Source organism: Sinorhizobium saheli (assembly GCF_001651875.1).
Classification (GTDB): domain Bacteria; phylum Pseudomonadota; class Alphaproteobacteria; order Rhizobiales; family Rhizobiaceae; genus Sinorhizobium; species Sinorhizobium saheli.
In genome coordinates this window covers 53,703-109,797 of the sequence record NZ_LNQB01000072.1, presented here as the reverse complement: position 1 = coordinate 109,797, position 56,095 = coordinate 53,703, and the positions used below count along the sequence as shown (strand labels likewise).

The 56,095-nt window shown below is 63.5% G+C and carries 51 protein-coding genes and 7 tRNA genes (1 of these 58 running past the window's edge); 26 read left to right on the top strand and 32 right to left on the bottom strand.

The genetic code is table 11. The annotated features are described in order from the left end of the window. Nucleotides 1-1,011, top strand: partial view of a single-stranded-DNA-specific exonuclease RecJ gene (gene recJ / locus ATB98_RS12740; RefSeq protein WP_066874391.1) — the 3' portion only. The gene continues 792 nt to the left of window position 1, outside the view; only the last 1,011 of its 1,803 coding nucleotides appear in the window; the start codon falls outside the window, past its left edge; it ends in the stop codon at nt 1,009-1,011. 140 nt (nt 1,012-1,151) lie between these two features. Here the strand turns inward: recJ and ATB98_RS12735 are convergent. From ATB98_RS12735 to ATB98_RS12690, 11 genes are all read right to left on the bottom strand, one after another. Next, nucleotides 1,152-1,227 (bottom strand) — tRNA-Glu (locus tag ATB98_RS12735). A 177-nt stretch (nt 1,228-1,404) separates the two neighbouring features. After that, nucleotides 1,405-1,638 (bottom strand): hypothetical protein, encoded by a 234-nt coding sequence (locus ATB98_RS12730; RefSeq protein ID WP_066874122.1) that lies wholly within the window; start codon nt 1,636-1,638, stop codon nt 1,405-1,407. A gap of 114 nt (nt 1,639-1,752) precedes the next feature. Further along, nucleotides 1,753-2,091, bottom strand: a complete 339-nt coding sequence (locus tag ATB98_RS12725) for a hypothetical protein (RefSeq protein WP_084435454.1) — start codon at nt 2,089-2,091, stop codon at nt 1,753-1,755. A gap of 317 nt (nt 2,092-2,408) precedes the next feature. Further along, nucleotides 2,409-2,483: transfer RNA gene (locus ATB98_RS12720), tRNA-Glu, on the bottom strand. Nucleotides 2,484-2,620: 137 nt separating this feature from the next. Continuing rightward, a complete protein-coding gene (locus tag ATB98_RS12715) occupies nt 2,621-3,457 on the bottom strand; it encodes an SIR2 family NAD-dependent protein deacylase (protein ID WP_066874120.1) in 837 nt (278 codons plus the stop codon). Nucleotides 3,458-3,569: 112 nt separating this feature from the next. Further along, nucleotides 3,570-4,502, bottom strand: coding sequence for a ribokinase (gene rbsK, locus ATB98_RS12710; RefSeq protein ID WP_066874118.1), 933 nt, complete (start codon nt 4,500-4,502; stop codon nt 3,570-3,572). After that, nucleotides 4,499-4,624, bottom strand: coding sequence for a hypothetical protein (locus tag ATB98_RS30355; protein WP_268801790.1), 126 nt, complete (start codon nt 4,622-4,624; stop codon nt 4,499-4,501). Before ATB98_RS30355 ends, rbsK begins: the two co-directional genes overlap by 4 nt. 3 nt (nt 4,625-4,627) lie before the next feature. Next, the gene (locus ATB98_RS12705; protein ID WP_066874116.1) at nt 4,628-5,692 is read right to left on the bottom strand and encodes a LacI family DNA-binding transcriptional regulator; all 1,065 of its coding nucleotides are present in this window, start codon (nt 5,690-5,692) and stop codon (nt 4,628-4,630) included. Between the two features lie 18 nt (nt 5,693-5,710). Then, complete coding sequence (locus ATB98_RS12700) at nt 5,711-6,622, bottom strand: carbohydrate ABC transporter permease (protein ID WP_066874114.1); 912 nt, start codon at nt 6,620-6,622, stop codon at nt 5,711-5,713. Then, nucleotides 6,622-7,740 (bottom strand): carbohydrate ABC transporter permease, encoded by a 1,119-nt coding sequence (locus ATB98_RS12695; RefSeq protein WP_066874112.1) that lies wholly within the window; start codon nt 7,738-7,740, stop codon nt 6,622-6,624. The genes ATB98_RS12700 and ATB98_RS12695 overlap by 1 nt, the downstream gene beginning before the upstream one ends. A gap of 70 nt (nt 7,741-7,810) precedes the next feature. After that, nucleotides 7,811-9,451 (bottom strand): extracellular solute-binding protein, encoded by a 1,641-nt coding sequence (locus ATB98_RS12690; RefSeq protein WP_066874110.1) that lies wholly within the window; start codon nt 9,449-9,451, stop codon nt 7,811-7,813. A gap of 336 nt (nt 9,452-9,787) precedes the next feature. Between ATB98_RS12690 and ATB98_RS12685 the strand changes: the two genes are divergently transcribed. Beyond that, nucleotides 9,788-10,855: an ABC transporter ATP-binding protein gene (locus ATB98_RS12685; protein WP_066874108.1), complete on the top strand. Its 1,068-nt coding sequence runs from the start codon at nt 9,788-9,790 to the stop codon at nt 10,853-10,855. A 327-nt stretch (nt 10,856-11,182) separates the two neighbouring features. Here the strand turns inward: ATB98_RS12685 and ATB98_RS12680 are convergent. From ATB98_RS12680 to ATB98_RS12665, 4 genes are all read right to left on the bottom strand, one after another. Beyond that, a tRNA-Glu gene (locus tag ATB98_RS12680) sits at nt 11,183-11,258 on the bottom strand. A gap of 176 nt (nt 11,259-11,434) precedes the next feature. Next, a tRNA-Glu gene (locus tag ATB98_RS12675) sits at nt 11,435-11,510 on the bottom strand. Between the two features lie 161 nt (nt 11,511-11,671). Continuing rightward, a complete protein-coding gene (locus tag ATB98_RS12670; protein ID WP_066874106.1) occupies nt 11,672-13,009 on the bottom strand; it encodes a YcbK family protein in 1,338 nt (445 codons plus the stop codon). A 452-nt stretch (nt 13,010-13,461) separates the two neighbouring features. Beyond that, nucleotides 13,462-13,902 (bottom strand): VOC family protein, encoded by a 441-nt coding sequence (locus tag ATB98_RS12665; protein ID WP_066874104.1) that lies wholly within the window; start codon nt 13,900-13,902, stop codon nt 13,462-13,464. Between the two features lie 193 nt (nt 13,903-14,095). Between ATB98_RS12665 and ATB98_RS12660 the strand changes: the two genes are divergently transcribed. The 5 genes from ATB98_RS12660 (at nt 14,096) to ATB98_RS12640 (ending at nt 16,049) form a co-directional block, all read left to right on the top strand. Beyond that, the gene (locus ATB98_RS12660) at nt 14,096-14,674 is read left to right on the top strand and encodes a cold-shock protein (protein ID WP_066874103.1); all 579 of its coding nucleotides are present in this window, start codon (nt 14,096-14,098) and stop codon (nt 14,672-14,674) included. Further along, entirely contained in the window at nt 14,674-15,153 is a 480-nt protein-coding gene (locus ATB98_RS12655; RefSeq protein WP_066874101.1) for a DUF192 domain-containing protein, read from the top strand. The genes ATB98_RS12660 and ATB98_RS12655 overlap by 1 nt, the downstream gene beginning before the upstream one ends. An 80-nt stretch (nt 15,154-15,233) precedes the next feature. Then, a tRNA-Pro gene (locus ATB98_RS12650) sits at nt 15,234-15,310 on the top strand. Between the two features lie 320 nt (nt 15,311-15,630). Further along, on the top strand, nt 15,631-15,936 hold the full coding sequence (locus ATB98_RS12645) for an ETC complex I subunit (protein ID WP_066874100.1): 306 nt from the start codon (nt 15,631-15,633) through the stop codon (nt 15,934-15,936). A 36-nt stretch (nt 15,937-15,972) separates the two neighbouring features. Continuing rightward, nucleotides 15,973-16,049, top strand: a tRNA-Arg gene (locus ATB98_RS12640). A 113-nt stretch (nt 16,050-16,162) separates the two neighbouring features. Here ATB98_RS12640 and ATB98_RS12635 read toward each other — a convergent pair. Continuing rightward, the gene (locus tag ATB98_RS12635; protein WP_066874097.1) at nt 16,163-16,426 is read right to left on the bottom strand and encodes a hypothetical protein; all 264 of its coding nucleotides are present in this window, start codon (nt 16,424-16,426) and stop codon (nt 16,163-16,165) included. A gap of 96 nt (nt 16,427-16,522) precedes the next feature. Next, nucleotides 16,523-17,173 (bottom strand): outer membrane protein, encoded by a 651-nt coding sequence (locus tag ATB98_RS12630; protein WP_066874095.1) that lies wholly within the window; start codon nt 17,171-17,173, stop codon nt 16,523-16,525. A 260-nt stretch (nt 17,174-17,433) separates the two neighbouring features. Between ATB98_RS12630 and ATB98_RS12625 the strand changes: the two genes are divergently transcribed. Further along, the gene (locus ATB98_RS12625) at nt 17,434-18,444 is read left to right on the top strand and encodes a GlxA family transcriptional regulator (RefSeq protein ID WP_066874092.1); all 1,011 of its coding nucleotides are present in this window, start codon (nt 17,434-17,436) and stop codon (nt 18,442-18,444) included. Between the two features lie 50 nt (nt 18,445-18,494). Here the strand turns inward: ATB98_RS12625 and ATB98_RS12620 are convergent, their stop codons facing one another. The 5 genes from ATB98_RS12620 to ATB98_RS12605 all read right to left on the bottom strand — a co-directional run bounded on the left by ATB98_RS12620 (nt 18,495) and on the right by ATB98_RS12605 (nt 21,095). Then, a complete protein-coding gene (locus tag ATB98_RS12620) occupies nt 18,495-18,812 on the bottom strand; it encodes a hypothetical protein (RefSeq protein ID WP_066874091.1) in 318 nt (105 codons plus the stop codon). 229 nt (nt 18,813-19,041) lie between these two features. Further along, the gene (locus ATB98_RS12615) at nt 19,042-19,449 is read right to left on the bottom strand and encodes a DUF1236 domain-containing protein (RefSeq protein WP_066874088.1); all 408 of its coding nucleotides are present in this window, start codon (nt 19,447-19,449) and stop codon (nt 19,042-19,044) included. Between the two features lie 466 nt (nt 19,450-19,915). Further along, nucleotides 19,916-20,263 (bottom strand): YciI family protein, encoded by a 348-nt coding sequence (locus ATB98_RS12610; RefSeq protein WP_066874086.1) that lies wholly within the window; start codon nt 20,261-20,263, stop codon nt 19,916-19,918. A 171-nt stretch (nt 20,264-20,434) separates the two neighbouring features. Continuing rightward, a complete protein-coding gene (locus ATB98_RS28935) occupies nt 20,435-20,572 on the bottom strand; it encodes a hypothetical protein (protein WP_153435529.1) in 138 nt (45 codons plus the stop codon). Between the two features lie 447 nt (nt 20,573-21,019). Next, nucleotides 21,020-21,095, bottom strand: a tRNA-Lys gene (locus ATB98_RS12605). A gap of 251 nt (nt 21,096-21,346) precedes the next feature. Here ATB98_RS12605 and ATB98_RS12600 point away from each other — a divergent pair. After that, nucleotides 21,347-22,090, top strand: coding sequence for a cytochrome c biogenesis CcdA family protein (locus ATB98_RS12600; protein ID WP_066874084.1), 744 nt, complete (start codon nt 21,347-21,349; stop codon nt 22,088-22,090). A 32-nt stretch (nt 22,091-22,122) separates the two neighbouring features. Next, nucleotides 22,123-23,085 carry an AEC family transporter gene (locus ATB98_RS12595; RefSeq protein WP_066874082.1) on the top strand — a complete coding sequence of 321 codons (963 nt, stop codon included), beginning with the start codon at nt 22,123-22,125 and terminating at the stop codon, nt 23,083-23,085. Here ATB98_RS12595 and ATB98_RS12590 read toward each other — a convergent pair. Further along, nucleotides 23,053-24,264, bottom strand: coding sequence for a UbiH/UbiF family hydroxylase (locus ATB98_RS12590; RefSeq protein ID WP_066874080.1), 1,212 nt, complete (start codon nt 24,262-24,264; stop codon nt 23,053-23,055). The genes ATB98_RS12595 and ATB98_RS12590 overlap by 33 nt on opposite strands. 275 nt (nt 24,265-24,539) lie before the next feature. Between ATB98_RS12590 and pcsA the strand changes: the two genes are divergently transcribed. The 8 genes from pcsA (at nt 24,540) to ATB98_RS12550 (ending at nt 33,486) form a co-directional block, all read left to right on the top strand. After that, nucleotides 24,540-25,265, top strand: a complete 726-nt coding sequence (gene pcsA / locus ATB98_RS12585; protein ID WP_066874078.1) for a phosphatidylcholine synthase — start codon at nt 24,540-24,542, stop codon at nt 25,263-25,265. A 76-nt stretch (nt 25,266-25,341) separates the two neighbouring features. Next, nucleotides 25,342-26,319 carry a quinone oxidoreductase family protein gene (locus ATB98_RS12580; RefSeq protein ID WP_066874076.1) on the top strand — a complete coding sequence of 326 codons (978 nt, stop codon included), beginning with the start codon at nt 25,342-25,344 and terminating at the stop codon, nt 26,317-26,319. Nucleotides 26,320-26,352: 33 nt separating this feature from the next. Next, nucleotides 26,353-27,918, top strand: a complete 1,566-nt coding sequence (locus ATB98_RS12575) for an ABC transporter ATP-binding protein (RefSeq protein WP_066874387.1) — start codon at nt 26,353-26,355, stop codon at nt 27,916-27,918. Next, nucleotides 27,908-29,002, top strand: a complete 1,095-nt coding sequence (locus ATB98_RS12570) for an ABC transporter permease (RefSeq protein WP_066874074.1) — start codon at nt 27,908-27,910, stop codon at nt 29,000-29,002. The genes ATB98_RS12575 and ATB98_RS12570 overlap by 11 nt, the downstream gene beginning before the upstream one ends. Further along, nucleotides 29,002-29,922, top strand: a complete 921-nt coding sequence (locus ATB98_RS12565) for an ABC transporter permease (protein ID WP_066874072.1) — start codon at nt 29,002-29,004, stop codon at nt 29,920-29,922. The genes ATB98_RS12570 and ATB98_RS12565 overlap by 1 nt, the downstream gene beginning before the upstream one ends. Before the next feature lie 42 nt (nt 29,923-29,964). Then, a complete protein-coding gene (locus ATB98_RS12560; RefSeq protein WP_066874070.1) occupies nt 29,965-31,035 on the top strand; it encodes a BMP family ABC transporter substrate-binding protein in 1,071 nt (356 codons plus the stop codon). Nucleotides 31,036-31,310: 275 nt separating this feature from the next. Continuing rightward, nucleotides 31,311-32,072 (top strand): FadR/GntR family transcriptional regulator, encoded by a 762-nt coding sequence (locus tag ATB98_RS12555; RefSeq protein ID WP_066874068.1) that lies wholly within the window; start codon nt 31,311-31,313, stop codon nt 32,070-32,072. 121 nt (nt 32,073-32,193) lie between these two features. Further along, nucleotides 32,194-33,486, top strand: a complete 1,293-nt coding sequence (locus ATB98_RS12550; protein ID WP_066874066.1) for a hemolysin family protein — start codon at nt 32,194-32,196, stop codon at nt 33,484-33,486. A gap of 77 nt (nt 33,487-33,563) precedes the next feature. Here the strand turns inward: ATB98_RS12550 and ATB98_RS12545 are convergent, their stop codons facing one another. The 5 genes from ATB98_RS12545 to ATB98_RS12525 are packed head-to-tail and all read right to left on the bottom strand — an operon-like array spanning nt 33,564 to nt 39,043. After that, nucleotides 33,564-34,799 (bottom strand): molybdopterin molybdotransferase MoeA, encoded by a 1,236-nt coding sequence (locus ATB98_RS12545; RefSeq protein ID WP_066874064.1) that lies wholly within the window; start codon nt 34,797-34,799, stop codon nt 33,564-33,566. Then, nucleotides 34,799-35,293, bottom strand: a complete 495-nt coding sequence (gene moaC / locus ATB98_RS12540) for a cyclic pyranopterin monophosphate synthase MoaC (protein WP_066874061.1) — start codon at nt 35,291-35,293, stop codon at nt 34,799-34,801. Before moaC ends, ATB98_RS12545 begins: the two co-directional genes overlap by 1 nt. Further along, nucleotides 35,293-36,108: an indole-3-glycerol phosphate synthase TrpC gene (trpC, locus tag ATB98_RS12535; RefSeq protein ID WP_066874059.1), complete on the bottom strand. Its 816-nt coding sequence runs from the start codon at nt 36,106-36,108 to the stop codon at nt 35,293-35,295. The genes moaC and trpC overlap by 1 nt, the downstream gene beginning before the upstream one ends. 9 nt (nt 36,109-36,117) lie before the next feature. Continuing rightward, the gene (trpD, locus tag ATB98_RS12530) at nt 36,118-37,131 is read right to left on the bottom strand and encodes an anthranilate phosphoribosyltransferase (RefSeq protein ID WP_066874058.1); all 1,014 of its coding nucleotides are present in this window, start codon (nt 37,129-37,131) and stop codon (nt 36,118-36,120) included. 19 nt (nt 37,132-37,150) lie between these two features. Then, the gene (locus ATB98_RS12525) at nt 37,151-39,043 is read right to left on the bottom strand and encodes a peptidylprolyl isomerase (RefSeq protein ID WP_066874056.1); all 1,893 of its coding nucleotides are present in this window, start codon (nt 39,041-39,043) and stop codon (nt 37,151-37,153) included. A gap of 365 nt (nt 39,044-39,408) precedes the next feature. Here ATB98_RS12525 and ATB98_RS12520 point away from each other — a divergent pair, with 365 nt between their 5' ends. From ATB98_RS12520 to ATB98_RS12500, 5 genes are all read left to right on the top strand, one after another. Beyond that, nucleotides 39,409-41,055 carry a Na/Pi cotransporter family protein gene (locus tag ATB98_RS12520; protein ID WP_066874054.1) on the top strand — a complete coding sequence of 549 codons (1,647 nt, stop codon included), beginning with the start codon at nt 39,409-39,411 and terminating at the stop codon, nt 41,053-41,055. Between the two features lie 266 nt (nt 41,056-41,321). Next, a complete protein-coding gene (gene glmU / locus ATB98_RS12515; protein WP_066874052.1) occupies nt 41,322-42,692 on the top strand; it encodes a bifunctional UDP-N-acetylglucosamine diphosphorylase/glucosamine-1-phosphate N-acetyltransferase GlmU in 1,371 nt (456 codons plus the stop codon). A 145-nt stretch (nt 42,693-42,837) separates the two neighbouring features. Next, nucleotides 42,838-44,664, top strand: a complete 1,827-nt coding sequence (glmS, locus tag ATB98_RS12510; protein ID WP_066874050.1) for a glutamine--fructose-6-phosphate transaminase (isomerizing) — start codon at nt 42,838-42,840, stop codon at nt 44,662-44,664. After that, a complete protein-coding gene (locus tag ATB98_RS12505) occupies nt 44,661-45,158 on the top strand; it encodes a GNAT family N-acetyltransferase (RefSeq protein WP_066874048.1) in 498 nt (165 codons plus the stop codon). Before glmS ends, ATB98_RS12505 begins: the two co-directional genes overlap by 4 nt. A gap of 19 nt (nt 45,159-45,177) precedes the next feature. Beyond that, nucleotides 45,178-45,867, top strand: coding sequence for a DUF502 domain-containing protein (locus tag ATB98_RS12500; protein ID WP_066874046.1), 690 nt, complete (start codon nt 45,178-45,180; stop codon nt 45,865-45,867). A gap of 21 nt (nt 45,868-45,888) precedes the next feature. On the opposite strand, the gene recG is transcribed toward ATB98_RS12500, so the two are convergent. After that, nucleotides 45,889-47,994 carry an ATP-dependent DNA helicase RecG gene (recG, locus tag ATB98_RS12495; protein ID WP_066874044.1) on the bottom strand — a complete coding sequence of 702 codons (2,106 nt, stop codon included), beginning with the start codon at nt 47,992-47,994 and terminating at the stop codon, nt 45,889-45,891. Nucleotides 47,995-48,116: 122 nt separating this feature from the next. Between recG and ATB98_RS12490 the strand changes: the two genes are divergently transcribed. Beyond that, nucleotides 48,117-48,422: an FAD assembly factor SdhE gene (locus ATB98_RS12490; protein WP_066874042.1), complete on the top strand. Its 306-nt coding sequence runs from the start codon at nt 48,117-48,119 to the stop codon at nt 48,420-48,422. 8 nt (nt 48,423-48,430) lie between these two features. Further along, a complete protein-coding gene (gene mfd / locus ATB98_RS12485; RefSeq protein ID WP_066874040.1) occupies nt 48,431-51,940 on the top strand; it encodes a transcription-repair coupling factor in 3,510 nt (1,169 codons plus the stop codon). A 54-nt stretch (nt 51,941-51,994) separates the two neighbouring features. On the opposite strand, the gene ATB98_RS12480 is transcribed toward mfd, so the two are convergent. Both ATB98_RS12480 and ATB98_RS12475 read right to left on the bottom strand, forming a co-directional pair. Continuing rightward, complete coding sequence (locus ATB98_RS12480) at nt 51,995-52,660, bottom strand: DsbA family oxidoreductase (protein ID WP_066874038.1); 666 nt, start codon at nt 52,658-52,660, stop codon at nt 51,995-51,997. Nucleotides 52,661-52,741: 81 nt separating this feature from the next. Further along, nucleotides 52,742-54,565 (bottom strand): extracellular solute-binding protein, encoded by a 1,824-nt coding sequence (locus ATB98_RS12475; protein WP_153435531.1) that lies wholly within the window; start codon nt 54,563-54,565, stop codon nt 52,742-52,744. Nucleotides 54,566-54,886: 321 nt separating this feature from the next. On the opposite strand from ATB98_RS12475, the gene ATB98_RS12470 reads away from it, so the two are divergent. Beyond that, nucleotides 54,887-55,516 (top strand): invasion associated locus B family protein, encoded by a 630-nt coding sequence (locus ATB98_RS12470; RefSeq protein ID WP_066874034.1) that lies wholly within the window; start codon nt 54,887-54,889, stop codon nt 55,514-55,516. A gap of 150 nt (nt 55,517-55,666) precedes the next feature. Here the strand turns inward: ATB98_RS12470 and hspQ are convergent, their stop codons facing one another. Then, on the bottom strand, nt 55,667-55,996 hold the full coding sequence (gene hspQ, locus ATB98_RS12465; RefSeq protein WP_066874032.1) for a heat shock protein HspQ: 330 nt from the start codon (nt 55,994-55,996) through the stop codon (nt 55,667-55,669). Between the last annotated feature and the right edge of the window lie 99 nt (nt 55,997-56,095).

Genomic DNA, 56,095 nt, shown 5'->3' with positions numbered 1-56,095 from the left:
GGCTTGAACCGCGCCTATGTCGTCAAGGGGCTGATCGCGGCGAGGCATATGGGTAATCCGGGTCTCGCGGCGCTGCTGCGCAAGGCCGCCATCGGAGGGCCCGTGACGCCCTACCATCTAGCCTTCCTGATCGGCCCGCGCATCAATGCCGGCGGGCGCATCGGCGATGCGGCGCTCGGCAGCCGGCTGTTGACGCTCGATGACGCCGCGGCCGCGGAAAACATCGCCGGTCAGCTCGACGAGCTCAACCGCGAACGCCAGGCGATGGAGGCGGCGATGCTTGCCGAAGCGGAAGCCGAGGTGCTGGCGGAATACGGAACGGGCGAGGGCGCCGCGGTGATCGTCACGGCGCGGGAGAACTGGCACCCCGGCATCGTCGGCCTCATCGCCGCGCGCATCAAGGAGAAGTTCCGCCGCCCGGCTTTCGCGATCGCCTTCGACGCGAATGGCCGCGGGACCGGTTCGGGCCGATCGATCAACGGTTTCGACATGGGCCGTCTCGTCCGCGCGGCCGTCGAGCATGGTCTCCTCGTCAAGGGAGGCGGTCACGCCATGGCTGCCGGGCTGACGGTCGAACGGGCCAGGCTCGGCAAGCTCCGCCAGTTCTTCGAGGAGCGTGCGGAAGGGATCGTGCGCGAGCTGGTGGCGGTCCAGAGCCTAAGGGTCGACGGCGCACTCGCCGCCGCCGGCGCCACATTGGAGCTTGTCGATCTGCTCGATCAGGCCGGCCCCTACGGCTCCGGTCATCCGCAACCGGTCTTCGCCTTCCCGCAGCACCGCTTGCGCGACAGCCGCTTGGTCGGCGCCAACCATGTCAAGGTGACGCTCGAGGGCCAGGACGGCAGCCGCATCGACGGCATCGCCTTCCGCGCGACGGAAACACCCCTCGGCGACTTCCTGCTCGGCAGCCGCGGCGCGACCGTCCATGTCGCCGGCTCCGTGTCGGCCGATCTCTGGCAGGGAACGCGGCGCGTGCAACTGCGCGTGACCGACGCGGCAAGGGCAAATTGAGGCATGTCGCCCAAGAAAGCATGTCGCCCAAGAAACATGCGGCGGTCTTCGGATGCGCAACAGGATCTGCGCGCGGGAGAAACTAGCGCCGCTGGATCAGCGGCTTCCGCGACTTCCCTAAAGGATTCGATGAGAAAAAATGGCACGCCCAACGGGACTCGAACCCGTGTTTCCGCCGTGAAAGGGCGGCGTCCTAGACCGCTAGACGATGGGCGCCGAGGAACGAGGTGGCTTATAGAGGCCACTTTGGATTCCCGCAAGTGACCAGCGCCACCAAGTTCGATTTTTCTTCCGCTTACCTGACGAAAGATGCGCCTGCGGTTGTCTCTCGTTCCTCGGGTCCGCGCTTGGCGCGACAAGCCCGGCGTGGTCGTCAGACCAATAGCCCGACTTTCATCGCGTTAACGGCCGTTCCCGCAGGCCGCCACTCGAAATGACGCCCTTGCTGACGAGCCACCCCTCGAAGGTGCCCGGACATCCCGCGCTGGTCCACATCCTGCGATACGAGAACCCGGGACCATGGAGACCGCGCCCGATGGCGCCGAAGCCCTCCTCGTTCAGGCTGTCGCTTTCAGCGGCCATCTGGACGCTTCCAATATACTTCTTCTTTGCCCTTCTGAATTTCACGGCTTGCCTCCTACGCACTACAACCGCGAGCTTGCAGGGTCTCACAACGCCGGTTGTAGTCAAGGCTTAGACGGGCCGCTCAAAGTGGGTAGCGCGCGCCGAGGGCTTCGGGTCTCAATAGTAGTAGCAGCGCCAGCGATTGCACCAATAACTGGGGTAGCGGGGCGCGGTTGCAGCTGCTGCAGCCGCCAACCCCACGACGGCCACACCGGCCAGTACTGCCGCCGCCGCTTGGTTGTTGGCAGCGGTCTGCCGTTCGCGCTCGCCGTAGGTGTAGAACATGCATCTCCGGTGGTCGTCAGATCCCGGCTTGTAGCCGAACATCTCGCATTTCTGTGCATCCACGCCCTGTTCCATCGCGGTGTACGTTGTCCCCGACTGGCATCCGAACAGGATGACGGCGGACGCGGCAATGATCAGTCCCCGCTTCAACTCCCCATACGCTTTCAACATAAACGCCCCCTCACGCGTACTCTCAACAGCCAAATTGAAACACTCAGGGGCAATTTCGGCAAATCATCATTTCTGACTAACACTTTGAAGAATTTCGGATTTCCCAGGGAGGCAACAAAAAGGCCGGGCTGAACCCGACCATTCGTATTATCTCATGCCGTCGCCCGAACATCCGCGGTCAGCGCCACAGGGACATCCCGACTTCCCCAGCCAACAAGGGGAATTCCGCTGCGGAAGTGGCGGGTGTTTCTGTTCGCCAGCGTTCGCAGGCGGATATCCGGCAGATTCGACGTGTCGTGAGAACCGCGCTCAAGCGATGGTACGCCCAACGGGACTCGAACCCGTGTTACCGCCGTGAGAGGGCGGCGTCCTGACCGCTAGACGATGGGCGCCTGCTTCGGAAGCAGCGGCACCATACTACGAAAAAGAATGAATAGGGAAGAGCAAGAATGACACACTCAACAGGCGAGCCGCGTTCATTGGAATCATTGAGGAATTTCGAGGTGCCGCGGCGGCAGGCGGCGAGGGGCTATGCGTTTGACGCCTCCGGGCCGCCGGCTTGTGCGTGAAGGTTGCGGATGAAGGCAAGCAGCGACTGCTCCGGATCCGGTCCTTCGCCACCGATCACCGTCACCCCCCATTTGCTCAGAACCGCCACCTGAACGGGATTGGGCCGATGCATGAAGACGTAGGAGGGCGGGCGTTCGCCTTCGTATCCGGATCGTTGCCAGGTGCTCCAGACCCGGTGCAGCAGCAGCCGGATGTTAAGGTCCGACATGCTGTAGCCAATGAACAATACCGTGGCGCCGAGAGCGTCGCTGCGAAACCGCACATCCAGCGGAGAGTCGAATGACAGCCGGTTGTAATAGTCCGTCTCCGTCAGCACCAGCGTGTCGTCATGGTCGAAGTCGCCGTGATACTTGATGATCTGGGTCGTCCCCGCCGGCGCGGAGGCAAGATCCTTAGCCTGGCTGATCTTCGCATAGGCCTTGCCATAGACCTCGTAGGCGATTTCCAGATTGCTGTCGTAGTTCGTGGTGTAGATCACCGGAAAATCCAGGCCGACGATCAGCCGGTGGAGGTCGGACCGTCCGATGCGCTCGCGGGAGACGCGCCAGTTCTGCCGCATCCATTCGCATAGTTGGTCCAGGCTTCCATGTTCCAGGCGATAGCATTCGGCGATCGTCTGGTAGGTGACATCCGCGTTGTCCAGGACGGAAGCGTCGAGGCGCAGGCCTTTCAGCATGTGACCGGTCAGCTTCTTCCAGGAAGGCAGGCCGACGCTCATCGAAACGCCCGCGCCGACGAACAGCACCGCATGCCGGCTCTTCAGCGCCGAAGCGATCTCCTCGATGTGTTCTTTCATGTTCGCTCCTGTGGAGCGCTCAACACCGTGCGCGGCAAGATGTTCCACATGGGCGGCCGCCGAAGCACGAAGGCTGCGGCGACCGGCCGCCGGAGCGGTTTCCCGCGGGAGCTCAGCTTCCGAGCCTGAGAAGATCGTCGATTTCGCTTCGCAGCGGCATCGCGGGCGCGGTTCCGGGGCGCGTCACCGCAATCGCCGCCGTCGCGCAGCCGAAGCGTACCGCAGCGGCAGGTTCCTGCCCTTGCGAAAGAGCGGCCGCGAAGCCTCCGAGGAAAGCATCGCCCGCGCCGGTGGTGTCGACCACCTTGCCCGCGGAAAACGCCGGGATGAGCTCGCTCCGTCCGGGCGCATGGTAAAGGGCTCCGCGCGCGCCGAGCGTGATGATGGCGCAGCCCGTCCCCTTCTGGAGGAGAATGTCGCCCGCGGCGCGGGCCTGCTCATCGGTCTCGACGGGGTGGCCGACGATGTGAGCGACTTCCACCTCGTTGGGCACGACGTAGTCGCAAAGCGCATAGATTTCGTCCGGAACCGTTTGTGCCGGGGCCGGATTGAAGACCGTTGTCACGCCGGCGCGTCTTGCGATGCCAAGCGCATGCGTGGCCGCGTCAAGCGGTTGCTCGAGCTGGGTCATGAAGATCGCAGCATTCTCGATCTCGGCCCGGTTTGCATCCACATCCTCGATGCCGATCAACCCTGCGGCGCCTGGCGCGACGATGATGGCGTTGTCGCCATTGTCCTCATTGACGAAGATGAAGGCGGCGCCGGTCGACACGCCGTCCATTCTCATCACGTTCGCCTTGACTCCGGCAGATGCATAGGCCGAAAGCGCCATTTCTCCGAACGGATCGTTGCCGATGCGCGAAATGAAGGTGACCTTGCCGCCAGCCTTCGCCGCGGCGATCGCCTGGTTGGAGCCCTTGCCTCCCGGTCCGAGCTTGAAATCCGAGCCGAGCAAGGTTTCGGCGATATGGGGCATTCGCTTGGCCGTGTAAGCGGTGTCCGCAGCAAATATCCCGAGGATGACAATTCCGCTGCCCCCGCTCATCGCGCCATCTCCTCGGCCGCAACGACGTCCGCAGTGAGCAGAACGAGCACGGGTCCGCGGCCCCCCGAAGGAAGCGCCTGAAGAATGTCGTCGTTGAGCTCGGTCCTGATGCCCTCAAGCATGGTTCACCCCTTGTTGGCGGCCAGATCGTCGGCCCGCTTCCTGTGTTGCCCGGTGATGTCACCCGGTTTCATCGCTATCGCCGGCCCGGTGGAGCCGCGTACGACCAGCGAACCGTCGATCATTTCGTCGCTTGCCGCGAAGGGCTGGTCGAACAGTACCTCCACCGCCCGCATGGCCAACTTCTCGACCGGCTGGCGCACGGTCGTCAGGCGAGGAACGACGAGCTTGGCAAGCGCAATATCGTCGAAGCCGGCGATCGACAGCCTGCGCGGAACATCGATCTTGAGATCGCGCGCTGCGCGAAGCGCGCCGATTGCCTGCTGGTCGCTTGCTGCTGCGATCGCCGTCGGCCGCTCGGCGGGCGGCAGCGACAGGAGTTCGCGGGCTATCCTTTCCCCGGAATCGTAGTCGAACTTGCCCTGATGGATCGTCACCTCTGCCGGGCCGGCAGTCTCGCCGAGCTCGGCGAGCCTTTTGACGAACGCTTCGCGCCGCACGCATGCGGCTTCGGTGTCGGGCGGCCCGGCAATATACGAAATGCGGCGGTGGCCGAGTCCGTAAAGATGATCGGCCATCAATGCCGCCGCCTGGGCATGGTTCGTCGAAACGACGGAGAACTCACCCAAACGGCGGTCAAGCGAGATGATCGGGACGGGCAGGTCCGAAGGCAGGTCCGAACTGCCGCTCGAAGCCGCGACGATGATGCCGCAGACCGACCGGTCGAGAAAAGCCAGGATATGGTGGCGTTCGGCTTCCGGATCGTTATGAGAGCTCGCCAGCATGACCGTGTGGCTTCTCTCCATCGCCGCAGTTTCGACGCTCGCGGCCATCTGCGCGAAGAACGGATTGGTGATGTCGGGGACGATCAGCCCGATCACTTCGGTCTTGCTGGTCCGCAACGCTCTCGCCGTGACGTTCGGCCGGTAGCCGAGCGCGGCGATCGCCTCGTTCACCCTCTCGCGCAGCGAGGGTTTCACCGATGCCTCGCCGGAAAGCACGCGTGAGACGGTGCCCACCGAGACCCCCGCCTGTTCCGCGACATCCTTGACCGTCGGCATCCTGCGCATGAGCGAGCTCCGCCGGACCTACTTCACGGCCCCGGCGGTCATGCCGGCAATGATGTGCTTTTCGAGCAGGACGCCCACGAAGACCAGGGGAAGGATGCCGGCCGTCGAGAGTGCCGCCATCGACCACCAGTTGATGCCCTGGCTTCCCGTCTGGCTGGCGATCATGACGGGCAGGGTGTTGGTGTTCGTCGACGTCAGCAGGGCCGCGAAGAAATATTCGTTCCAGCACAGGATCAAGGCCAGAATGAATGCGGCGACCATGCCCGGAAGAACGAGGGGCAGGATGATGCGCAGGAACGCACCCCATATCGACAGGCCGTCGACAAGGGCTGCTTCCTCGAGTTCCACCGGAACGGTCGCGAATTGATCGCGCATGATCCAGACGACGATCGGCAATACCATGAGCGTATAGACGGCGATCATGCCGACATAGGTGTCCAGAAGTGCAAGCTCCTTGTAGAGAACGAGAAACGGCAGTGCGAGCACGACGGGCGGCATGATGAGTTGCGACAGGAAGAAGAATGAAATGTCGGCATTGCGCATGTACCCGAACTTGTAGGAGAAGCGGCTGAGGCCGTAGGCCGCGAGCGATCCGAGGACGACCGCCAGGGCAGACGCGGCTACCGAGAGGATCACGCTGTTCCAGAGCCTGCGCATGAACTCCTCGCGCACGGTCGACACATTGAAGATGGTGTCGGGAGAAAGTCCGAGCGAGCGCCAGCCGAGCCAGTTGGGAGTGAAGTCAAGCCACGGCACCAGATTGCCCTTCATCACGTCCGCGGCCGATTTGAACGAGGTGGAGACCGTCCAGAAAAGCGGAAATATGCAGACGATCGCCCAGGCGGCGAGAAGGCCGTAGACGACGAGGCGCATCGCCCACCAGCGCAGGCGTTGACGGCGCGCGTATTTGTCGAAATCGATCGAAACCATCACAGCCTTCCTGTCATGCGCCGTACGATGCGGTCCGAAACCTTCAGAAGCATTGTCATGCCGAAGACGATGATCACCAGATAGACGAGCGCGAGCAGGGTGCCGTATCCGACGTTCGAACGGTCGCGGTATTCACGATAGATGAAGCTGGTCACGGAGTCGGTGGCCCCGCCGGGACCCCCGGCGGTGACCGTGATGATGATGTCCGCGAGCTTCAGCTTGAAGATGATCCGGATCATCACCGCCGTTACCGAGACGGGCAGCATCAGCGGAAAGATGACCTGCCAGAAACGCTGCCACTTCGTCGCGCCGTCGACTTCGGCGGCCTCCAGCACTTCCCTGGACAAGGCCTGCAGCCCGGCGAGCAGCATGATCATCATGAACGGAATGAAGGTCCAGGCATCCATGATCATGATGGAAAGCCTGGCGGTCAGAGGGTCGCCGAAGAAGGAGGGGGTGTCCCAGCCGAGCCACCGGGCAAGCCTGGCGATCGGTCCGAAGCGGGTCTCGAGCATCGACTTGCCGACCATCCAGCTGACGGCCACGGGCGACAGCATCAGCGGAACGAGGAATGTGACGCGCCAGAACTTCCGGGCGGCGATGTCCTGGCTGAGCAGCAGCGCGAGGCCGAAGGCGATCGCGTATTCAACCGCGATCGCCAACGAATAGAGCACCATGTTGACAAGGGCATTGGCATAGAAGGGATCGCTCAGCATGTGGCGCAGATTGTCGAGCCCGTTGAACTGCCGACCGGTCAACGACGCGAGGTTCCAGTCGGAAAAGCCGACCCAGAGGGCGAACAACAGCGGGAAAACGACCATTGCCACCACGAAAAGCGCTGCGGGAAGAATGAATAGCGCCTTCTTCCCGGCTTCACCGTAGATGACGACGCGTGTGACGCAGAGTACCACCGCCCATAGAATGTAAGCATAAAGGACGGGGCGCCAGTTCGCGAAGCCGAACGCGGTCCATCCCGATTCATGGGCAGCCTGCAGCACGAAGGAGGCGACGAGCCAGGCGGCGCTCAGCCAGAGTGCTGCGCGACCCCAGAAATAGCGGCTTGCAGAAATGGCCTGCGCCTCAACCGTGTGCAGCAAGTCACGTTCGACCGTCGTCATGATATTCCCCGCGGACAGGACCTGACGCTGGCGGGACGATCTCCGCCCCGCCAGCGTGCTTGTTCGGCTATTAAAGTCCGATGCTGGCCCGATAGAGCTTCAGCTGGCTTTCGCGGCCGATCTGGTCGGTGATCTTTTCCCAGGCGGCGGCAATCGCGTCCGCTGTCTCCTGGGCCGACTTGTACTGTCCGGCAAAGCCTTTCGCCAGTTCATCTTCCGCGACGGAGTAGTATTGGAAGATGCCGGGGATGCGCGGTTCGATCGCGGCGTTGGGATGGTTGTAGCTGTCGGCGTTCGAGCCGAGGTACTCCTCGATATAGGCGCGATCGTAGCCTGCCGCCTGCCACTCATCATAGTTGAAGTGTGACTGGCGATACGGCTGGAAGCCCGAAGGATAGGCAGACGTCCACAGCGAGAGGTCCTTGCCGCCGAGATGCGCGGCTGCCGACCAAGCGGCTTTGCGCTTCTTCTCGTCGTCGGAGACCCGTTTGGTGACGTAGACGCCCCAGCCGATATAGGCCATGTTCGGGGCTTCGTTGTATTTCTCTTCCCACTGGCCGGTCTTGCGGTTGTAAACGCGGTTGGAGCCGCGGTTGATGCCGAAGCCGACGACGTCGCCCACCACCGAGGTATCGGAGGTGCGGGCACTCGACCCCACGTCGCCCCACCACATCAGCATCGCGCCGGTGCCGGCGAGGAACTGCGAGAATGCCGTCACGCCCGGGTCCGCATTGATCTGGTCCGGGGGATAGGCCTTGGCCGCGATCAGGTCCATCACGTCCTGGATGGCCTGCACCCATGCCGGGTTGTTGACGAGCGGCTTCATGTTTTCCGGATCGAACAGCCAGGCGGGATCGCCCGGATATTTCGCGTAAGCCGTTGCGCGGTTCTCGATGAAGTAGAAGCCGAAGCCGCCCCAGCCCTTCAGCGGATCGAGGTAGCCATAGGCCGGCAAGCCGGTCAGCGGATCGGTCTTGCCGGCGAGGGCCTTGGAGATCTCGTTGACTTCCTGCCAGGTCTTCGGCGGCTCGCCGCGACCGGTGATCGAGCCTTCGCCGAAATAGTCCTTGCGGTAGGCAAAGGTATGGCAGTCGCCATCGATCGTGACGCGGTAGGTCTTGCCATCCCAGGTTCCGACCGGCTTCTTCAGGTAATCGACGAGGTCGTCGGCCTCGATCTGCTTGGCCACCCAATCCGGCATTTCATCGAGGAGCCCGCGTCCGGCCGTGTCGCCCTCAAACGGGGCGCCCATTTCGATGATGTCGAAGTCGACGGTTCCTGTCGCGATCGACTGCTGCAGACGGGCGTTGTAGTCGGCCTGGGCAAGGTCGATCCAGTTGATCTTGGCGCCCGTATAGGCCTCCCACGGCTTCAGGAAGCCGCGGAACAGGAAGTTGTGCAGGTTCTGGTTGTTGAGGCCCATGAAGGTCAGTTCAACACCCGCAAATTCGCCCGCAGCGACATTGGCCTTGGTCGGCTCGAGGCAAAGCTCGCCAACCTTCTGCCAGTCGGCATCCGTAGGCGCGCCCTTACCGACGCCGGGAATCTTGAGGATCTGCGCCCGCAGGTCGTCCGCGGCAAATGCCATTCCGGGGATGCCGCCCGTCATGCTCGCGACGCCCATGAGCGCCGCGGCGCTGGCGGTGCCGCGCAACACGTCACGGCGGCTCGCCTGGCGGCGCATCAATGCATCGTATATTTCGACTTTCATAAGAGCCTCCTCCACGTATTATTTTCATGGCCGCCCGAGGCGACCCTGCCGGTCTTGACATTGGCGCTGGCCACCGGCGGAACTATTTGCTAAGCAAGAAATGAAACGTTTCATTTCTTGCTTGAAACCGCTCCTCCTCGGTTTCGCCGTTGAGGATCAGGCGGCAAAAAGAAAATGTCAACAGCGAATGAAACGTTTCATGGGTGAGGGTCTGCGCGAAAGAATTCGGCACGGGTCAAGGGGCGATTTTTACCCCGAACCATGCGTGGAGCAGGGCAGGGGAATGCTCGGGAACGCCAGGTCGGAAGGCCGGCTTGAAAGGTCAGTGGGAGTGAGATGGCTGAAGTCAGGATTGCGAAGGCGCTGAAGGCTTACGGCGCCGTGAATGTGCTTCACGGCATTGATATCGCTATTGCGGACGGCGAATTCGTCGTGCTCGTCGGACCTTCCGGCTGCGGAAAATCGACTCTTCTGCGCATGATAGCCGGGCTGGAGAGCATCACGAGCGGGACGATTTCGATCGGCGGAAAGGTGGTCAACAACCTGCCGCCGAAGGACCGTGACATCGCCATGGTCTTCCAGAGCTATGCCCTCTATCCGCACAAGACCGTTGCGGAAAACATGGTCTTTGCGCTGCGCTTGCAGAAGCAGCCCGCCGAGGTGATCAAGCAGCGCCTGAAGGCGGCCGCGGAGACGCTCGATCTCGTTCCCTATCTCGACCGCTATCCGCGCCAACTGTCCGGCGGCCAGCGCCAGCGCGTGGCCATGGGCCGGGCCATCGTCAGGTCGCCGCAGGTGTTTCTGTTCGACGAGCCGCTGTCGAATCTCGACGCAAAATTGCGTGTCCAAATGCGCAAGGAGATCAAGGAGCTTCACCAGCGGCTGAAGACCACGACCGTCTACGTGACCCATGACCAGGTCGAGGCCATGACCATGGCGGACAAGATCGTCGTCATGCAGGGCGGCAATGTCGAACAGATCGGCACGCCGCTGGACGTGTACGATCGCCCCAACAACACCTTCGTTGCAACCTTCATCGGCTCGCCGTCCATGAACCTCCTGAAAGGCCAGTACCGGGCAGCCGGCAATGTCTTCGTCACCGAGGCCGGCGACGAGATCGAGCTTGGCTTCGAGCCGGAGGCGAAGGACGGGCAGGCCGCGCTGCTCGGCATCAGGCCGGAGCACCTGTCGCTCTCCGAAAGCGGCCTCGCGGCAACGGTCAATGTCACGGAGCCGACGGGATCGGAAACCATGGTGTTTCTGCGCTACGGCAACAGCGAGCTTGTCGCGGAATTCTCCGAGCGGCACGACTTCAAGCCGGGTCAGGAAATCTCCGTCGCAGCCCGCCCCGGAAAGCTGCACCTCTTCGATGCCCAGTCAGGCCGAACGCTGCGCCGGCCCTGACGCCGCAAGAGCCTGTAAAGACCGGCAGGCTGTCGGAAAACGGTCTCACCGAGAGCGGAATGCGCTCACAGGCGTTCGGGGACAGGCTGGCCGTCGCGGGGGACATGGCCACCCTCCTATGCCGGCTCTCCAGGCGAGCATTGCGGTCGCGCGGCATCGAGCCGGCAACAAATGTCCATGCGAAGATGGCGAGCAACTTCGAGCGGCGACGAAGGTCGTGGGGAATGAGCCGGCCGGGCGGGAGAAGCGTCATCGGAACGCCGTCTGTCTTTCGCTGAAGAGCCGGTTGAGAGAACGCCGGTAAGGCGTTGATTTTCTGCTATGGAGTGGCACGCCCAACGGGACTCGAACCCGTGTTTCCGCCGTGAAAGGGCGGCGTCCTAGACCGCTAGACGATGGGCGCCCAAGACAAGGCGGCTTATAGAGAGAGCTTCGGATTCCCGCAAGGGATCAAAAGCAATATTTTTCATTTTTTCGGGAAAACCTTGTGAATTCCGCCACCATCCTCTTTCGGAGGTAAAGCATCGCCGCGACGCTGATGGCTGGCGCGAAGTATCCGCAAGTATAGGGGAAAAAGATTGGCACGCCCAACGGGACTCGAACCCGTGTTTCCGCCGTGAAAGGGCGGCGTCCTAGACCGCTAGACGATGGGCGCATCAATGCGAAGTGCTACAGCGACTTTTGCGCGTCCGAGAACGTGCGGCGCTGTAAGACGAGGCGGCTTATAGAGAGGCCATGGGATTCCCGCAAGTGGCTAACCCCATTTTTTCCCAGAAAAATGACGGTGGGGCCGGCCGCGGTTCGTTCGGGCCGATCTCAACCCTTGCGCCGGCGGCAGCGCCAGTTCCAGTCGCGCTGCGGGCCGACGTCGATGTGCACGGATTCGGTGTGGCAATAGGTGCCGACGCCGCCGCGGCCGGGGATGCTGCGCAGGAAATCGGCAAGCTCCCATTTGCCGACGCCCTGAACCTGGATGTCGGCCGCCTCGCAACGCGTGTGGAGGGACTGCCGTTTGCTGTTGACCTTGATGGGACGCAGCCCGGACGTTACCATGACCTTGCGGCCGTAATGTCTTTCCACCGTCTTCAACATCTCCAGCAGCGCAGGCTTGAAGCAACCCGTCTCGACGGTTTCCGTTTGCAGGACAAGGCCGTTCGGCGCCAGGCGGGCAAGCCCGGAGACGCTCGCCACCTCGACCGGAGCGTCATCCTCATGCGCCTCCTGCTCCATGCTGAAGAGCGGGTTCATCTTGACGCCCGGCAGCGCCGTGTAGGCGAGGGAGGCGACCTGCGGCTCGCTCGCATTTTCGACCGTGATCGTTTTCCTCGCGCTTGCCTGCGCCTCGCGCTCGGCGTCTCCGCGCGAGCGTTCCTTGCGGTTGGGCGCGAACAGATTCGCAAGCGTCCAGGGCTTTTTCGCTTCCTGTTTTTCTCGTCCGGATTCACCCGAATCGGCGGAGTGCGCGGCGGCCTGAGGCGGCGATGCCGGCTCCTCGCCGGCGGCTAATGCGACCGGCTGCAGGGGAGGCGAGGCCGCGCCGGCGCGCGCGGCTTCCGCGCTCAGCGGCAACGGCACCGCTGAGGGAATGTCGTGCCCGGCCGCCGCTGGCGGCACCGCCGAGGCGGCCGCCGCGGTCTCTTCCGTGGCCGGCGCCCCATTGCTTGCGCCCTGCTGCGGAATGATGGGGGCCGCCGGCTGCCCGGTGCCGAAGAGGCTGTTGGTGGTCGCATTCATTGCCGGCTGCCCGCCGCTGCCGGTCGTCGTGCCCGTCGCCTGGTTCCCGTCGATAGGCGCCGCGCCCGGCGATGCCGTTGGTGCCTGGCCATAGATGCTCGCCGACGTGGCGTTAAGCGCGGTGCTCTGCATCGTCAGCCCCGGCTGCATCGCCGCGCCGTCCCCCCCGGCTTCGGCGGACGCGCCGACCGGCCGCGCCGAGGTTGCCGAATCGAGCGCCGGCACTTGCCCGTCTGGCGCGGCGCTTTCCTTGGGCGATTCGGTCGCCTGCAACTGCGCCGTCTGTTGCGAATTGAGGGGATCGATGGCGTCACTATCGGCGACGGCCGAGACGCAGCCGGCCAATGCGAACAGCGAAACGGACAATGCTGCCGCGCGCCCGACCGTCAGGATGCCACGGACCGATTCCAGAAGTTGCAACGCCTTATCCCCGCTCTCCATGCATGCTTGCGGCCTTCGCGGGCGCGCATGCATTAAGTTCCCTTTCCGAAGCGCCGCCTCGGAAGAGCAATGATCTTTTCACGCGGTGAGCAGATGGCTCGCCACGGGAAGGTCAGGCAAAGTAAAGGGCATTTCCCCGCAAGTGATGGCGAAGCAGAGCCCGTTTCAACATCTGGCGCGGCAAGGTAACGAACGCCGCCTGATTTGTAAACCTGCACTAACCTTATTCAGCTTCGCGGAAGATATGCGAAGGCCCGGCATCTACAGGGCACTTGCGTGTTTTTAGGGCGCACAAGGTCCGCTGTAGCATTTTGATTCGCCGCATGTTTTTATCCACGAACCGGACAACGATCCCAAGGAAACATGCAGCGGCGCCGCACGGGAAAGCCGGCGGCGCCATCGCAAGCTAGGCGGCGGTGATTGTGCGGAGCTTACCAGCTGCCGGTGTTTTCCATCGAGGCCCAGGGCTCCCGGGCCGGCAGGTGCTCGCCCTTCTGGAGAATCTCGATCGAAATGCCGTCGGGCGAGCGGACGAAGGCCATGTGGCCGTCGCGCGGCGGGCGGTTGATGGTCACGCCATTATCCATCAGGCGCTGGCAGAAGGCGTAGATATCGTCGACCTCATAGGCGAGATGGCCGAAATTGCGGCCGCCGGCGTAGTCCTCGGGGTCCCAATTATAGGTCAGTTCCAGGCAGGGAGACGCTTCGGCCTTCGCGCGGGCGAGATCGCCGGGGGCGGCGAGGAAGACGAGCGTGAAGCGGCCCTTCTCGTTCTCATAGCGGCGGATCTCCTCGAGGCCGAAGAGCCTGCAGTAGAAGTGAAGAGCCTTGTCCAGGTCTTTGACGCGAACCATCGTGTGCAGATAGCGCATAGGATTGTCCCTGTTTCGGAGAAGATGGCGTATACTTAAGCCATGGCAAGCTAGAGGCAAGGCTGCGTCTGCATAAACGTCCCGGACCAAAATACGTCGAGGGACTTGCGCATGCGCGGCGGGACGATGTTATTCTTGTCCATAAGAATCAGTTAACCGTGTCGAGTGTTGCGCGTAACGAGGGGCTGGGAGAATGGCGGACAGAACATCTTCGAAAGACGTCATCCACAATGACGACTTTGGCAACGACGCCCTTGACCTCATCGAAATTACCGGCGTTATCAAATGGTTCGACGTCGCCAAGGGGTTCGGCTTCATCGTTCCCGACAACGGCATGCAGGACGTCCTGCTGCACGTGACCTGCCTCCGGCGCGATGGTTACCAGACCGTCCTTGAAGGTGCGCGCGTCGTTGCCCTCGTGCAGAAACGGGACCGCGGCTACCAGGCCTTCCGCATTCTCTCGATGGATCAGTCGACCGCGGTGCACCCGTCTCAGCTTCCTCCGGTGAGGACGCATGTTCAGGTCACGCCGACAAGCGGGCTGGAGCGAGTTCTGGTGAAGTGGTTCAACCGCACCAAGGGATTCGGATTCCTGACCCGCGGCGAGGGGACGGAAGACATCTTCGTCCACATGGAAACGCTGCGCCGTTTCGGCCTGACCGAATTGCGGCCGGGTCAGGTCGTGCTTTGCCGTTTCGGCGACGGCGAGAAGGGGCTGATGGCGGCGGAGATCCATCCCGACGGCCCGACGCCGACCACCCGGTCGCACTGATGTCCGGGATTTGCGGCATTCTCGCAAGAAGCGCCATCTCGGCGCTTTTTTTGTTGTCCGTCCTCGTGACCTCGGTCGCCGCGGAGGTGTCCTTCGCGAAAGACAGGCTTCGGCTGATAACCGGGGACGGGCGGGCGCACGACCTTACCGTCGAGCTTGCGATCGATCCGGACCAGCGCGAGCAGGGCTTGATGTATCGCCGCCAGATGGCGCCGGACCATGGCATGCTGTTCGATTTCGGCGAGACCCGGCGGGTCATGATGTGGATGAAGAACACCTACCTGCCGCTGGACATGCTCTTCGTCTCGCAGGACGGGACGGTGCGCACCATCCACGAGAATGCCGTCCCGCTGTCGGAGGCGATCATCGATTCCAGGGAGTCCGTGGCGTACGTGCTCGAGCTCAACGCCGGCACGGTGAAACGCCTCGGCATCAAGCCCGGCGACCGGCTGCAAGGGGCGGGGATCGCGGCGCCATGAGCGCCCCGTCCGGCGACACACGCGGCAAAATTTGATGTTGCAGGCGAGGAGCGAAGCGTGTATCTCCGCCCTCATTGGTGCGGAGTGTAGCGCAGTCTGGTAGCGCATCTGGTTTGGGACCAGAGGGTCGGGAGTTCGAATCTCTCCACTCCGACCACTAATCTCCTGAAATCCTTGGTGTTTTTGTCGCCTGTTTCGCGCGCGAATGGCTTTTGCGGGCGCGCTGCGGGTAAAGGAAAAACGCAGCCCGGGCCTGCCGTTGCGGGTCCCGGCCGCGCGTCGACACATGTTTGAAAAGCTGCATTTTTCCGGCCGGAAGTCATTCCGTTTTAATTCATTCTGCGCTAAGGGAGTGGCGGATGACGAGGCGGGAAGCTGCCTCGCTGATGCATGATTCCCTGCGGCCGGCGTCGGGGCCGCGTCAAATTGTGTAGCCGATCAAGGCGCTGAGGTGGATAACGGGAGCCGTTCGAAACAATGTCCGCGAAGATCTATCGTCCCGCAAAGACAGCCATGCAGTCCGGCAAGGCCAAGACGCATCTGTGGGTGCTGGAGTTCGATCCGGAAAAGCCGCGCACGATTGACCCGATCATGGGATATACGAGTTCCGGCGATACGCGGCAGCAGTTGCGGCTCACGTTCGAAACCGCCGAACAGGCGATCGCCTATGCCGAGCGCAACGGTATCGAATATCGCGTGATCGCCCCGAAGGACGCAACGCGCAAGAATGTGTCCTACTCGGACAATTTCCGTTTCAACCGGATGCAGCCCTGGACCCATTGAGGACCATGGCCGTCGGCCAAGGGCTTGTGCCCGAACGGCCCCTTAGCTCAGCTGGATAGAGCACCTGCCTTCTAAGCAGGTTGTCGCAGGTTCGAGTCCTGCAGGGGTCGCCAAATACCTTCGTAACGTTTTGATTTCGTTGGTAGTCTCCCTAACCTTCGGGTTTGGTACGGGCGCCCGTTTTGTCCATTGCGCTCTTTGCCAGCGCCGACGCGGCAGCCTGAACTCAATCCTTCTTCGGTGGGTTTCGTCGCTCCAGCAATTGCTGGAAAATTTCGGCCTGTTTTTCGCTGGCCGATCGAATGGCGGCCAGGTGGTCGAGCATCGAGCCGAAGGCGACGAGGATCAGGCCGCCGGCGACCGCCGGAAAGGCCCAGGGGAGGATGGTGACGAGGGTTTTCATGTCGAGTGAAGGGACCAGTGTCATTGCCACTAAGGCGAGCGTGCCGAGGACGATGGCGCCGCCCAGGAACTCGAGAAATTTGCCCATCCTTCCTCCCGTTGTTTCGCCCTCCGCGTGCGCCCGCCGCCCCGAATTCAATAAAAACCCCGGCACGGCCGGGGTTGGGGCAAAGGCTCATGGCGGTCAGAACTTGACCCCGACGCCGACGGTGAACCGATGCTGGTCGAGATCGACATTGACGCCGCCGACGTCCTTGTCGCCAAAGTCGTTGTAGCGGTATTCGGCCCGGCCGAAGATATTGTCGGAGAAGCCGTAGTCGACGCCGCCGCCGATGGTCCAGCCGTTGAAGGTCTCCTTCTCCTTCGGCGCGCCGGCAACATCGACAAATCCGCGCGTCACCGCCCAGCCGCCGGTCCCATAAAGCAGAGCCCTGTCGTTCAGGGTGTAGCCGACGCGTCCTCGGAGAGATCCGGAGACATCCGTGCCGACCTCGGCGCTCGCGCCGGAGATGGTGAGGTCCTTGTCGTTCCAGTTGTAGCTGACATCGCCTTCGATGCCGACAAGCCAGTCCCCGTGCTGGAAGTTATAGCCGGCAAAGGCGCCGAACAGGCCGCCGCTGAAATTCTCCGAGGCGCTGTCGCCGGGAACGCTCAGGTCGCCGTTCAGCCAGCCGCCGCCGCCCTCAAGGCCGACATAGCCGCCTGTCCATACGAAGCTCGGCATCGTCTCGATGGCCGTCGGCGCGGGTTCCGGGGGCGGCGCCAAATCCGCGGCGTGGGCGACCGACACGAGGGCCGCGACGCCGAAGATTGCAACAAGCACATTCCTGATCATCACAGATGCCTCCTGTTGTGCCTCGGAGAGTAGCAACATATCGGAGGCGAGTCTGCGAAAAACAACGGTCGCGAACCGCTTGGCCTTGAAGGATGAAAAAAGAGGCCGGCGGAGTGGTCCCGGCCGGCCCGTCGCGGAAAATCGCGGAAAGGGGAACGTCTCGTTGCGGGCCTACTCTGCCGGCGCGGAGACCGATTGCCCTTCGATAATGCCCGAATGCCGCTCCGTGAATTGACATCGCGCGCAGAAAATTTGACGTTATGCGCATGATGGCGCTCGCGGTGGAACAATCGGCGATAGAGGCGGTGGTGGTGGTTCTGCCCGAATCGTCGATCATGTCGCTCGCCTCCGTCCTCGACCCCATGCGCGCCGCGAACCGGGTGGCGGGCCGCGAGGTCTTTCGCTGGCGACTGTTGTCGGCCGACGGGCAGGCGGTGCCGTTGACCTGCGGCGTTCCGATCGCGGTCGACGGCCGCTTCTCCCTGCCGCTTGGCGGCGATCTCCTTTTGGTGATCGGCGGCTTCAATCTCGAGAGGCATGCCGGCACGCGCTTCCTCGCCACACTGCAGGAATGCGCGCGCCACTTCGACATGGTCGCGGGGATCGAGTCGGGCTGCTGGCTGCTCGGACGTTCCGGGCTGCTGAACGGCCGCAAGGCCACCGCCCATTGGGAAGAGCTCGAAGACTTCGCCCGGGCCTTTCCGGAGCTTCAGGTCATCGGCGATCGCTTCGTCGCCGACGGCAAGTATTGGACCTCGGGCGGCGCGTCGCCGACCTTCGACATGATGCTGCACGTCATCGCCGAGAGACTGGGGCAGGCATCGGCGCTCGATGTCGCAAGCATCTTCGTCTACGACCAGATGCACAGCCCGACCGACGTTCAGCCTTTCGTCTCCCTCGGCCGCATCGAGGCGCGCGATCCGGAGCTTGCCGCAGCCATAAGGCTGATGGAGCGCACACTGGAGCGGCCGATGACCGTCGCGGCCCTGGCACGCCGGCTCTCGATTTCGCAGCGCAAGCTGGAAACGCTCTTCGCAAGGATCCTTTCCACCAGCCCCGGCGCCTATTACCTGCGCCTGAGATTGCAGGTCGCCCACCGCCTTGTGCGAGATTCCGGCATCCCGATGCGCGATATTGCGTTGCGCTGCGGCTTCGACAGCCTCTCGGCCTTCTCGCGCGCCTATCGACGCGAATATCAGGCAAGCCCGTTGAAGATGCGAAGCGCCAACCGTGCGGCAGGTGTCGCCTCGGCGAGGGATGGCAAACGGTGATGGTGACTACATCTGCCCGGCGCCCCAGTGTGCGCTCCGTCGGGCGGCGCTTACCTTTGCGCGTGCGATCCGGCAGCAGCTCCGGCCGTGGCGCAGGCTTCCTCAAATTCCTTGACGGTTTCGGCGCTGTTGTCTTCCGGGAGCACCGCGTCTGCGACCTCGGCCCTGTCGGCGGAAGCCGCGGCATCGCCTTCGTAGACATAGGACTGGATGTAATAGGCGATTTCACCCTTCCAGACCTTCCGTCGGTCTATCTGGCGGCAGGCAACGGCCGCCTCGAAATCGGCCTGCAGGTCGGCGACCGTGGCCGAGGCGGGGACGGCCGTCGAGGGCGCCACGAGCGAGGCGATCAGCAAGGCGGTGAACATGGCAGTGGCCCTCCGACTGACAAGGAAAAACGGCCGGTCGGTTTCCTTGGTTCCCCTCGATAGAGAACAATTCCGATTCGGGCGGAAGAGGGATTCTCGGCGGGACCGATTTTGATGAGGGATCGATGTGTATAGGCCACAGTCGCAGCCTTTGAAGCCCCTGACAGGACGGGAGGAGGATACCACCGGCGGCGCGCGAACACGCTGCCGGCGGAGAGAGCGCCCCGGCTTATTGGACGACCTGCACGACCGTGTAGGTCTTCGGGTCGACGATCACGCGCTGCTGGTTGATGACGGCATACGCGTAAGCGGGGTTCTCAGGAATCGGGGTCAGGACGACGTTGCGCGGCAGCGGCCGGCCGACGGCGATCCGTTCCCGGACCATAAAGGTCTGCGCGGGCATTGGCTGCTGGCGCACATAGGTCACGACGTGCCTCGGGGGCGGGGCGATGACCGCGCCGGCCACCAATCCGGCCGCGCCGCCGATGGCAGCACCTACCGGTCCGCCGATGATTGCGCCAGTAACGGCACCACCTGCGGCACCGGTCACAGCGCCTTCGTTGGCATGATTTGCAATAGCGGGCGCGGCAAACATGCCCGTTGCGATCGCGGAAACAATAATGATCTTGGCGTTCATCTGTCGTACTCCCTTGCTATGCACGAGGGAGAACGCTATTAGATTTGATTGGTTCCGGAATTTAATTAACACTCATGAAGTGTGTCTGCGTGTAATCCGTCGTTACTGCGGAAATACCTTGTAAGTACCTTAGGATGGCGAAAAAGGGTCGTTCCGGGACTTCCAGCGACGGCGCAAAGCCAGGCGACTCAATCCCGCAAATGAGGAAGGTCCCAGAGCTCGTCAGGGGGCGTTGGGGGCTTTGCTCTGGGACCATTTACGCCAAACGGGTTCTCCGAAGGGCGCTTCCTGAATACCACTATGCAGTGCAGGACGGATTCGGCAACCGGCCTAGGACCTTTGGCTGCGATTGTAGGACTAAGGTCCTAAAGGGCGCGCCATATCCAAGTCGTTCTTGCAAGTAGGCGGCCAAAGTCCCTCGGGCATTCAAGCCGTTGGCGCAAGGGAAAGTCGGGGCACTTCCAATCTAAAAGCCGGCGGTCTCACGCACCTCGATTGCCCCCATCCGAGCGAGCGAGTCCCGCTCCGCGATCTCCATTGCCTCTGCAAGACTCTTCGCTTCGATCAGCAGGAAGCCACCGAGATGCTCCTTCGTCTCTGCGAAAGGCCCGTCGGTCCAACTCGCCTTGCCGGCACGAACGCGCAATGTCTTGGCGGTCTTTGGATCGGCAAGAGCGTTGGAGGCGAGATAGTGGCCTGATCGTTTGAGTTCTTCATTGGAAGCGTGGGACTCCCGGTCGATCTCGGCCCATTCCTCCTTGCTGGCGGCATCAGCAAGAGTTTGATCGATGTAGAAGAGACAAAGGTAGCGCATCAGGGTCTCCATGGTCTTGTCGGTCGCAACTGGAGAACGCGATTCGACAAAATGAGAAAAACTGGAGTTCTGCTATCCAGCGGTGTAACCAGTGGCTTATTACTGTCTCTTCCTCGCTTCGCTTTTGCTTGCTCGTCATTCCCCAAGCCGATGTCACGGAGCAGGCGAGAGTCAAAACGCGAGTTGGCTAAAGCTTCGGCGGTACCTTCGCTGATGCTTCAGCAGCATCCAAACGGCTTGCAAAGCGCGCACGCCAATCAGGTGCGGCGACTGTATTTCGACTTGTTCGGAATGCTCGATGGCAGCCATACTTGTCTCTCCTTTGACGGGCTCACGGCGCTCCCTCTTAATCGAAGGGGATCGGCCGAAATCGACACGCCGGCTTTCTAGGCCCGAGCCTGTGAAAAGACGGTGCGCGCGATTGTGAGCAACTCGATCCTTGGATTCGAGCCGGCCGACCTGCAGGCTCAGTGAAGGTATTCCCGGACAATAGCATTGCTTCCCGGACGCAATGGTGCCTCAAGGATCGGGAACGTGAGTTGATGGGCCGGGCCGGGCGGATGGGCGCGGCTGAAATGGTCGGCGACCTCGGTGAGGCCGAGCTTGATTTTCGACGGCGCGGGCAGGGGCAAAGAATGGGATAGCGTCCCGGCGAAAACGAAAGGCCGAATCTTCCGCCAGGTTTTCCCTAGCGAGTCGGCGCCTGATTTTTTGTTTCGTCTTAGAAACTATATCGAACTGATTTTCTTGTATTTTTGGTGAGCGCGCAGGGATTCGAACCCTGGACCTACTGATTAAAAGTCAGTTGCTCTACCGACTGAGCTACGCGCTCCCGTGCCGTGCGTTGCGCGCCCGGCGGAAGTGGGCGGACATATGCACGCGCGCTTCGTGCCGGTCAACCCAAAAATTGCGATTCCCCGGTGGATATGGGCTCGGTTCCAAGCGCGATGCGAAGACCATTTTCCGGCGCGTCGGGTCTCGGGTCTCAACCCATGCGGCAAAATGATCGCCGAAAGGTGATTGGTTTCAAGGTATACATGCGGGTAAAGAAGGCGGCAAGCCGCGTGCCGGAGTTCTGAAACCTTGTCGATCGCCGATATTTCCATCTGGACTGCTGTTCTCGCGGGCGCGCTGTCGTTCCTGTCGCCCTGCGTCCTGCCGCTCGTTCCGCCCTACCTCTGCTATATGGCCGGCGTCTCCGTCGATCAGTATCGCGGCGGGGATGCCGCGGCGGTCGCGAGGACCCGCAGGGCCGTCCTGCCAACGGCGCTGTTCTTCACGCTCGGCTTTGCCACCGTCTTCGTCGCGCTCGGGGCAGGGGCTTCGTCGATCGGACTCCTGCTCCGGCAGCACATCGACCTCCTGTCGCGTATCGGCGGCGTCATCATCATCGTCATGGGGCTGCACTTCCTCGGCGTTCTCCGCATCGGCCTTTTGACCCGCGAGGCGCGCTTCCATGGGGGTCGGCCGGCGACACTCTCGGGGGCCTATATCATGGGGCTCGCCTTCGCCTTCGGCTGGACGCCCTGCATCGGCCCGGTGCTCGGCACCATCCTCGGCGTTGCCGCCGCGCGCGACACAGTCGCCGACGGCGCCCTGCTGCTCGCGATCTATTCGCTCGGCCTCGCCGTGCCGTTCTGGATCGCCGCCGGCTTTTCCGGCGCCTTCATGCGCTTCCTGTCGCGTTTTCGCCGCCATCTCGGCCTGGTCGAAAAGCTGATGGGGGGCTTTCTCGTTGCCGCAGGCCTCGCCTTCCTCTTCGGTTTCGTGAGCTCCGTCGCGATCTGGTTCCAGCAGACCTTCCCCGTCCTGTCGCAAATCGGTTAAGCACGCTCGAGCAGCAGCGCCGGGGAGGGATGATGGCGGAAATTGCAGGGCTGGTACTGCCGTTCTTCGGCCTCATCTTTCTCGGCTATCTTACGGCGCGTTTCGTCGATCATCCGGGCGAAGCGATGGGCTGGCTGAACACCTTCATCCTCTACCTCGCGCTGCCGGCGCTCTTCTTCAAGCTGGTCTCCCGCACGCCGATCGAAGAGCTCACCCGCGCCGATTTCATTCTGACCAGCGTCGGTACGACCTATTGCGTCTTTGTGCTGATCTTCGCGATCGGCCTCTTCCTGCGCCGGAACACGATCGGAGAGGCGACGATCCAGGGATTTGCCGCCGCCTATGGCAACATCGGCTATATGGGACCCGGCCTCGCGCTGCTGGCGCTCGGTGAGGCCGCTGCCGTTCCGGTGGCCCTGATCTTCTGCTTCGAGAACGCGGCGCATTTCACCGTCGCGCCTGCGATGATGGCTCTAACCGGCGGCGGCAAGCGGAAGCCGGCTGCGCTCGTGCTCGGCATCGCCCGCCGGATTGCGCTGCATCCATTCATCCTGTCGACATTTGCCGGTGTCGCTGCCGCCTTTCTTTCCGTTCAGCCGCCGCTGCCGGTCCAGAGGCTGATCGACTATCTGGCGCAGGCTGCCGCCCCTTGCGCCCTGTTCGCCATGGGCGTCACGCTGGCGCTAAGGCCGCTCAAGCGGATTCCGGTGGAGATCGGCTATATCGTGCCGGCGAAGCTCGTCCTGCATCCGGTTCTGATGTATCTGGCACTAAGCCTCGGCGGTGCCTACGATCCCGTCTGGGTGCAGACGGCCGTGCTGCTCGCCGCCTTGCCGACGGCAACGAATGTCTTCGTGATCGGCCATCAGTACAGCGTCTGGCAGGAACGCGCATCCGCAACGATCCTGATAACCACGCTGCTCTCGGTCGCGACGGTGACCGGTCTCCTCTATCTGATCCGGTCAGGCGCTCTTCCGGCTGATCTTTTCCCTTAGGCTCTCCTTGAGCGATTGCAGAGCGCTGCCCGGATGGATGCCTTCGCGCATCAGCAGGCCGCGCAGCGGACCGGCGGAGGAAAGAAGCTGCAGGCCGATTGCCCGCATCGCCTGCACGGGCAGGAAGCCGGAGAGCAGCGAACGGTTGAGGAGGTCCACGCTCGCCGTGCGGCTGACGATGTCCATGCGCCGGCGGCCGTCGAACCGGTCGCCGGTGTCCGCCGGCAGGCGGCTGCCGGAAGGCGGGCCGACGAGCTCGACAACGGTCATGACGTCGCGAAGGCTGAGGTTTAGCCCCTGGGCGCCGATCGGGGGGAAGGCGTGGGCGGCCTCGCCGACGAGCATGACGCGGCCCCTGCCGAAGCGGCGGGCCGTCAGGCCCGAGAGCGGAAAGGACTGCGGGGCGCCCTCGACCGCCACCTTGCCGAGGATCGACTCCATGCGGTACTCGATGGTTCGCGACAGCAGGTCCACCGGCAGCTTCAGCGTCTCCTCCGCATCGCGCGGCGTCTGGACCCAGACGAGGCTCGAGCGATTGCCGGGAAGCGGAACCTGGGTGAACGGGCCGCTTTCCGTGTGGAATTCCGTGGAGACGTTCTGATGCGGCAGTTCGTGGCTGAAGTTGAGGACCACGGCCGCTTGCGGGTAGGACCATGTGTGGACGCCGATATCCGCCGCCTCCCTGACCGGCGAGCGCCGGCCGTCGGCGCCGACGACCAGATCGGCCGTGATCGTGCTGCCGTCGCCGAGGCCGATGCGGACTTCAGTATCGGCGAAGTCGAACGTGGTCGCAGCCGCCGTCAGGCGCGTGAGCGTCGGCAGGGCCGCTTCGCGCCTTTCAAGAATCTCCAGGAAGGGCGCATTCGGTATGTTGTAGCCGAAGGCCTCAATCCCCACCTCGGAGGCGCGGAAATTGACCGGCGGCGCCCGCAACAGCCGCTTCGTCCCGTCGATGATGTGGATAGCGACGAGCGGCGCGGTCAGCGGCGCGACCTCGTCCCACAGGTCGAGCGTCTTGAGGTACTCGATCGACTGGTCCATGAGAGCGGTGGTGCGGCCGTCGGCGATCGCCGGCCTCGGCCCCACGAGCGCGACGCGATGGCCTTCGCGGGCAAGCGCGATCGCTGCAAGCGAACCGGCAAGCCCCGCGCCGATGATGACGATGTCGTAGTGACCCATGGCCGACAGGACCTCCCGTGCGGTTGCCCGCCCTTCCTTTGCTCTCTTGTTTCTGTTCTACCCGCTTAGCCCATTGAAATAAATGGGCTCAAATCAATTGAGCCGCATCGCTGCGTGTCCACAGGACAATGCCGCCGACGAGCCCGCGCGGTTGGAGATTTTGCTGGCGATGGCGCGCAAACGGTGCATATTACGGCGAAAGTTGGGCCGGCAGCGACAGCGGCGGTCGGCCGACGGCATGACGGGACCGATAAGGGGACAGGCGGCGTTCGCACATGAAGTTCTTCAATTACAGACGCGTTCCCTATGCCGAGATCCGCGCCTTCTCCGTGCACATCCTCACGGCGTCCGGCTCGTTTCTCGCCTTTCTCGGCGTCGTTGCCGCTGCCGAGCACCGGTTCGTAGACATGTTCTGGTGGCTCGGACTGGCGCTGCTCGTCGACGGCATTGACGGGCCGATCGCGCGCAAGGTCCAGGTCAAGGAAGTGCTGCCGAACTGGTCTGGCGACACCCTCGACAATGTCATCGACTACGTGACCTATGTGCTCCTGCCGGCCTTTGCGCTTTATCAAAGCGGCATGATCGGCGAGCCCTGGTCCTTCGTGGCGGCGGGGGCGATCGTCGTATCGAGCGCCATCTACTATGCCGACATGGGCATGAAGACGGACGAATATTTCTTCTCCGGTTTTCCGGTCGTCTGGAACATGATCGTCTTCACCCTCTTTGTCATCCGGGCGAGCGAAGTGACGGCGTCAATTGTCGTTTTCCTGTCGGTGGTGCTGACGTTCCTGCCGATCAATTTCCTTCATCCGGTGCGGGTGAAGAGGCTGAGGCCGCTCAATCTCGGCGTCTTCCTCGCCTGGTCGGCCCTCGGCATGTATGCGCTGCTGCTGCATTTCGAGACGCCGCCCTGGGTGGTCATTGGCGTCGTGGCGACCGGGCTCTATCTCTACGTCATCGGTTTCATCCTGCAGCTTTTCCCCGATCTCGGGCGCGCCTAGGGGATGGGGCGAGGCGGGAGCGGATTGCGCGCCGCGCTCCACGTCACCAGATCGATCACATCGTAAGGAGTTTGTCATGGCACAGGCGATCGTCGTTCGCGAACTCGGCGGACCGGAAGTTCTGAAGATGGAGGGCGTTACACTCGCGGCACCGGGCCCCGGCGAGGTGCAGATCCGCCAGGTGGCGATCGGCCTCAACTTCATCGACGTCTATTTCCGCACCGGCCTTTACAAGTCCGCGACCGGCCTGCCCTTCATCCCCGGCAAGGAGGGCGCAGGCATCGTGACTGCGGTCGGGGACGGGGTCGCCCTGTTCTCGGTCGGCGACCGGGTAGCCTATGCGTCCGCCGACGGCGCCTATGCGAGCGAACGCAACGTCGATGCGTCGCAACTCGTGAAGGTGCCTGACGGAATCGGCCTGGAGACCGCTGCCGCGATGATGCTCAAGGGCATGACCGCGCAATATCTCTTGAACCAGACCTTCGAGGTCGGTCCCGACACGACCCTGCTTTTTCATGCGGCCGCCGGCGGCGTCGGACTGATTGCCGGGCAATGGGCCAAGGCGCTCGGCGCAACGGTGATCGGCACGGCGGGATCGCAGGAGAAGATCGACCTGGCTCTCGCCCATGGCTACGACCACGTCATCAACTACCGCACGGAGAACTTCGTCACCCGGGTCAAGGAACTGACCGGCGGCCGCGGCGTCGATGTCGTCTATGATTCCGTCGGACGCGACACCTTTCCCGCTTCGCTCGATTGCCTGAAGCCGCGCGGCCTCTGGGTGAGCTTCGGCAATTCTTCCGGCGCGGTCGAGGCCTTCAACATCGGCATCCTGGCGCAGAAGGGCTCGCTCTTCGCGACCCGCCCGACACTCTTCAGCTATGTCGCGACCCGGCCGGCCTTGGAGGCATGTGCAAATTCCCTGTTTGATGTTGTGCAAAGCAACAAAGTGCGTATCAATATCAACCAGACCTATCCGCTCGCCGAAGCCGGCCTGGCGCATACGGATCTCGAAGCAAGAAAAACGAGTGGAACGACATTGTTGATTCCCTGACCGATGGGAATCGAAGAGGGGAAAGAGGGCGGCGTGCCTGTTAAGGGACAAATTGCGAGCGGTCCGCTGCTGGCCGTGAGCAAGCTCACGAAATTGTTCGGCTCGTTCACGGCCTGCAATGCAATCGATCTGCACATAGAACCCGGCGAAATCCACGCGCTGCTTGGCGAAAACGGGGCCGGAAAGTCCACCCTGGTGAAGATGCTCTTCGGCGTGCTGGCGCCGAGCGCCGGCGAGATCATCTGGCAGGGAGAGAATGTTCGCATCAACAGCCCCGGTGACGCGCGCAAGCTCGGCATCGGCATGGTTTTCCAGCACTTTTCCCTTTTCGAGGCGCTGACGGTCGCTGAGAACATCGCGCTCTCCATGGACCGGAACGTCTCGCTCACGCGCGTTGCCGAGGAGGCGTCTCGACTTTCGCATGTCTACGGGCTGCCGCTCGATCCGAACGCGCATGTCGCCGATCTCTCCGTCGGTGAGCGGCAGCGCATCGAGATCGTGCGGGCGCTGCTGCAGAATCCGCAGCTCATCATCCTCGACGAGCCGACCTCGGTGCTGACGCCGCAGGAGGCCGATCGTCTGTTCGAAACGCTCCGGAAGCTGAAGTCCGAGGGGCGTTCCGTCCTCTATATCAGCCATCGCCTGGAAGAGGTTCAACGCCTTTGCGACCGGGCAACAGTCCTGCGGCACGGCAAGGTCACCGGTGCCTGCGACCCGCGGGCCGAAACGCCGGCTTCGCTCGCGCGAATGATGGTCGGCAGCGACGTCGCTGTCGTCACGGCGGAGGGCACGAACACCAGGGGCGATGTGCAACTGGAGGCGCGGCACCTCTCCGTCGCAGCGCGCACGCCTTTCGCGGTGTCGTTGAAAGACGTCTGCCTCAAGGTCAGGTCCGGTGAGGTCCTGGCGATCGCGGGCGTCGCCGGCAACGGGCAGGGCGAACTTTTCGACGCGCTCTCCGGCGAATATACGGTGGCCGACGACAATGCCGTCCAGATCCGCCAGAGGCCGGTCGGAACCAAGAACATCAATGCGCGCCGCCTGATCGGTGCGGGCTTCGTTCCTGAGGAACGGCACGGACATGCCGCCGTCTCGACACTCTCGCTCTCCGACAACCTGGTGCTCGCGCGCCACCGGTCCGACCGGCGGGCCTTCCTTGGCGGCGGCTTGCTGAAGATCATTCGCCAAGGTGCGGTCAAGGCGGCGACGAAGCGGATTTCCGAGGCGATGGATGTTCGAAAGAGCGGCGAGGATCCGCCAGCCGGTTCCCTCTCGGGCGGCAACCTTCAGAAATTCATCGTCGGCCGCGAGCTCGACCGCCAGCCCGCCGTCCTCGTCGTCAACCAGCCCACCTGGGGCGTAGACGCAGGCGCGGCGAGCCGCATCCGCCAGGCCCTTGTCGATCTCGCCAGGGCCGGCTCCGCCGTGCTGGTGATCAGCCAGGACCTCGACGAGATATTCGAAGTTGCGACGGAAATCGCGGTGATCAGCGAGGGTCGCCTTTCCGATCCTTATCCGGCGCGCGAACTCTCGCGCGAGAAGATCGGTCTGCTGATGGGTGGCATTCACGGCGAAGCGGGAGCCGCCCATGCGCATTGAACTCGAAAAACGCGCCAAGGTCTCGACGCTGTTCTCGGTGCTTTCGCCGTTCATCGCCTTTGCGCTCACCATCGTCTTCGGCGGCATCATGTTCGCGTTGCTCGGCAAGAGCCCGGTGACGGCACTCTACAGCTTCTTTGTCGAACCGCTGATCGAGGTCTGGTCGCTGCATGAACTGGCGATCAAGGCCGCGCCGCTGATCCTGATCGGCGTCGGGCTTTCCGTCTGCTTCCGCTCCAACAACTGGAATATCGGCGCCGAGGGGCAGTTCATCATGGGGGCGATCGCAGGTTCGATCCTGCCGGTCGTCTTCTACGACTGGCAGTCGCCGCTGGTGCTGCCGCTGATGATGCTTTTCGGAATGATCGGCGGCGCGCTTTTCGCCGCCATACCCGCCTTTCTGAAGGCGCATATGAACACCAACGAGATCCTGACGAGCCTGATGCTGGTCTATGTGGCCCAGCTCTTTCTCGACTGGCTCGTGCGCGGCCCGTGGCGGAACCCGCAGGGCATGAACTTTCCCGAAACCCGCACCTTCGGGCCCGATGCGATCCTGCCCGAGATGCTCGCATCCGGGCGCACGCATTGGGGATTCGCCTTCGCGATCATCGCCGCCGTGCTGGTGTGGTTCATGATGCGCTACACGCTGCGCGGGTTCGAGATCACGGTGCTTGGGCAATCGGAGCGGGCCGGGCGCTTTGCCGGCTTTTCCTCGCGCAAGATGATCTGGTTCTCGATGCTGTTCTCCGGCGCGCTTGCCGGGCTTGCCGGCATTGCGGAAGTGAGCGGTGCCATCCAGCAGCTGCGGCCGGTGATCTCGCCCGGCTACGGCTTCACGGCGATCATCGTCGCCTTCCTCGGCCGCCTCAATCCGCTCGGCATCGTCGCCGCCGGTCTCGTCCTGGCGCTCACCTATCTCGGCGGCGAAGCGGCACAGCTTTCGATCGGCGTGTCGGACAAGGTCACGCGCGTCTTCCAGGGGCTGCTGCTGTTCTTCGTGCTGTCGTGCGACACGCTCATTCACTACCGCATCCGGCTCGTGTGGGAGCGATTCGCGGTTGCCAAGACGGATGAGGCGCACTGATGGGCATCATCGAAGCAATCCTCCTGAGCGTCATCACGGCCGCCACGCCGCTGGTGCTGGCGGCTGCCGGCGAACTCGTTGCCGAGCGCTCCGGCGTGCTCAATCTCGGCGTCGAGGGCATGATGATCATGGGCGCGGTCTCGGCCTTCGCGGCGACGCAGATCACCGGTTCGCCTTATGTCGGAATTCTCGCCGGTGTCGCCGCCGGATTACTGTTCGCGCTGTTCTTCGGTTTCCTGACGCTGACGCTCGTCGCCAATCAGGTGGCAACGGGACTTGCGCTGACGCTGCTGGGCCTCGGCGTGTCAGGCATGCTCGGCGAGAGCTTTCTCGGCATGCAGGGCATCAAGCTGCAGCCGATCGCGATCCCGCTGCTTTCTGAGGTTCCTTTCCTCGGCCCGCTCCTGTTTCGTCAGGACGCGATCTTCTATCTGTCGATCGCGATCGTCGCGGGCATCCACTGGTTCCTGTTCAGGAGCCGCGCCGGGCTGAAGCTGCGCGCCGTCGGCGACAGTCACGCCTCGGCGCACGCGCTTGGGGTCGACGTCATCCGCATCCGCTATCTCGCGGTCCTGTTCGGTGGCGCCTGCGCCGGGCTTGCCGGCGCGCAGCTGTCACTCGTCTATACGCCGCAATGGGTGGAGAATATGTCGGCCGGCCGCGGCTGGATCGCGCTTGCGCTCGTGGTCTTCGCCTCCTGGCGGCCCTGGCGGGTGGTCGCCGGCGGCTATCTCTTCGGCGCCGTCTCGATCAGCCAGTTGCATGCCCAGGCCTTCGGCATCGGCATCCCCTCGCAGTTCCTTTCCTCGCTTCCCTATGTGGCGACAATTGTCGTACTCATTCTGATATCGCATAACCGGCGGATGACCCTGATCAATACGCCGGCATCGCTCGGCAAACCGTTTGTGCCGGAACGGTGAACGACAAACAGACGGGCATTCTCAAACCGACAGAGGTCAAAAATGAAAAAACTACTCCTCGCCCTCGCAACGACAACCGCGGTGCTCGGCTTCGCAGCAGCCGCGAGCGCCCAGGAAAAAGCCAAGATCTGCTTCGTGTATGTGGGCTCCAAGACCGACGGCGGCTGGACCCAGGCACACGACATCGGCCGGCAGCAGCTCGAAAAGGAACTCGGCGACAAGATTGAAACGCAGTTTCTTGAAAACGTGCCGGAAGGTCCTGATGCGGAACGCGCGATCGAGCGTATGGCACGCTCCGGCTGCGGGCTGATTTTCACCACGTCGTTCGGCTTCATGGACGCGACGATCAAGATCGCGCAGAAATTCCCGGACGTGAAGTTCGAGCATGCCACCGGCTACAAGACGCTGCCGAACGTCGCGACCTACAACAGCCGCTTCTATGAAGGCCGCTACATCCAGGGTCAGATCGCGGCCAAGATGTCCGAAAAAGGCGTCGCCGGCTACATCGCTTCGTTCCCGATTCCGGAAGTGGTGATGGGCATCAACTCCTTCGTGATCGGCGCCCGGTCGGTCAATCCGGACTTCAAGATCAAGGTCATCTGGGCGAACACCTGGTTCGACCCGGGCAAGGAGGCAGATGCCGCCAAGGCGCTCATCGACCAGGGGGTCGATATCCTGACGCAGCACACCGACACGACGGCCCCGATGCAGGTCGCCGCCGAACGTGGGATCAAGGCCTTCGGCCAGGCTTCCGACATGATCGCCGCAGGCCCGAACACGCAGCTCACCGCGATCGTCGATACCTGGGGCGCCTACTACGTCAAGCGCACGAAGGCCTTCCTCGATGGCAAATGGGAATCGACCTCGAGCTGGGACGGCCTGAAGGACGGTATCCTCACCATGGCGCCCTACACCAACATGCCGGACGACGTGAAGGCGATGGCCGAGGCAACGGAGGCCAAGATCAAGTCCGGCGAGTTGAAGCCGTTCACCGGCCCGCTCAACAAGCAGGATGGCAGCCCGTGGCTGAAAGAAGGCGAGACCGCCGATGACGCAACGCTGCTCGGCATGAACTTCTACGTCGAAGGCGTCGACGACAAGCTGCCGCAATAAGCGCTAGCGGCGTAATCGCCGGCGTCCCGAGGGCGCCGTGACGGCAAACCCCGTGCTCCTCGCGCGGGGTTTGTCTTCTCATGCGCCATCCCCGGCGGCCAAGTCCCCGCAACGCTTTGAAGTGCTGATGATTTTCTCCTTAAATCGATTCCGATTCGGGGAATCATGCAGTAGTGTTGATTGGCGCTGGCGTGGTGAGGATGGCGTTTGGCGTTCCACTGTTGCGCGACGTGCCTTGCGCGTGGCAAGGAGGGGTATTCTTAGGGGAGACGGGGTTGAAAAGCCTGTTTGAGACCGTGATATCCGGCACGCCAAAGCGGACGAGCCATGCGCAGGTCGTGGACCAGCTCGGCAAGGCGATCGTTTCGGGTGAATTCCCGGTGGGCAGCATCCTGCCCGGCGATCCGGAGCTGGCGGCTCGTTTCCGCGTATCGCGAACCGTGCTCCGCGAAGCGATGAAAACGCTCGCCGCCAAGGGCATGGTGGTGCCGCGTGCCCGAATCGGGACGCGCGTCACGTCCCGGAAGGATTGGAACCTCTTCGACAGCGACATTCTGACCTGGCATTTCGCCTGCGGGGTCGATGAGGATTTCCTTCACCACTTGAGTGAAGTGCGCCTTGCCTTCGAGACGCATGCGGCGGCACTGGCGGCGAGAAATGCCACCGAAGCCGAAATCGCCACGATGATGCGGCTCGCCGTCGCAATGGGTGATGCCAGTCATACGGCGGAAACGCTTGCCGTGGCCGACCTCAAGTTTCATCTCGCCGTTCTTGACGCGTCCGGGAATCCGTTCCTGCGAACAGTCGGTAGCTTGATCGAAGCGGCGCTTGTCGGAGTGTTCAAGTTGAGTTCGCCGACCGATGAGAAGGGCGGCATTGACGAGGTCGCCCGCAATCACATCCGCATCGTCGAGGAGATCGGCAAGAGGGATGAGGTCGGCGCGCGTCAGGCAATGGAATATGTCATAAAATATGGGCGCGATCGGATCCAGAAGGCGTTCGACGTGGAAAGTGGCGGCAATTCCGACTTCGCCTGACGGGGCGCCACAACCGCCGCGCGACGCGGATCGCCAGACTATCCTTGCCCGCAGAGGCGTGTTGGCCTATCTGAGAGTCGTTCCTCAACCGGCGACCTTCCATGAGCGATGAACGGGGCCTATGTCCGAGCTTTTTGTCATTCTTATTCTGCTGCTTATCAACGCCTTCTTCGCGCTCTCGGAAATGGCAATCGTCTCGGCAAGCAAGCCGCTGCTTCGCCAGATGGTGAAGCAGGGAAACCTCGGCGCCGAGGCCGCGCTGCGGCTGGCCGAGGAGCCGGGGAAGTTTCTCTCCACGGTTCAGGTCGGCATCACGCTCGTCGGCATCCTGGCGGGCGCCTATGGCGGCGCGACGATCGCGGCGAAGCTCGCGCCGGTGCTGGACGAGATCGCCTGGGTGAACCCCTACGGCAATACGGTTGCCGTGGCGCTCGTCGTCACGCTCATCACCTTCCTGTCGGTCGTCATCGGCGAGCTCATTCCCAAGCAATTCGCACTCAGAAACTCGGAAGGCCTGGCGATTTTCGTGGCGCGGCCGATGACCTGGCTGTCACGCATAGCGGCGCCAGTCGTCTATCTGTTCGAGACTGCGGCGCGTTTGGCGATGCGCCTGATGGGCATGAGGGCCGAGGACCCCGATCATGTCACCGAGGAGGAGGTGCATGCGATCATGGCCGAAGGCGTGGAGAGCGGCGCGATCGAGAAGAGCGAGCACGAGATGCTGCGGCGCATCATCCGCCTCGGGGACAGAAACGTCAAATCGATCATGACGCACCGAACCGAGGTCAGTTTCATCGACGTCGCTGACGGCCCGGAAACAATCGCCCGAAAGATTCGCCAGTTCGGCCATTCGCGCTACCCGGTCATCGAGGGGCCGTCGGGCGACGTCATCGGAGCGGTGCTGGCAAAGGAGATACTCAACGCTCCGACGAGCAAGCCATTCGATATCCGCGACTATATCCGCGAGATTCTCACGCTGCCGGAGACGGCCTCGTGCCTGAAGGCGCTCGAAGCCTTCAAGGCGGCGAGCATCGACATGGCGATGATCGTCGACGAATACGGCAGCACCGAGGGAATCGTCACCACCGCCGACATCCTCGAGGCGATCGTCGGCGTCATCCCCTCCAATTACGACGATCTCGAACATGCCCTCATTCGCCGTCGCGAAGATGGAAGCTATCTCGTCGACGGACGCACGCCGATCGATGAAATCCACCTGCAGATCGGCATAGAAGGCATCGAGTCCGACGGCGATTTCGAGACGATAGCCGGTTTCCTGGTGCAGCAATTGCGCAAGACCCCGGAGGAGGGCGATGCGGCCGAGGCGCATGGCTACCGCTTCGAGGTGATCGACATGGACGGCCGCCGCATCGACAAGATCCTCGTCAGCCGAAGCAGCGAAGGCGCGGCCTGACGGTCGACGCGGCGCGGGCAATGGCCGCAAAGCCGAAAACGGGTCAGATATACGGTTCGACGTCAGAAGAACGGTCGTCACTGCCCTTCCGCATAAGCGGGGTCTCTGAGTTTGAGCACGGTGCAGGCCTCTCCCGCCGCCGCTTCGGGTGCGTTCGGCGGCCGAACGATCAAGCCTTCGGACAGCGCGAAGACGCTGACCATCGACGAATCCTGCCGCGAGAACGGCTGTGCCAGAAGCAATCCGTCCGGCGCGACGGTGAGGCGGGCCCGGACATAATCCTGGCGGCGGTCGTTGGCGGGCAACGTTACGGCGAGCCGCGCGGTGGCCAGCCGCGTTCGCGGCGGCAGATGCGCGAGCTTGCGCGTCAGCGGCTCGAGGAAAAGCAGGGCGCAGACAAGGCTCGAAACCGGATTGCCGGGCAGGCCGAGGACGGACATCCCTGCGAGTTCGCCCACCATCAGCGGCTTTCCCGGCCGCATGGCGATGCGCCAGAAATCGAGCGTCATGCCGCAGCCGACCAGCGTCGACTGGACGAGATCGTGCTCGCCGACGGAGGCGCCGCCGAGGGTGACGAGCACGTCGGCCCCGGCGGATTGTGCCGCGGCAACGGCGGCGGCAATGGCGGCGCGATCGTCGGGGACGATGCCGAGGTCGAGGATATCGGCGCCGTTTTCGCGAGCGATCGCGGCCACGCCAAAGCTGTTCGATGCGATGATCTGATCGGCGCCGGGAATACTGCCCGGTGGCAACAGTTCGTCGCCTGTGGCGATGATCGCGATTTTCGGTCGCTGAAAGACCGGCAGGCTCTGATGATTCATGCTCGCCGCGAGCGTCAGACGGCCGGCATCGAGCACTTGCCCGGCGGCAAGCGCGATCTCGCCTTCCCGGAAATCCTGGCCCGCCAAGCGGATGTGGCGGCCTTTGGCCGGCGCAAACTGCGTGCGGATGCGCCCGTCCGGCAGGCGTTCAACGTCTTCCTGGATGATGACCGTGTCCGCACCGGCAGGCAACGGCGCGCCGGTGAAGATGCGTACGGCCTCGCCGCTCTTCACGTCGCCGCGAAATCCGCGCCCTGCGGCGGACTCGCCGACGACAATCAATTCCGCGCCGACTTCGGCGATATCGGCGTGGCGCACGGCGTAGCCGTCCATGGCGGAATTGTCGAACGGCGGATGCGTAAGTTGCGCGGCGACATCCTCGGCGAGCACCCGACCGAGGCAATCGTGAAGGGGCAGGCGTTCCGTCCGATGCGGCGGCCGTGCCTTGGTGACGACCCGGTTAAGAGCCTCCTCGACCGAAAGCAGCGACATCAGCGCTCCTCTTTCCGGCGGCGATAGTCGCCGGAGCGGCCGCCGGATTTGCTCACCAGCCGAATGCCGCCGATTTCCATCTCCCGATCAGCGGCCTTGGCCATGTCGTATATCGTCAGGCAGGCGACGCTGACGGCGGTCAACGCCTCCATCTCGACGCCCGTGCGGCCCGTGAGCTTCGCCATGGCTTCGATGCGCAACCCGGGAAGCGTGTCGTCCGGTGCAATGTCCACCGACACTTTCGTCAGCATCAGCGGATGGCAGAGCGGAATGAGATTGGACGTCTGTTTCGCCGCCATGACGCCGGCGAGCCGGGCCGTTCCGATCACGTCGCCCTTCTTGGCATTGCCTTCGAGGATCAGCGCCAGTGTCTCTGGCTTCATCCGGACGAAGCCTTCCGCAACGGCGATGCGCATCGTCTCCGCCTTGTCGCCGACATCGACCATGTTGGCTTCGCCGGCACGGTCGATGTGGGTGAGGGAGGGACCGCCCATCACTCTGCCGCCAGGACGCTGCCCGCGCCGGTCAACAGCGCGCGCGTCGCCGCTTCCACATCGTCCTGCCTCATCAGGCTTTCGCCGACCAGGAACGTCGTGATGCCGCTCTTTTCAAGCCGCCGGCAGTCCGCATGCGTGAAGATGCCGCTTTCGCCGACGAGCAGGCGGTCCGAGGGAACCATCGCCGCAAGCTGTTCAGAGACCGCTAGATCGACCTCGAATGTCCTGAGATTGCGATTGTTGATCCCGACGAGCGGCGAGGCCAACCGGAGCGCCCGCTCCATCTCGCCGGCATCATGCACTTCAACGAGGACGTCCATGCCGAGGGAAACGGCGGCTTCCTCGAGCCGCGATGCATCGTCGTCGCTGAGCGACGCCATGATCAGCAGGATGCAATCGGCGCCCCAGGCACGGGCTTCGAAGACCTGGTAGCTGTCGAACATGAAGTCCTTGCGCAGCGCCGGAAGCGGGCAGGCTTCGCGGGCTGCCGTCAGGAATTCCGGCGCGCCCTGGAAACTCGGGTTGTCGGTGAGCACGGAGAGGCAGGCGGCACCGCCCGCGGCGTAGGCTTGCGCAAGCGCCGGCGGATCGAAGTCCGGCCGGATCAGGCCCTTCGACGGGCTCGCCTTCTTGATCTCGGCGATGAGTCCGAACGCGCCCTTCTCGCGGCGCGCGGCAAGTGCGGCATGGAAGCCGCGCGGCGGCGACTGATCGGTAATCCGCGCTTTCAGCTCATCGAGCGGAACACGTGACTTCGCCGCGGCAATCTCGTCGCGCTTGTAAGCCTCGATCTTGCGCAGAATATCGGTCATGTCCTCTCCTCAGGCCGCATTGGAGACGGTGATCAGCCGCTGCAAGGCGGTCTTGGCGGCACCGCTCGACAGCGACTGCCGGGCGAGCGCCATACCTTCCACGAGGTCCTTGGCGCGCCCCGCTATCATCAACGAAGCCGCGGCATTCGCAAGGGAAATGTCCCGATAGGGGTTCTCGGCGCCATCGAGCACGGCCTTGAGCGCCGCGGCATTGTGCGCGCCGTCGCCACCCTTCAAGGCGTCGAGCGTGACCGGCTCGACGCCGAAATCGGCGGGCGTCAACTCGAAGCTGGTGATCTTGCCGTCCTTGAGCGCCGCGACCTTGGTCACTCCGGTCGTGGTGATCTCGTCGAGCCCTTCGCCATGGACGACCCAGACGCTTTCGGAACCGAGATCACGCAGCACCTCCGCGAGCGGATCGACCCATTGGGGCGCAAAGACGCCGACGAGCTGCCGTTTGACGCCGGCGGGATTGGACAGCGGACCGAGCAGATTGAAGATCGTCCTGGTTCCAAGCTCGACGCGCGTCGGGCCGACATGGCGCATCGCCGAGTGATGCTGCTGGGCGAACATGAACCCGATGCCCGCCTCGTTGATGCAGCGCGAGATCGCCTCCGGCCCGATCTCGAGATTGACCCCGAGGCAGGAGAGCGCATCGGCGGTCCCGGATTTGGAACTCAGCGCCCGGTTGCCGTGCTTGGCGACCGGCACGCCGGCGCCCGCGACGATCAGCGAAGCAAGCGTCGAGATATTGTAGGTGCCGGCGCCGTCGCCGCCGGTGCCGACGATATCGACCGCGTCCTCGGGCGCTTCCACCGGCAACATGCGGGCCCGCATCGCGCCGACGGCGCCGACGATTTCGTCGACGGTCTCGCCGCGTACCCGCAGCGCCATCAGGAAGCCGCCGATCTGCGACGGCGTTGCCGCTCCGGACATGATGATTTCGAAAGCGGCGCGGGCATCTTCGCGGCTGAGCGCCTCTCGTGCGGCGACCTTGGCGACGAACGGTTTCAGATCGGTCATGCCTTCGTTCCTCCGTCCGTCATCGTTGCGCCAATGCCGTCTCGGCAAGCGTCTGGTTGATCGATACGCCATAAGCCGTCTGCAGCGTGGAGACCATCTGGTCGAGGATGTCGTCGCCGCTCGCCCGCGCAATGGCCTCGATCTGCCGACTGTCGTCGTCGAGCGCGTTGGCGGGCGCGTCGTCGTCGACGGCCGTCACCTGCATTAGGATCTGACCTTCACCGCCGATGCCCGGCGCATTGGCAACATGGCCGTTCGGGCCGCCGAAGGCGGCCGCGACGGCGGCCGGGCTGAGCGCCGCGTCTTCGGTCGAGCGGCTCAAGCCGACCTTGGTTTCGACGGCAAGGCCGAGTTCGCTCGCGATGTCGGCGATCTTGGCGCCTTTCTCGATGCGTTCCTTGAGCTCTTTCGCCTTCGCGGCGAGCGCGGTGCGCTGCTGCTCGGCGGTCCAGTCGGCAGCCACCTCGTCGCGCACCTCGTCGAGCGTGCGATCTCGCGCCGGGATGACCTCGTCGAGGTCGAACCAGGCGTAACCGTCGCGTCCGATGTTGACGGCAAGCGTGTCGAGGCCGACCTCGGCCTTGAAGACCTCCTGCAAGAGCGTGCGCGGTTCGGGGAGGCCCTTCACTTCGTCTCCGTTCTGGTCTTTGCCGGTTGCATCGACCGCATCGACGGTGACGAGATTCAGCTTGAGCTGCTCCGCGATCTCCTTGACGGGCGTGCCGGCGGCGCGTTCGTCCTCGATCTTGTCGTGCAGACCGGTAAGCGTGTCCTGCGCGATCGAAAGGGCGATTTCCTTGCGCAGCTCCTCCTTGACCTCCTCGAAGCTGCGGGTGCTCTCCGGGCGGATATTGGTGACGCGCAGGATGACCGGTCCGAAAGCACCCTCGACGACCGGGGTGGTACCGCCGTTCGTCGTTACCGCGAAGGCGGCATCGGCGATCTTGGCGTCGGGCATCCGCTCCCTGGTGAAGTCGCCGAGCAGCACGTCCGCCGGCGCTTTGCCCTCGGCCTTGACGAGATCGTCGAAAGAGGTGCCGGCGGCAAGCTTGGCCGCCGCGGCATCGGCCGCTTCACGCGAGGGGAAAGCGAGTTGCTCGACGGTTCTGGATGCGGCGGTGCGATAGCTTTCCTTGCGCTTCTCGTAGTCCGCGCGAAGCTCTTCCTCGGAGACGGACGCGGTCGCGGCCAGGTCTTCCGGCTCCAGCTTGATATAGCTGAACTTGCGATATTCGGGAGCGCGATAGTTCGCCTTCCGGCTTTCGAACCAGGGGGCGAGCACGTCGTCGCCCGGAGCCTTGACGGCGTCGATATTGGCGTTCGAGAGCATGAGGTAGTCGATCGTGCGCGTCTCATGTCGATACTTGCCGATCGCCTCGACGAGGGCCTTTGGAGGCGTATAGCCATCCGACAGCGCGTCGACGATCTGCGAGCGCACCGCCACCTGGCTGCGATTGTTGATGTAGTCCTGTTCGGTCAGTCCGGCATTGCGCAAGACGCTCGAGAACGTCATCCGGTCGAACTGGCCGTTGACGCCGTGGAAGGCGGGGTCCTCGCCGATGAGCCGGGCGAGCCGGTCTTCGGAGAGACCGAGGTTCATGTCGTTGGCGAGCTGGTCCAGTGCCGCGCCGACGACGAGCTGGGCGAAAACCTGGTTTTCAACGCCGAAGGCGCGGGCCTGCTGCCGTGTCAGCGGCGTGCCGAGCTGCCGCGACAGCAGGCTCACCTGGCGCTCATAGGCCAGCCGGAAATCGCTCGCCGACACCTTGACGTCGCCGACGGTCACCACCGCGTTGGGCCCACTCTGAACCATCAGCGTCTGGCCGCCCCACACCATGAATGAGACGATGAGAATGGCCATGAGGCCTTTGACGACGCGGGTCTGGGCGGCGTTTCTCAGGGAGTCGAGCATGGGGGCAGAAACCTCGTTGCAATGCGGTGGCGTGACGCCAAATGAATTCGTTCCTTAAAACAATCCACACAGGAATTGAAGGCCGCATTGCTGCAAATTCCGACCGGATCCGTTTCGGTTCCCGCGAGGGCGAGGCGTGACCGCCTGATCTCTTCCTCAAGGCGTCGCGGCGGCAGGCGAGCGGAGCGACTGCGACGGGACGCGAACGGCAATGTATATGTCGGATTCGTTAGCCGGCAATTGAATATCCTGTGTCAAATTACGAGTCTGGAGTACGTCTTTCTATGGCAAACGAGAGTGATTCGTGTCTTCGATAGATGTGTGAAAGACGTTGAAATCCGCCGGCCATTACGGGAATCCGTGCCATGCAGTCCACCATCGTGATGGTCAATCTCTTCGGCGCTGTCGCGTTGCTCCTGTTCGGCCTGTCGCTCGTCAAGGACGGGGTGACGCGCGCGTTCGGTTCGCGGCTGCGCGCCGGCCTCGCGCGGGGGACGAGCGGTTCGGTCAGGGCCTTTGCCACCGGGCTCGTCGCGACGCTCGCCCTGCAGAGTTCGACCGCCACCGCCCTGATGACGGCCTCCTTTGTCGAGAAGGAGCTGATACGCTCGCAAATGGCGCAGATCGTCCTGCTCGGCGCCAATGTGGGTACCGCCGTGACGGCCTGGATCGTCGCGCTCGGCATCGGCTGGCTATCGCCGCTCATCATCCTCGCCGGCGTCGCCACGCACCGTCTCGGCCGGTCGAGTGCGCGCCAGGGGGCGGGCTCTGCCCTCGTCGGCATCGGCTTGATGCTGCTGTCGCTCGACCTGCTCGGCACGGCCACGGAACCGATGCGCGAATCTGAGGCGCTGGCGGCATTTCTCGGCATGCTCGACAATGCCTGGCCCGTCGCCATGATCATGTCGGCCGGCCTTGCCTTCGCCTCGTCGTCCAGTCTCGCGATCGTCATGCTGGTGCTTTCGCTGTCTTCCGCAGGCGTGTTGTCGGCCGGGCTGACGGTGGCGCTGGTGCTCGGCGCCAATCTCGGCGGAGCCATTCCGCCGGTCATCACGACGTTCGGCTCGGCGCCCGCTGCCCGGCGCGTCACGCTCGGCAACCTGGTGGTGCGTGGCATCGGCTGCATGATCGCGCTGCCTGCCGTCGGTCTCAGCGCCGACGTGCTCCAGAGCCTGCCCTTGCCGCGGCAGAACCTGCCGGTCGACGTCCACCTCCTTTTCAACCTGGTTGTCGCGATCGTCGCCTGGCCCTTCGCCGGAGCGCTTGCCCGCATGATGAGCCGCTTCATCCCCGACGAGGAGGGCGCAGAGACCGGTCCGCGCTATCTCGACGAGGCCGCGCTCGACACGCCGGTGATGGCCCTTTCCGGTGCGACGCGCGAGGTGCTGAGGGTGGGCGACGTCATCGAGGCGATGCTGGCGCGCGCATCGAGCGCCTTCGGCAAGAACGACCTGAGTGAACTGAGCGACATCGGCAAGATGGAGCGGCAGGTCGATCTGCTGCAGCAGGAGGTGAAGATTTTCCTGTCACGGCTGGGGCGCGACGGTTTGAACGAGGAGGACGGGCGGCGTTCGATCGTGATCATCGACTACGCAATCAACCTCGAGCATATGGGCGACATCATCGAAAAGGGTCTCTGCGAGCAGATCGCCAAGAAAGTGAGCGGCGGCTTGCGTTTCTCGGAGGAGGGCTATCAGGAACTGAAGAGCCTTTTCGGTCTCACCATCGACAACCTGCGCATCGCCCAGACCATCTTCGTCACGCGCAATGCCGACCTGGCGCGCCATCTGATCGAGGTGAAGGTGGACGTGCGCCATATGGAAAAGCGTTCGGCGGAGCGACACCTCGAGCGTCTTCGTGACGGCCTGCTCGAAAGCCTGCAGACGAGTTCGCTGCACCTCGACATGCTGCGGGACTTGAAGCGCATCAATGCGCATATCGCCTCTGTTGCCTATCCTATCCTGGAAGAGAGCGGGCTGCTCACGGAAAGCCGGTTGCGGCCGCCGGGGTGATCATACGGCGCCGCGTCTTACCGGACGCGCAAAGGTCGCTGTAGCGACTTTGAATTGCTGCGTGTCTTTCTCTTTAAATCGAGGTCGATTCAAGAAAACATGCAGTAGCTTGCGGCCGCGTTTAAACCGGGGTAACGCGACGTGATTGTGCGAATTATGCTTCTCGCAATATGTTGCTGATAGGAACGCGTCGCGATGGGGCATCGTGCCCGAGACGCCGCGCCGGTGACGTTGATCCGGAGAGAGAATACCAAGGAGACTGAAGTATGGAACGGACTTGCCTGGCGATCATCCTGGCGGCTGGCGAGAGCACGCGAATGAAATCGGCCATGTCGAAGGTGCTGCATCCCGTGGCGGGACGGCCGATGATCGCCCATGTCGTCGAGGCTCTGGAGAGCGCGTCGATTTCGGAGGTGGCGCTGGTTGTCGGTCGTGATGCGGACGCGGTCTCGGCAGCGGCGAAGACGGGCAAGGTCACCGTCGCCTCGTTCTTCCAGAAGGAACGGCTGGGCACTGCGCACGCGGTGCTTGCGGCGCGTGAGGCGATCGCCAGGGGCTATGACGATATCCTCGTCGTCTTCGGCGACACGCCGCTCATCACCGCCGCCCCTCTTAAGGCCGCCCGCGACGGGTTGGCCGCGGGCAACGATGTGGTCGTCATCGGCTTCCGGACGGCGGACCCGACCGGCTACGGGCGGCTAATCGTCGAGGACGGCACGCTGCTCGCCATCCGCGAGCACAAGGACGCTTCCGAGGAGGAGCGCCGCATCAGCTACTGCAACGGCGGGCTGATGGCGATCAACGGCCGCAAGGCGCTCGATCTCCTCGACCGCATCGGCAATGCCAATGCCAAGGGCGAGTATTACCTCACCGATCTCGTCGAGATCGTTCGCGGCCTCGGTGGCCGTGCAATCGCCGTCGAGGCTCTTGAGGAGGAGCTGACGGGCTGCAACACCCGCGCCGAGCTTGCCTATATCGAGCGTCTCTGGCAGCAGCGCCGCCGGCACGAACTGATGCTATCCGGCGTATCGATGATCGCGCCGGAGACGGTCTTCCTTGCCTGGGATACCGAGCTCGCGCAGGACGTCCTCGTGGAGCCGAACGTCGTCTTCGGTCCGGGGGTGCGCGTCGAGAGTGGTGCGGTCATTCACGCCTTCTCCCATGTCGAGGGGGCGCATGTGGGGGCGGGCGCGACCGTCGGGCCTTTCGCGCGCCTGCGGCCCGGAGCCGATCTCGGAGCGAAATCGAAGGTCGGCAATTTCTGCGAGGTCAAGAAGGCGGAGATCGGGGCCGGCGCCAAGGTCAACCATCTGACCTATATCGGCGACGCCTTCGTCGGAGCCGGATCGAACATCGGCGCCGGCACCATCACCTGCAACTATGACGGCGTGAACAAGCACGTGACGCGCATCGGTGAGAATACCTTCGTAGGCTCGAACTCGTCGCTCGTCGCGCCGGTGACGATCGGCGACGGGGCCCTCGTCGCCTCCGGCAGCGTCATTACGCAGGATGTGCCGGCGGATGCGGTCGCCTTCGGCCGCGCCCGCCAGGAGGTCAAGCGGGGCAGGGCGCCGGTATTGCGGGAGCGCTACGAAGCCGAGAAGGCAGCGAGGAAGAAGGTCAAGGTAGCCGAATAGTCTCGTTAAATATTGAAACTGAATGTGAGATCGCAGCGGATTGCCTCGCGCGGCAATTCCGCTACCAAGGCTTTCGAAACGGCGACAGGGTCGCCGCATAGAAGCTTGAACGCCGCAACGGCGTGAAAAGGACGCGGAGAGGGATATGTGCGGAATTGTTGGCATCGTCGGTCACCAGCCGGTGTCGGAGCGGCTGGTCGATGCGTTGAAGCGCCTGGAGTATCGCGGCTATGATTCGGCCGGGGTCGCGACGATCCATGACGGCGCCTTGGATCGCCGGCGCGCCGAGGGCAAGCTTTTCAACCTCGAGGCGAGACTCAAGGAAGAGCCGCTGGCCGGCACCATCGGCATCGCCCACACGCGCTGGGCAACGCACGGCGCGCCGACGGAGCGCAACGCGCACCCGCATTTCACCGATGGCATCGCGGTCGTACACAACGGCATCATCGAGAACTTCGCCGAGGTCAAGGACGAACTGAGCGCGGCCGGTGCCGCGTTCCAGACCGAGACCGACACCGAAGTCGTCGCCCAGCTCTTGGCAAAGTACCGCCGCGACGGCATGGGGCGACGCGAGGCGATGCATGCTATGCTGAGGCGGGTGAGGGGCGCCTATGCGCTCGCGGTTCTCTTCGAGGACGATCCGTCGACCATCATGGCGGCGCGCAACGGGCCGCCGCTCGCGATCGGCCACGGCAACGGCGAGATGTTCCTCGGATCGGACGCGATCGCCCTTGCCCCGTTCACCAACGACATCACCTATCTGAACGACGGCGACTGGGCGGTCGTCGGCAAGACCGGCGCGCATATCTTCGATATCGACGGCAATGTCGTCACGCGGCCGCGGCACGTTTCGACGGCTGCAGCCTATATGGTCGACAAGGGCAACCATCGGCACTTCATGGAGAAGGAGATCTACGAGCAGCCGGAGGTCATTGCCCACGCCCTCGGCCACTACGTCAATTTCATCCAGAATCGGGTGACGCCGCTTGGCGACGGCATCGACTTTGCCAAGGTCCCGAGCCTGGCGATCTCCGCCTGCGGCACCGCCTATCTCGCCGGGCTGATCGGCAAATACTGGTTCGAACGCTATGCCCGGCTGCCGGTCGAGATCGACGTCGCCTCCGAGTTCCGCTACCGCGAGATCCCGCTGTCGCCGCAATCGGCCGCCCTCTTCATCTCGCAATCGGGCGAGACGGCCGACACGCTGGCATCGCTCAGGTACTGCAAGGAACACGGGCTAAAGATCGGCGCCGTCGTCAATGCCCGCGAATCGACGATTGCGCGGGAGTCCGATGCCGTCTTCCCGATCCTGGCGGGGCCGGAGATCGGTGTCGCCTCGACCAAGGCCTTCACCTGCCAGCTCGCTGTGCTTGCGGCGCTCGCGATCGGCGCCGGCAGGGCGCGCGGAACGGTGAGCGAGGAGGAGGAGCAGGCACTCGTTCACAGCCTCGCCGAGATGCCGCGCATCATGGGTGAGGTGTTGAACAGCATCCAGCCGAAGATCGAGCACCTCTCGCGCGAGCTGTCGAAGTGCCGCGACGTTCTCTATCTCGGCCGTGGCACCAGTTTCCCGCTGGCGATGGAAGGCGCGCTGAAGCTCAAGGAGATTTCCTATATCCACGCCGAGGGCTACGCCGCCGGCGAGCTGAAGCACGGTCCGATCGCGCTGATCGACGAGAACATGCCGGTCATCGTCATCGCGCCGCACGACCGCTTCTTCGACAAGACGGTCTCGAACATGCAGGAAGTGGCGGCCCGCGGCGGCCGGATCATCCTCATCACCGATGCACGGGGGGCTGCCGTCTCGACGCTCGATACGATGCACACGATCGTGCTGCCGGAGGTCGACGAGATCATCGCTCCGATGATCTTCTCCCTGCCGGTTCAGCTTCTCGCCTATCATACGGCCGTCTTCATGGGCACGGACGTGGACCAGCCGCGCAACCTGGCTAAGTCGGTGACCGTCGAATGATCATACGGCCGGAGCGCATGGGTGATCACGACGTCATCCGCGACGTGACGGCGGCGGCATTCGCCGGCCATCCGCACAGCGACCAGACCGAGCCGCTGATCATCGAGCGGTTGCGTGACGCCCACGCCCTGGCCCTGTCGCTGGTGGCAGAGGAAGAGGGCGTGGTGATTGGCCACGTCGCCTTCTCGCCGGTCACGATCACGCCCGTTGCCGCCGGCTGGTACGGGCTCGGTCCCGTTTCCGTGCGGCCGGACAGGCAGGGGCGCGGCGCGGGCAGCGCCCTCATCCGTGAGGGTCTTGATAGGCTGCGGGAAATGGGCGCCGCCGGCTGCGTCGTCCTCGGCGATCCGGGCTTCTACCGAAGGTTCGGATTCGCCGGTGATCCAGCCCTTGTCTTTCCGGGTTGTGCGCCGCAATATTTCATGTTTCTAGGCTTGTCGGAAACACGGGTTTCCGGCACTGTCAGCTATCATCCGGCCTTCGGGCCGGTTTGACGGAGTCGGTGGCAACGGCATGACGGACGGTTCCAAAAGCGGCATCATCGCAGCCCGGCTGCGCAATTACTTTCTCACGGGACTGATCATCTGCGCGCCCGTGGCCATCACGGTCTGGCTGGTCCGCTCCTTCATCGAATGGGCGGACAGCTGGGTGAAGCCCTACCTGCCGAGCTTCTACAACCCGGACAACTATCTGCCGGTGGCAATCCCCGGCTTCGGTCTCCTCGTCGCCATCGTCGTCATCACCCTCGTCGGTTTCATGACCGCGAACCTGGTCGGCCGGTCGATCGTCAATTTCGGCGAGTCGCTCCTCAACCGGATGCCGCTCGTCCGCACCATCTACAAGTCCCTGAAGCAGATTTTTCAAACGGTGCTCCAGGACCAGTCCTCCTCCTTCAAGAAGGCCGGTCTGATCGAATATCCGAGCCCGGGGCTCTGGTCGCTGGTCTTCATCGCCACCGACGCGAAGGGGGAGATCGCCGCCAAGTTCAACGAGCGCGGCATGGACATGGTCGCGGTATTTCTGCCGCCGACGCCGCTTCCGACCGCCGGTTACCTCCTGTTCGTGCCGCGCGAGAAGATCATCCCGTTGCAGATGAGCGCCGAGGATGCTGCCAAGCTCCTGATCTCCGGCGGTCTCGTCGCGCCGGATCACAAGCCGCTCGCCAATGCGCCACGGCCGATCGCGCAGCAAGAGACAGCCTGACGTGCGCCCGCGCGCCGGACGTCAGCCGGCCCGCAGGAACCGGATCGCCTCGTCGCGGCGGTAGAGATAGAGAAGCGTTCTTAAGGCGCGACCGCGTTCCGAGGTGAGTTCCGGATCGCGGTCGATCACATAGGCCGCGTCCTTGCGCGCCATCTCCAAAAGATCGCCATGGGCTTCCAGGCTTGCGATGAGGAAGCCGGGCGTCCCGGACTGGCGCGTGCCGAGGAGTTCGCCTTCGCCGCGCAGCTTCAGATCTTCCTCGGCGATCACGAAGCCATCCTCGGTCTCGCGCAGGATCGAAAGGCGTGCGCGGCCGGCTTCGCTGAGCGGGCTCTTGTAGAGCAGGATGCAGGTCGACGCCTCGTCGCCGCGTCCGACGCGGCCGCGCAACTGATGCAATTGCGCGAGGCCGAAGCGCTCGGCATGCTCGATCACCATTATCGTCGCGTCCGGAACGTCGACTCCGACCTCCACGACGGTCGTTGCCACGAGCACGCGAATTTCGCCGTTCTTGAAGGCGAGCATGACGGCGTCCTTTTCCGGTCCCGCCATGCGCCCGTGCACGAGCCCGACGTCCTTGCCGAATCGCCGGGCGAGGCTCTGATGGCGCTCGTCGGCCGACATGACGTCGGTTTCCTCCGATTCCTCGACCAGAGGGCAGATCCAATAGGCTTTCTTGCCTTGCCGCAGCGCCGCATCGAGCCTGTCGATCACCTCGTCGGTGCGCTCGGTCGGGATGGTGACGGTCTGGATCGGCTTGCGGCCGGCAGGTTTCTCGGTGAGCTTCGATACGTCCATGTCGCCGAAAGCGGCAAGCACCAGGGTGCGCGGGATCGGCGTCGCCGTCATCACCAGCATGTGCGGCGAAATACCCTTTGCGGTCAGGCGCAGCCTCTGGTGGACGCCGAAGCGGTGCTGTTCGTCAACGACTGCGAGCACGAGCTGTTGATAGTTCACCGCGTCCTGGAAGAGGGCATGCGTACCGATGACCATCTGCGTCTCGCCGGTGGCGATGCGCTCGAGGATCGCCTCGCGCTCCTTGCCCTTCGTCCGGCCGGTCAGGACGTCGATGGTGACGCCGGCCGGCGCCGCCATCCTCGAAAGCGTGGCATGATGCTGGCGCGCAAGGATTTCCGTGGGCGCCATCAGGACCGCCTGGCCGCCGGACTCGACCGCGGCAAGCATCGCCATCAGCGCCACGGCGGTCTTCCCGGAGCCGACGTCCCCCTGCAGGAGGCGCAGCATGCGCTCCGCCCCGGACATGTCGGCAAGAACGTCCCTGACGGCGGCCGACTGGCTCTTCGTCAGCGAGAAGGGAAGGGCGGCAATGACCGGCCCGCTCAACCGGCCGGTCGGATGAACCGGCGTACCGGCAACCTTGCGCAGGCGCTGGCGGACAAGCGCGAGCGAAAGTTGGCCGGCGAGAAATTCGTCATAGGCAAGCCGCCGGCGCGCGGGCGCCTGCGGATCTATATCCGTTTCGTCACGCGGATCATGCAGCCGCTGAAAGCTCTCTTTCGCGCTTTGGAAACCCTGCTGGCGAAGCACCGGCTCATCCAGCCATTCAGGCAGGTCCGGGACCCGGCCGACGGCCGCCTCTATCGCCTTGCGGAGCGCCTTGGACGAAAGCCCGGCGGTGAGCCCGTATACGGGCTCGACGAGCGGCAGGCTCCCGGCTTCCTCGGCCCGCACCATATAGTCCGGATGGACCATGGAGGCCCGTCCGTTGAACCAATCCACCTTGCCGCTGACGATGACCGTTTCATCGACGGGCAGGGCTTTCTCGAGCCAGTTTCCCTTGACGTGGAAGAAGGTGAGCGCCAGCTCGCCGGTATCGTCGTGGAGGAAGACGCGATAGGGGACGTTCGGCCTGCCGCGCGGCGACGGCTGGTGGCGGTCGACACGGCCGGTAATCGTGACGATTGCGCCTTGCGGCGCGTAGGCTATGCCGGGTTGCCGGCGCCGGTCGATCAGCGAATGCGGAGCATGGAACACGAGATCTACGACGCGGCAGTCCTCGATCGTCTCACGCCCGAGCAGCCGGGCGTAGAACTCGCCGGTCTTCGGCCCGATGCCGGGGAGCGAGTCGAGGGGTGAAAACAGCGGATCGAGGAGGGCAGGGCGCATGCACGGGAAATTGCGACGATAATTCCGGCTTTGGCAAGGCTGACAACCCGCTTTTCAGCGTTTATACCAGCGGCCCCGTGATCACGATCCGCCGCAACGGCGGATCAAGGAAGGACGTCCCCATGACCGGCATTTCGCGCACGAGCGCCGATCTCGACCCGCGTCGGCGCAGAATCCTGTTCCGCGCCTGGCATCGCGGCATTCGCGAGATGGACCTGATCCTCGGCCAATTCGCCGAGGCGGAGCTCGCTTCGCTCTCGGAGGCGGAGCTCGACGAGCTCGAAACGATCATGCGCGAGGAGGACGCCGACCTCGTTCGCTGGATCACCGGAGAAAAGCCGCTGCCCGAGCGCTACGCGACAGACCTCTTCGCGCGCATCGCCGCCTACCGTCCAGATTTCGACCCTGTCCTGCAAGAGACGAAGTAGACACGACGATGATACCCGGCCTCGATCCGAAGAAGATCCTTGCGGCAACGCGAGAGCTGACCATCGGCCCGGTGCCCTCCGGCGCCGAGGCGCTGGTGCTCGCCGACCTGGCCCGCGCCGGGACGCCCGTCGCCTATATCCTTTCCGACGGCCAGCGCATTGCCGATCTCGAGCAGGTCCTGGGCTTCGTCGCGCCGGACATTCCGGTTCTGACCCTGCCGGGGTGGGACTGCCTGCCCTACGACCGCGTCTCGCCGAGCGCTGATATCTCGGCACGCCGGCTGGCGGCGCTTAGCGCCCTGATCGCACACCGGGCGAAGCCCCATCCGGCGATCGTGCTCGTCACCGTCAACGCCGCCCTGCAGAAGATTTCGCCGCAGGACGTGATCGAAAGCCTCGCCTTTTCGGCGCGCCCGGGCAACCAGATCCGGATGGACGATCTCGCCTCCCGGCTCGAGCGAAACGGTTTCGAGCGCGTGCCGACGGTGCGCGAGGTCGGCGAGTTCGCGGTCCGCGGCGGCATCCTGGACGTCTATGTGCCGGGCAGCAGCGAGCCGCTGCGCCTCGATTTCTTCGGCGACACGCTGGAGACGATCCGCTCCTTCGATCCGGCCAGCCAGCGCACGATCGGGCAGGTCCGCTCCCTCGATCTCAATCCGATGAGCGAGGTGTCGCTGACGCCGGAGACGATCAGCCATTTCCGCAAGCAGTATCTCTCGCTCTTCGGCGCGGCGACGCGCGAGGACGCGCTTTACCAGGCCATCTCCGAAGGGCGCCGCTATGCCGGCATGGAGCATTGGCTGCCACTCTTCTATGACCGTCTCGAAACGGCCTTCGATTACCTCGAAGGCTTTCGCATCGTCACCGATCATCTTGCGCGTGAGGCGGCTTCCGAACGCTCGAAATTGATCCTCGACTATTATGATGCGCGCCTGGCCTCGGCATCGCCGGCCAAGTCGCAGATGACCCAGGGCACGCCGTACAAGCCCGTCCCGCCGGAATTGCTCTATATGAGCGCGGACGGCTTCGCTGCGGCGCTCGCCGAGCGCAACGCGATCCGCCTGTCGCCGTTTTCGGAACACGAGGGCGAAGCCCGTCACGTCGTCGCCATCGAGGCGCGCCAGGGCTTGCGTTGGGCGAAGGCCGCAGGCGAGGCGGATAGCGACGGCGCGCGCGTCAACGTCTTCGACCAGGCCGTACGGCATATTGCCGAGAAGCGCGCGAAGGGCGCGAAGGTCGTCGTTTCAGGCTGGACCGAGGGATCGCTCGATCGACTTCTCCAGGTCCTCGCCGAGCATGGTCTCGCCAATATCCGGCCGGTGAAGGCCCTCGCCGATCTCAAGGCGCTGAAGCCCGGCGAGGCGGCGTCCGCAGTGCTCAGCCTCGAGGAGGGCTTCGAGACCGGCGACTTCGTGTTCATCGGCGAGCAGGACATCCTAGGCGACCGGATGGTGCGCCGCTCGAAGCGCCGCAGGCGCGCGGCGGACTTCATCGCCGAGGTGACCGGCCTCGACGAGGGCAGCTACGTGGTTCATGCCGAGCACGGCATCGGCCGCTTCGTCGGTCTGCGCACGATCGAGGCCGCCGGCGCCCCGCATGATTGCCTCGAACTCGTCTATGCGGACGATGCCAAGCTCTTCCTGCCGGTGGAAAACATCGAGCTACTGTCGCGCTACGGCTCGGAAGGAACCGATGCGATCCTCGACAAGCTCGGCGGCGTCGCCTGGCAGGCGCGCAAGGCGAAGCTCAAGAAGCGGCTGCTCGACATGGCGGGCGGTCTCATTCGCATCGCCGCCGAGCGGCACACCCGGCACGCGCCGGTCCTTGCCGCGCAGGACGGTGTCTATGACGAGTTTGCCGCCCGTTTCCCCTACGACGAGACCGAGGACCAGCTGACCTCAATCGATGCGGTTCGCGACGATCTCGGAGGCGGCCGGCCCATGGACCGCCTCGTTTGCGGCGACGTCGGCTTCGGCAAGACGGAGGTGGCGCTGCGCGCCGCCTTCATCGCCGCGATGAACGGCGTTCAGGTCGCGGTCGTCGTGCCGACGACGCTGCTCGCGCGCCAGCATTTCAAGACCTTTTCCGAGCGCTTCCGCGGCCTGCCGATCCGTATCCAGCAGGCGTCCCGCCTCGTCGGTTCCAAGGATCTGGCATTGACGAAGAAAGAGGTTGCCGACGGCAAGACCGATATCGTCGTCGGTACCCATGCGCTGCTCGGTTCCTCGATCAAGTTCGCCAATCTCGGCCTGCTGATCATCGACGAGGAGCAACACTTCGGCGTCAAGCACAAGGAGCGCCTGAAAGAGCTGAAGACCGACGTGCACGTCCTTACATTGTCGGCAACGCCGATCCCTCGCACGCTGCAGCTTGCGCTGACCGGCGTCCGCGAACTTTCGCTGATCACCACCCCGCCCGTCGACCGCATGGCGGTGCGGACCTTCATCTCGCCCTTCGATGCGCTGGTCATCCGCGAGACCCTGATGCGCGAGCACTATCGCGGCGGTCAGAGTTTCTACGTCTGTCCGCGGGTGAGCGATCTTTCGGAGATCCACGAATTCCTGAAGTCCGACGCGCCGGAATTGAGGGTGGCGGTGGCGCACGGCCAGATGCCGGCCACGGAACTCGAAGACATCATGAACGCCTTCTACGAAGGGCGCTTCGATGTGCTTCTGTCGACGACGATCGTCGAGTCGGGCCTCGACGTTCCGACCGCCAACACGCTGATCGTGCACCGCGCCGACATGTTCGGCCTGGCGCAGCTCTACCAGCTCCGGGGCCGGGTCGGGCGGTCGAAGGTGCGTGCCTTCGCGCTCTTCACCTTGCCTGTCAACAAGACGCTGACAGGGCCGGCGGAGCGGCGGCTGAAGGTGCTGCAGTCGCTCGACACGCTCGGAGCCGGCTTCCAGCTCGCGAGCCACGACCTCGATATCCGCGGGGCGGGCAACCTGCTCGGCGAGGAGCAGTCCGGCCACATCAAGGAGGTTGGCTTCGAGCTCTACCAGCAGATGCTGGAGGAGGCCGTCGCCGAGCTCAAGGGCGAGGAGGAAGTCCGCGATACCGGCTGGTCGCCGCAGATCTCGGTCGGCACCCCGGTCATGATCCCGGAAGAATACGTGCCCGATCTCAATCTGCGGCTCGGCCTCTACCGTCGCCTCGGCGAACTCACGGACCTCAAGGAGATCGACGGCTTCGGTGCCGAACTGATCGATCGTTTCGGCCCGATGCCGACCGAGGTCCAGCATCTGCTGAAGATCGTCTATATCAAGTCGCTCTGCCGCACCGCGAATGTCGAGAAGGTCGATGCCGGTCCCAAGGGCGTCGTCGTCCAGTTCCGCAACAAGGAATTCCCGAACCCGGCCGCCCTTGTCGGCCATATCGCCAAGCAGGGCACGCTCGCAAAGATCCGCCCGGACCACAGCATCTTCTTCCAGCGCGAGCTCGCGACACCGGAGAAGCGCCTCGCCGGCGCCGCGATGGTGATGACCCAGCTTGCGGCGCTGGCGAAGCCGGCCTGAGGGCGCCCCGCTTCCCCGTCTCCAAACGCCGCCCGCCGCGCAGAAGCAGACTGGTCAGTGAGCCGGCCCGGCCGCCTTCATCTGGGCGATCTCGCGCAGCGCGTTCGTCAGCGTTTCGACCGACTGCGCCCCCATAACGGCATATTGTTGCTCGATGATCATGCAGGGAACGCCGGTCACGCCGATTTCCCGGGCCATGTCGATTTCCTGGCCGACGGCGTCCTTGTCGGCGTCGGAGGCGAGAAGGGCGGCAATGACGGGGCGGTCGAGACCGGCCCGTTCAGCAATGTCGAGCAGAACGTCGTGGTCGCCGACGTTGCGGCCTTCCTCGAAATTCGCCTTGAAGAGCCGGCGCACGACGTCCGCCTGCGCGGCATCGCCGCTTGTGGCGGCCCAGCGGATCAGCCGATGGGCATCGAGCGTGTTGGGGCTGATCTTCACCGCGTCGAAATCGAAGGCGATACCGACTTCCTGCCCGAGGCCCTCGAGCATCTGATGCGCCCGATCGACGGCCGCCTGGCCGCCCAACTTCGCGGCGAGGTGCTGCTTATGATCGACGCCTTCCGGCGGCAGGTCCGGGTTGAGCTGATAGGGACGCCACTGGATCGCAACGTGAACCTCGCCGGCGACATTGGCGACGGCCTGGTCGAGGCGGTTCTTGCCGAGATAGCACCACGGGCAGACGACGTCCGAGACGATATCGATATTGACGGTTTGCATGGCACTACCTTCCTTTTCGCTAAAGCTGCGACATAGGCCGGCAGGCGACGGCTTTCAATGCGTTACCGAAAAGGAACCTGGTCACTTTGCCTGCTGCGCGCGCTCGTCCCACCAGGCCGGCAACTGATAGCCGTAGAGCGGCGTCGTGGACGGCCGGCCGATATGTTTCCAACGGGCAATCCATTGGGCATCGAGGTGATAGAGTGGCACCAGATAGGAATTGTTGACGAGCAGCCGGTCGTGGGCGCGAACGGCAGCGGTGAAATCCTCGGGTGTACGCGCCTGCAGGATGTTGTTGATCAGCTTGTCGACGTCCTTGTCGGCGACGCCGGCGAAGTTGGAGCTGCCTTGGCGATCACGCGAAACGGACCCCCAATAGGATATCTGCTCGGCGCCCGGCGATAGCGACGATGGAAAGGACTTGATGATGACGTCGTAGTCGAAGGATTGGCTGCGCAACTGGTACTGGGAATCATCGACGGTCCGTACGGTCGCGACGATGCCGAGCGGCGCCAGGAAGCGCTGAAAGGCAAGCGCGATCTTCTCCTGGCCTGCGTTCTGGCTCATGATCTCGAAGGCGAGCGGCGTGCCCTTGGCGTCGACCATCTTGCCGTCCTTGATGGAGTACCCGGCTTCCCGAAGCAGGGTCACGGCTTCCCTGAGCACGTTGCGGTCACGGCCCGAGCCGTCGGTCACAGGCAGGCGGTAGGTGCCGTCGAGGATCGCGGGATTGATCTTCTCCCTGACGTCGCCCATCAAGCCGAGCTCACGGTCGTCGGCCGCGACGCCGAGGAAGGAAAGCGACGAATTCTGCCAGTAGCTCTGGGTGCGCGTATAGGCATTGTCGAAGAGATTCTTGTTGACCCACTCGAAGTCGAAGACGAGGGCGAGCCCCTGGCGCAGCTTGACGTTGTTGAACACCGGCCGGCGGGTGTTGAAGACGAAACCGAGCATGCCGGATGGAGTCTTCGGCTTGAAAGTCTCCTTGATCACCTCGCCGGAGCGCACGGCGGGAAAATCGTAGGCGCGCGCCCATTTCGTGGCGCTGCCTTCCGGATAGATATCGACCTCGCCCTTCTTGAAGGCCTCGAAGAGCGTGTTTTCCTGCAGGAAATACTCGACGGAAATCTCGTCGTAATTGTCGAGACCGATTTTCGACGGCAGGTCCTTGCCCCAATAGTCGGGATTGCGGCGGTAGACGATCCGCTCGCCGGGGCGGACCTCGGCGACGCGGTAGGGGCCGGAGCCGAGCGGCGGCTCCAGCGTCGTGCGATCGAAGGCTTCGATATTGACGGCGTGCTTCGGAAGCACCGGCGAAAGCGCCAGCAACAACGGGAACTCGCGGTCGGCATCTTCCGTGAAGGTGAAGCGCACGCTGCGCTCGCCGACCTTCTCCATCTTCGCCACCTTCGACAGACGATTGCTGAAGGGCGCGCGCCCCTTGTCGCGCATGAGTTCAAAGGTGAAGATCACGTCCTCGGCGGTCACCGGCTGCCCGTCGGCCCAGCGCGCCTTGGGGTTGAGGTTGAACTGGATGAAGGTGCGGTCGTCGTCCCACTCCACCGTCTCGGCGAGCAGCCCGTACATGGTGAAGGGCTCGTCCTGCGATCGCTGCATCAAGGATTCATAGACGAGATTGCCGAAGGCCGGGTCCCACATGCCCCGGGCGGTCGTCCGCATGCTCTTCAAGATGAAGGGATTGAGGCTGTCGAACGTGCCGACGACGCCATAGGCGATCTTCCCGCCCTTCTTCACGTTCGGATTGACATAGGGAAAGTGCTTGAAGTCGGCCGGAAGGGCAGGCTCTCCGTGCATGGAAATAGCATGGACGGGGGCGGCGACAGCTTGATTGGCAAACGTGCTGGCTGCGAGGAGCATGACCAGACCGGAAAGAACTGCGCGCAACTTCACCTCCCGTGGGATTCTATGGGCAGTGGATTCTATGGGGCCGATTCCCGGCACGTTATCAATGCATGATCACATTTCCAACCTTTGGCGGCAGCGGACGGGCAAAACCGCGCAAGCGGGCGTTGCGCCGACCGACCGACACGATTGGCTGCGAAAAACGCAACGAAACACTGGATAAACGGCACGAGCCAATGTAACAGGTGTTTCCGGAATCGGGGCCATTCAAATGCCTCATTTGGCCAACAGGACAGCGGCGGCTGACGATACTCACCAGCGGAACGGTAGTTCCGTGACCGGATTTCAGGAGACGGAATCACAATGATCTTCAAGTCGAACTTCACCAAACGCGCGGCGATGGCAGCACTGGGGCTCTCCGTCGCAGCCGCCGGTGCGCCGAGCATCGCATCTGCCCAGCAGGCAGGTGGCAAGCCGCCGCAGGGGTGGTTCAAGGTCTGCACCAAGCAGGAAGACAACGATGTCTGCATCGTCCAGAACCTGCTCACCGCCAACAACGGTCAGCTCATAACGGCGGTCGGCCTCATCACCGTCTCCGGTAAGGTCAACCGCAAGGTCCTGCAGGTCTCCGTACCCTCTGCCCGCATGATTCCGCCGGGCGTCCAGATGCAGATCGACGGCGGCAAGGGCGTCAAGCTCGACTACGCTATCTGCATGCCGGACAAGTGCGTTGCCGAGGCGCCGCTTTCCGACGCGCTCATCGCCAGCCTGAAGAAGGGCAACGAGGTCGTCTTCACCTCGGTCAACTTCCAGCGCGCTCCGAACCCGATCAAGATGACGCTCGAAGGCTTCACCGGCGTGTTCGACGGCGAGCCGATCGAGCAGTCGCAACTGGAGGAGCGCCAGCGCCTGCTGCAGGAAGAAATGCAGAAGAAGGCCGAGGACGCGCGCAAGAAGCTCGAAGAAGCGCAGAAGGCCGCCAAGCAGCAGTAAGCGTTTCATTTCGCCGATGACGACACGCCCGGATCAGCGATCCGGGCGTCTTCGTTTGTGAATGGACGAACCAATAACCGGCCTCGCGCCGCCGCTCTATCGCTTGTTTTTTGTGCGACGCCAGGTGATTCCACCCGACTGCAAAATGCTTTAGTGCTGATATATGGCCTTGGGCCTGTAGTGACCGGCGTCGGCCTTTTCGAACAGGGCGTCTACCTGGGTGTGGCGGATCGGCCTGTCGCTATCGTCGGAGACGAGGTTCTGCTCCGAAACATAGGCAACGTACTCGGAATCGTCGTTTTCCGCGAACAGGTGATAGAAGGGTTGATCCTTTTCAGGCCTTATCTCCTGCGGGATCGCGTTCCACCATTCCTCGGTATTCGCATATTCCGGGTCGACGTCGAAGATGACGCCGCGGAACGGGAATATCCGATGGCGAACCACCTGTCCGATCTCAAATTTCGCGTTTCTTTGTTTCATGACGCAACACATCCTTTCAGACAATTATCTGGGTTGTCGCATATGGAACATCAATAGGCGGGCGAACTTCATGCTGGCGCCATTGAAAAAGGCGGGTTT

Bases quoted from the DNA above. Each gene is read 5' to 3' on its own strand.
- ATB98_RS12725 (WP_084435454.1), bottom strand. From the start codon at position 2,091: ATGTTGAAAGCGTATGGGGAGTTGAAGCGGGGACTGATCATTGCCGCG.
- ATB98_RS12715 (WP_066874120.1), bottom strand. From the start codon at position 3,457: ATGAAAGAACACATCGAGGAGATCGCTTCGGCGCTGAAGAGCCGGCAT.
- rbsK (WP_066874118.1), bottom strand. From the start codon at position 4,502: ATGAGCGGGGGCAGCGGAATTGTCATCCTCGGGATATTTGCTGCGGAC.
- ATB98_RS30355 (WP_268801790.1), bottom strand. From the start codon at position 4,624: ATGCTTGAGGGCATCAGGACCGAGCTCAACGACGACATTCTTCAGGCG.
- ATB98_RS12705 (WP_066874116.1), bottom strand. From the start codon at position 5,692: ATGCGCAGGATGCCGACGGTCAAGGATGTCGCGGAACAGGCGGGGGTC.
- ATB98_RS12700 (WP_066874114.1), bottom strand. From the start codon at position 6,622: ATGGTTTCGATCGATTTCGACAAATACGCGCGCCGTCAACGCCTGCGC.
- ATB98_RS12695 (WP_066874112.1), bottom strand. From the start codon at position 7,740: ATGACGACGGTCGAACGTGACTTGCTGCACACGGTTGAGGCGCAGGCC.
- ATB98_RS12690 (WP_066874110.1), bottom strand. From the start codon at position 9,451: ATGAAAGTCGAAATATACGATGCATTGATGCGCCGCCAGGCGAGCCGC.
- ATB98_RS12685 (WP_066874108.1), top strand. From the start codon at position 9,788: ATGGCTGAAGTCAGGATTGCGAAGGCGCTGAAGGCTTACGGCGCCGTG.
- ATB98_RS12665 (WP_066874104.1), bottom strand. From the start codon at position 13,902: ATGCGCTATCTGCACACGATGGTTCGCGTCAAAGACCTGGACAAGGCT.
- ATB98_RS12660 (WP_066874103.1), top strand. From the start codon at position 14,096: ATGGCGGACAGAACATCTTCGAAAGACGTCATCCACAATGACGACTTT.
- ATB98_RS12655 (WP_066874101.1), top strand. From the start codon at position 14,674: ATGTCCGGGATTTGCGGCATTCTCGCAAGAAGCGCCATCTCGGCGCTT.
- ATB98_RS12645 (WP_066874100.1), top strand. From the start codon at position 15,631: ATGTCCGCGAAGATCTATCGTCCCGCAAAGACAGCCATGCAGTCCGGC.
- ATB98_RS12635 (WP_066874097.1), bottom strand. From the start codon at position 16,426: ATGGGCAAATTTCTCGAGTTCCTGGGCGGCGCCATCGTCCTCGGCACG.
- ATB98_RS12630 (WP_066874095.1), bottom strand. From the start codon at position 17,173: ATGATCAGGAATGTGCTTGTTGCAATCTTCGGCGTCGCGGCCCTCGTG.
- ATB98_RS12625 (WP_066874092.1), top strand. From the start codon at position 17,434: ATGCGCATGATGGCGCTCGCGGTGGAACAATCGGCGATAGAGGCGGTG.
- ATB98_RS12620 (WP_066874091.1), bottom strand. From the start codon at position 18,812: ATGTTCACCGCCTTGCTGATCGCCTCGCTCGTGGCGCCCTCGACGGCC.
- ATB98_RS12615 (WP_066874088.1), bottom strand. From the start codon at position 19,449: ATGAACGCCAAGATCATTATTGTTTCCGCGATCGCAACGGGCATGTTT.
- ATB98_RS12610 (WP_066874086.1), bottom strand. From the start codon at position 20,263: ATGCGCTACCTTTGTCTCTTCTACATCGATCAAACTCTTGCTGATGCC.
- ATB98_RS28935 (WP_153435529.1), bottom strand. From the start codon at position 20,572: ATGGCTGCCATCGAGCATTCCGAACAAGTCGAAATACAGTCGCCGCAC.
- ATB98_RS12595 (WP_066874082.1), top strand. From the start codon at position 22,123: ATGGCGGAAATTGCAGGGCTGGTACTGCCGTTCTTCGGCCTCATCTTT.
- ATB98_RS12590 (WP_066874080.1), bottom strand. From the start codon at position 24,264: ATGGGTCACTACGACATCGTCATCATCGGCGCGGGGCTTGCCGGTTCG.
- pcsA (WP_066874078.1), top strand. From the start codon at position 24,540: ATGAAGTTCTTCAATTACAGACGCGTTCCCTATGCCGAGATCCGCGCC.
- ATB98_RS12580 (WP_066874076.1), top strand. From the start codon at position 25,342: ATGGCACAGGCGATCGTCGTTCGCGAACTCGGCGGACCGGAAGTTCTG.
- ATB98_RS12570 (WP_066874074.1), top strand. From the start codon at position 27,908: ATGCGCATTGAACTCGAAAAACGCGCCAAGGTCTCGACGCTGTTCTCG.
- ATB98_RS12565 (WP_066874072.1), top strand. From the start codon at position 29,002: ATGGGCATCATCGAAGCAATCCTCCTGAGCGTCATCACGGCCGCCACG.
- ATB98_RS12560 (WP_066874070.1), top strand. From the start codon at position 29,965: ATGAAAAAACTACTCCTCGCCCTCGCAACGACAACCGCGGTGCTCGGC.
- ATB98_RS12550 (WP_066874066.1), top strand. From the start codon at position 32,194: ATGTCCGAGCTTTTTGTCATTCTTATTCTGCTGCTTATCAACGCCTTC.
- ATB98_RS12545 (WP_066874064.1), bottom strand. From the start codon at position 34,799: ATGTCGCTGCTTTCGGTCGAGGAGGCTCTTAACCGGGTCGTCACCAAG.
- moaC (WP_066874061.1), bottom strand. From the start codon at position 35,293: ATGGGCGGTCCCTCCCTCACCCACATCGACCGTGCCGGCGAAGCCAAC.
- trpC (WP_066874059.1), bottom strand. From the start codon at position 36,108: ATGACCGATATTCTGCGCAAGATCGAGGCTTACAAGCGCGACGAGATT.
- trpD (WP_066874058.1), bottom strand. From the start codon at position 37,131: ATGACCGATCTGAAACCGTTCGTCGCCAAGGTCGCCGCACGAGAGGCG.
- ATB98_RS12525 (WP_066874056.1), bottom strand. From the start codon at position 39,043: ATGCTCGACTCCCTGAGAAACGCCGCCCAGACCCGCGTCGTCAAAGGC.
- ATB98_RS12520 (WP_066874054.1), top strand. From the start codon at position 39,409: ATGCAGTCCACCATCGTGATGGTCAATCTCTTCGGCGCTGTCGCGTTG.
- glmU (WP_066874052.1), top strand. From the start codon at position 41,322: ATGGAACGGACTTGCCTGGCGATCATCCTGGCGGCTGGCGAGAGCACG.
- glmS (WP_066874050.1), top strand. From the start codon at position 42,838: ATGTGCGGAATTGTTGGCATCGTCGGTCACCAGCCGGTGTCGGAGCGG.
- ATB98_RS12505 (WP_066874048.1), top strand. From the start codon at position 44,661: ATGATCATACGGCCGGAGCGCATGGGTGATCACGACGTCATCCGCGAC.
- ATB98_RS12500 (WP_066874046.1), top strand. From the start codon at position 45,178: ATGACGGACGGTTCCAAAAGCGGCATCATCGCAGCCCGGCTGCGCAAT.
- recG (WP_066874044.1), bottom strand. From the start codon at position 47,994: ATGCGCCCTGCCCTCCTCGATCCGCTGTTTTCACCCCTCGACTCGCTC.
- ATB98_RS12490 (WP_066874042.1), top strand. From the start codon at position 48,117: ATGACCGGCATTTCGCGCACGAGCGCCGATCTCGACCCGCGTCGGCGC.
- mfd (WP_066874040.1), top strand. From the start codon at position 48,431: ATGATACCCGGCCTCGATCCGAAGAAGATCCTTGCGGCAACGCGAGAG.
- ATB98_RS12480 (WP_066874038.1), bottom strand. From the start codon at position 52,660: ATGCAAACCGTCAATATCGATATCGTCTCGGACGTCGTCTGCCCGTGG.
- ATB98_RS12470 (WP_066874034.1), top strand. From the start codon at position 54,887: ATGATCTTCAAGTCGAACTTCACCAAACGCGCGGCGATGGCAGCACTG.
- hspQ (WP_066874032.1), bottom strand. From the start codon at position 55,996: ATGAAACAAAGAAACGCGAAATTTGAGATCGGACAGGTGGTTCGCCAT.